This window comes from Pedobacter sp. (assembly GCF_040513095.1).
Lineage (GTDB): Bacteria > Bacteroidota > Bacteroidia > Sphingobacteriales > Sphingobacteriaceae > Pedobacter.
Map to the genome: position 1 here is coordinate 1 of NZ_JBEVDX010000121.1, position 57,671 is coordinate 57,671.

At 42.9% G+C, this 57,671-nt stretch carries 54 protein-coding genes (1 of these 54 running past the window's edge); 26 read left to right on the plus strand and 28 right to left on the minus strand.

Going from position 1 to position 57,671, the window contains the following annotated elements; translation table 11 throughout:
- The 4 genes from ABWY16_RS13810 to ABWY16_RS13825 all read right to left on the minus strand — a co-directional run.
- A partial coding sequence (locus tag ABWY16_RS13810) for a hypothetical protein (RefSeq protein ID WP_353905230.1) occupies positions 1 to 2,329 on the minus strand: 2,329 nt, incomplete at its 3' end.
- A gap of 147 nt (positions 2,330 to 2,476) precedes the next feature.
- Complete coding sequence (locus ABWY16_RS13815; RefSeq protein ID WP_037441187.1) at positions 2,477 to 2,668, minus strand: cold-shock protein; 192 nt, start codon at positions 2,666 to 2,668, stop codon at positions 2,477 to 2,479.
- 95 nt (positions 2,669 to 2,763) lie between these two features.
- Positions 2,764 to 3,705, minus strand: coding sequence for a hypothetical protein (locus ABWY16_RS13820; protein WP_353905231.1), 942 nt, complete (start codon positions 3,703 to 3,705; stop codon positions 2,764 to 2,766).
- Between the two features lie 397 nt (positions 3,706 to 4,102).
- On the minus strand, positions 4,103 to 6,613 hold the full coding sequence (locus tag ABWY16_RS13825; protein ID WP_353905232.1) for a zinc-dependent metalloprotease: 2,511 nt from the start codon (positions 6,611 to 6,613) through the stop codon (positions 4,103 to 4,105).
- 175 nt (positions 6,614 to 6,788) lie between these two features.
- Between ABWY16_RS13825 and ABWY16_RS13830 the strand changes: the two genes are divergently transcribed.
- Both ABWY16_RS13830 and ABWY16_RS13835 read left to right on the plus strand, forming a co-directional pair.
- On the plus strand, positions 6,789 to 8,123 hold the full coding sequence (locus ABWY16_RS13830; RefSeq protein ID WP_353905233.1) for a D-alanyl-D-alanine carboxypeptidase/D-alanyl-D-alanine-endopeptidase: 1,335 nt from the start codon (positions 6,789 to 6,791) through the stop codon (positions 8,121 to 8,123).
- A 27-nt stretch (positions 8,124 to 8,150) separates the two neighbouring features.
- Positions 8,151 to 9,344: an MFS transporter gene (locus ABWY16_RS13835; protein WP_353905234.1), complete on the plus strand. Its 1,194-nt coding sequence runs from the start codon at positions 8,151 to 8,153 to the stop codon at positions 9,342 to 9,344.
- On the opposite strand, the gene ABWY16_RS13840 is transcribed toward ABWY16_RS13835, so the two are convergent.
- Genes ABWY16_RS13840 through porX form a run of 3 tightly spaced genes read right to left on the minus strand, consistent with a single transcriptional unit; the run spans position 9,338 to position 12,605 of the window.
- Positions 9,338 to 10,564, minus strand: a complete 1,227-nt coding sequence (locus ABWY16_RS13840; protein ID WP_353905235.1) for an alanine dehydrogenase — start codon at positions 10,562 to 10,564, stop codon at positions 9,338 to 9,340. The two genes, ABWY16_RS13835 and ABWY16_RS13840, sit on opposite strands and share 7 nt — an antisense overlap.
- A gap of 53 nt (positions 10,565 to 10,617) precedes the next feature.
- Positions 10,618 to 11,040 (minus strand): tRNA (adenosine(37)-N6)-threonylcarbamoyltransferase complex ATPase subunit type 1 TsaE, encoded by a 423-nt coding sequence (gene tsaE, locus ABWY16_RS13845; RefSeq protein WP_353905236.1) that lies wholly within the window; start codon positions 11,038 to 11,040, stop codon positions 10,618 to 10,620.
- A gap of 11 nt (positions 11,041 to 11,051) precedes the next feature.
- Positions 11,052 to 12,605 (minus strand): T9SS response regulator signal transducer PorX, encoded by a 1,554-nt coding sequence (gene porX / locus ABWY16_RS13850; protein ID WP_353905237.1) that lies wholly within the window; start codon positions 12,603 to 12,605, stop codon positions 11,052 to 11,054.
- 104 nt (positions 12,606 to 12,709) lie between these two features.
- On the opposite strand from porX, the gene ABWY16_RS13855 reads away from it, so the two are divergent.
- From ABWY16_RS13855 to ABWY16_RS13885, 7 genes are all read left to right on the plus strand, one after another.
- Positions 12,710 to 13,939, plus strand: a complete 1,230-nt coding sequence (locus ABWY16_RS13855; protein WP_353905238.1) for an HD domain-containing protein — start codon at positions 12,710 to 12,712, stop codon at positions 13,937 to 13,939.
- 120 nt (positions 13,940 to 14,059) lie between these two features.
- Positions 14,060 to 15,142, plus strand: a complete 1,083-nt coding sequence (gene lpxD, locus ABWY16_RS13860; protein ID WP_353905239.1) for a UDP-3-O-(3-hydroxymyristoyl)glucosamine N-acyltransferase — start codon at positions 14,060 to 14,062, stop codon at positions 15,140 to 15,142.
- Positions 15,132 to 16,544, plus strand: a complete 1,413-nt coding sequence (locus ABWY16_RS13865; protein ID WP_353905240.1) for a bifunctional UDP-3-O-[3-hydroxymyristoyl] N-acetylglucosamine deacetylase/3-hydroxyacyl-ACP dehydratase — start codon at positions 15,132 to 15,134, stop codon at positions 16,542 to 16,544. Before lpxD ends, ABWY16_RS13865 begins: the two co-directional genes overlap by 11 nt.
- Positions 16,541 to 17,326 (plus strand): acyl-ACP--UDP-N-acetylglucosamine O-acyltransferase, encoded by a 786-nt coding sequence (gene lpxA / locus ABWY16_RS13870; RefSeq protein ID WP_353905241.1) that lies wholly within the window; start codon positions 16,541 to 16,543, stop codon positions 17,324 to 17,326. Before ABWY16_RS13865 ends, lpxA begins: the two co-directional genes overlap by 4 nt.
- A gap of 9 nt (positions 17,327 to 17,335) precedes the next feature.
- Complete coding sequence (locus ABWY16_RS13875) at positions 17,336 to 17,953, plus strand: ABC transporter ATP-binding protein (RefSeq protein ID WP_353905242.1); 618 nt, start codon at positions 17,336 to 17,338, stop codon at positions 17,951 to 17,953.
- A gap of 151 nt (positions 17,954 to 18,104) precedes the next feature.
- Positions 18,105 to 18,665, plus strand: a complete 561-nt coding sequence (gene efp / locus ABWY16_RS13880; protein WP_353905243.1) for an elongation factor P — start codon at positions 18,105 to 18,107, stop codon at positions 18,663 to 18,665.
- Positions 18,666 to 18,798: 133 nt separating this feature from the next.
- On the plus strand, positions 18,799 to 19,368 hold the full coding sequence (locus tag ABWY16_RS13885; RefSeq protein ID WP_353905244.1) for a 5-formyltetrahydrofolate cyclo-ligase: 570 nt from the start codon (positions 18,799 to 18,801) through the stop codon (positions 19,366 to 19,368).
- A 74-nt stretch (positions 19,369 to 19,442) separates the two neighbouring features.
- On the opposite strand, the gene ABWY16_RS13890 is transcribed toward ABWY16_RS13885, so the two are convergent.
- Positions 19,443 to 20,213 carry an exodeoxyribonuclease III gene (locus ABWY16_RS13890; protein ID WP_353905245.1) on the minus strand — a complete coding sequence of 257 codons (771 nt, stop codon included), beginning with the start codon at positions 20,211 to 20,213 and terminating at the stop codon, positions 19,443 to 19,445.
- A 48-nt stretch (positions 20,214 to 20,261) separates the two neighbouring features.
- Complete coding sequence (locus ABWY16_RS13895) at positions 20,262 to 20,972, minus strand: peptidylprolyl isomerase (protein WP_353905246.1); 711 nt, start codon at positions 20,970 to 20,972, stop codon at positions 20,262 to 20,264.
- A gap of 177 nt (positions 20,973 to 21,149) precedes the next feature.
- Between ABWY16_RS13895 and ABWY16_RS13900 the strand changes: the two genes are divergently transcribed.
- The 4 genes from ABWY16_RS13900 to ygiD all read left to right on the plus strand — a co-directional run bounded on the left by ABWY16_RS13900 (position 21,150) and on the right by ygiD (position 23,832).
- A complete protein-coding gene (locus tag ABWY16_RS13900) occupies positions 21,150 to 21,548 on the plus strand; it encodes an HYC_CC_PP family protein (RefSeq protein ID WP_353905247.1) in 399 nt (132 codons plus the stop codon).
- Between the two features lie 78 nt (positions 21,549 to 21,626).
- Positions 21,627 to 22,163 carry a heavy-metal-associated domain-containing protein gene (locus tag ABWY16_RS13905; protein WP_353905248.1) on the plus strand — a complete coding sequence of 179 codons (537 nt, stop codon included), beginning with the start codon at positions 21,627 to 21,629 and terminating at the stop codon, positions 22,161 to 22,163.
- 8 nt (positions 22,164 to 22,171) lie between these two features.
- Positions 22,172 to 22,984, plus strand: a complete 813-nt coding sequence (locus tag ABWY16_RS13910; protein ID WP_353905249.1) for a hypothetical protein — start codon at positions 22,172 to 22,174, stop codon at positions 22,982 to 22,984.
- 20 nt (positions 22,985 to 23,004) lie between these two features.
- A complete protein-coding gene (ygiD, locus tag ABWY16_RS13915; protein ID WP_353905250.1) occupies positions 23,005 to 23,832 on the plus strand; it encodes a 4,5-DOPA-extradiol-dioxygenase in 828 nt (275 codons plus the stop codon).
- Between the two features lie 96 nt (positions 23,833 to 23,928).
- On the opposite strand, the gene ABWY16_RS13920 is transcribed toward ygiD, so the two are convergent.
- From ABWY16_RS13920 to gltX, 15 genes are all read right to left on the minus strand, one after another.
- Positions 23,929 to 26,514, minus strand: coding sequence for a phosphoenolpyruvate carboxylase (locus ABWY16_RS13920; RefSeq protein WP_353905251.1), 2,586 nt, complete (start codon positions 26,512 to 26,514; stop codon positions 23,929 to 23,931).
- A gap of 298 nt (positions 26,515 to 26,812) precedes the next feature.
- Positions 26,813 to 28,360, minus strand: a complete 1,548-nt coding sequence (locus ABWY16_RS13925; RefSeq protein ID WP_353905252.1) for a DHA2 family efflux MFS transporter permease subunit — start codon at positions 28,358 to 28,360, stop codon at positions 26,813 to 26,815.
- Between the two features lie 4 nt (positions 28,361 to 28,364).
- The gene (locus ABWY16_RS13930) at positions 28,365 to 29,429 is read right to left on the minus strand and encodes an HlyD family secretion protein (RefSeq protein ID WP_353905253.1); all 1,065 of its coding nucleotides are present in this window, start codon (positions 29,427 to 29,429) and stop codon (positions 28,365 to 28,367) included.
- A gap of 19 nt (positions 29,430 to 29,448) precedes the next feature.
- Positions 29,449 to 30,765 (minus strand): TolC family protein, encoded by a 1,317-nt coding sequence (locus tag ABWY16_RS13935; protein ID WP_353905254.1) that lies wholly within the window; start codon positions 30,763 to 30,765, stop codon positions 29,449 to 29,451.
- Complete coding sequence (locus ABWY16_RS13940; RefSeq protein WP_353905255.1) at positions 30,762 to 31,382, minus strand: TetR/AcrR family transcriptional regulator; 621 nt, start codon at positions 31,380 to 31,382, stop codon at positions 30,762 to 30,764. The genes ABWY16_RS13935 and ABWY16_RS13940 overlap by 4 nt, the downstream gene beginning before the upstream one ends.
- 395 nt (positions 31,383 to 31,777) lie before the next feature.
- On the minus strand, positions 31,778 to 32,245 hold the full coding sequence (locus ABWY16_RS13945; protein WP_353905256.1) for a hypothetical protein: 468 nt from the start codon (positions 32,243 to 32,245) through the stop codon (positions 31,778 to 31,780).
- On the minus strand, positions 32,242 to 32,823 hold the full coding sequence (locus tag ABWY16_RS13950; protein WP_353905257.1) for an RNA polymerase sigma factor: 582 nt from the start codon (positions 32,821 to 32,823) through the stop codon (positions 32,242 to 32,244). The genes ABWY16_RS13945 and ABWY16_RS13950 overlap by 4 nt, the downstream gene beginning before the upstream one ends.
- 70 nt (positions 32,824 to 32,893) lie before the next feature.
- Positions 32,894 to 33,262, minus strand: a complete 369-nt coding sequence (locus tag ABWY16_RS13955; RefSeq protein ID WP_265788534.1) for a response regulator — start codon at positions 33,260 to 33,262, stop codon at positions 32,894 to 32,896.
- A 12-nt stretch (positions 33,263 to 33,274) separates the two neighbouring features.
- Positions 33,275 to 33,838 (minus strand): chemotaxis protein CheB, encoded by a 564-nt coding sequence (locus ABWY16_RS13960; RefSeq protein WP_353905258.1) that lies wholly within the window; start codon positions 33,836 to 33,838, stop codon positions 33,275 to 33,277.
- A complete protein-coding gene (locus ABWY16_RS13965) occupies positions 33,838 to 34,665 on the minus strand; it encodes a CheR family methyltransferase (RefSeq protein WP_353905259.1) in 828 nt (275 codons plus the stop codon). The genes ABWY16_RS13960 and ABWY16_RS13965 overlap by 1 nt, the downstream gene beginning before the upstream one ends.
- Entirely contained in the window at positions 34,666 to 35,037 is a 372-nt protein-coding gene (locus ABWY16_RS13970) for a response regulator (protein ID WP_353905260.1), read from the minus strand.
- Positions 35,038 to 35,060: 23 nt separating this feature from the next.
- Positions 35,061 to 38,651 (minus strand): response regulator, encoded by a 3,591-nt coding sequence (locus ABWY16_RS13975; protein WP_353905261.1) that lies wholly within the window; start codon positions 38,649 to 38,651, stop codon positions 35,061 to 35,063.
- Positions 38,652 to 38,669: 18 nt separating this feature from the next.
- Positions 38,670 to 39,794: a hybrid sensor histidine kinase/response regulator gene (locus ABWY16_RS13980; RefSeq protein ID WP_353905262.1), complete on the minus strand. Its 1,125-nt coding sequence runs from the start codon at positions 39,792 to 39,794 to the stop codon at positions 38,670 to 38,672.
- A gap of 121 nt (positions 39,795 to 39,915) precedes the next feature.
- On the minus strand, positions 39,916 to 40,749 hold the full coding sequence (ypfJ, locus tag ABWY16_RS13985; RefSeq protein WP_353905263.1) for a KPN_02809 family neutral zinc metallopeptidase: 834 nt from the start codon (positions 40,747 to 40,749) through the stop codon (positions 39,916 to 39,918).
- 71 nt (positions 40,750 to 40,820) lie between these two features.
- Positions 40,821 to 42,329, minus strand: a complete 1,509-nt coding sequence (gene gltX / locus ABWY16_RS13990) for a glutamate--tRNA ligase (protein ID WP_353905264.1) — start codon at positions 42,327 to 42,329, stop codon at positions 40,821 to 40,823.
- A gap of 90 nt (positions 42,330 to 42,419) precedes the next feature.
- On the opposite strand from gltX, the gene ABWY16_RS13995 reads away from it, so the two are divergent.
- Both ABWY16_RS13995 and ABWY16_RS14000 read left to right on the plus strand, forming a co-directional pair.
- Positions 42,420 to 43,634: a sensor histidine kinase gene (locus tag ABWY16_RS13995; protein ID WP_353905265.1), complete on the plus strand. Its 1,215-nt coding sequence runs from the start codon at positions 42,420 to 42,422 to the stop codon at positions 43,632 to 43,634.
- Positions 43,615 to 44,106 carry a DinB family protein gene (locus tag ABWY16_RS14000; protein WP_353905266.1) on the plus strand — a complete coding sequence of 164 codons (492 nt, stop codon included), beginning with the start codon at positions 43,615 to 43,617 and terminating at the stop codon, positions 44,104 to 44,106. The genes ABWY16_RS13995 and ABWY16_RS14000 overlap by 20 nt, the downstream gene beginning before the upstream one ends.
- Here ABWY16_RS14000 and ABWY16_RS14005 read toward each other — a convergent pair.
- A complete protein-coding gene (locus ABWY16_RS14005) occupies positions 44,101 to 44,451 on the minus strand; it encodes a DUF6249 domain-containing protein (protein WP_353905267.1) in 351 nt (116 codons plus the stop codon). The two genes, ABWY16_RS14000 and ABWY16_RS14005, sit on opposite strands and share 6 nt — an antisense overlap.
- Positions 44,452 to 44,600: 149 nt before the next feature.
- On the minus strand, positions 44,601 to 45,434 hold the full coding sequence (locus tag ABWY16_RS14010; RefSeq protein ID WP_353905268.1) for an N-acetylmuramoyl-L-alanine amidase: 834 nt from the start codon (positions 45,432 to 45,434) through the stop codon (positions 44,601 to 44,603).
- Between the two features lie 171 nt (positions 45,435 to 45,605).
- Here ABWY16_RS14010 and ABWY16_RS14015 point away from each other — a divergent pair, with 171 nt between their 5' ends.
- On the plus strand, positions 45,606 to 47,288 hold the full coding sequence (locus tag ABWY16_RS14015; RefSeq protein ID WP_353905269.1) for a DUF8614 domain-containing protein: 1,683 nt from the start codon (positions 45,606 to 45,608) through the stop codon (positions 47,286 to 47,288).
- A 181-nt stretch (positions 47,289 to 47,469) separates the two neighbouring features.
- On the opposite strand, the gene ABWY16_RS14020 is transcribed toward ABWY16_RS14015, so the two are convergent.
- Positions 47,470 to 49,131 carry a glutamine--tRNA ligase/YqeY domain fusion protein gene (locus tag ABWY16_RS14020; RefSeq protein ID WP_353905270.1) on the minus strand — a complete coding sequence of 554 codons (1,662 nt, stop codon included), beginning with the start codon at positions 49,129 to 49,131 and terminating at the stop codon, positions 47,470 to 47,472.
- 79 nt (positions 49,132 to 49,210) lie between these two features.
- On the opposite strand from ABWY16_RS14020, the gene ABWY16_RS14025 reads away from it, so the two are divergent.
- From ABWY16_RS14025 to ABWY16_RS14055, 7 genes are all read left to right on the plus strand, one after another.
- Positions 49,211 to 49,630, plus strand: coding sequence for a cobalamin B12-binding domain-containing protein (locus ABWY16_RS14025; protein ID WP_353905271.1), 420 nt, complete (start codon positions 49,211 to 49,213; stop codon positions 49,628 to 49,630).
- Between the two features lie 2 nt (positions 49,631 to 49,632).
- Positions 49,633 to 50,415 carry an enoyl-CoA hydratase/isomerase family protein gene (locus ABWY16_RS14030; RefSeq protein ID WP_353905272.1) on the plus strand — a complete coding sequence of 261 codons (783 nt, stop codon included), beginning with the start codon at positions 49,633 to 49,635 and terminating at the stop codon, positions 50,413 to 50,415.
- Between the two features lie 167 nt (positions 50,416 to 50,582).
- Complete coding sequence (locus ABWY16_RS14035) at positions 50,583 to 51,986, plus strand: sigma-54-dependent transcriptional regulator (protein ID WP_353905273.1); 1,404 nt, start codon at positions 50,583 to 50,585, stop codon at positions 51,984 to 51,986.
- A gap of 12 nt (positions 51,987 to 51,998) precedes the next feature.
- Positions 51,999 to 53,051: an AI-2E family transporter gene (locus tag ABWY16_RS14040; protein WP_353905274.1), complete on the plus strand. Its 1,053-nt coding sequence runs from the start codon at positions 51,999 to 52,001 to the stop codon at positions 53,049 to 53,051.
- Between the two features lie 83 nt (positions 53,052 to 53,134).
- Entirely contained in the window at positions 53,135 to 53,401 is a 267-nt protein-coding gene (locus ABWY16_RS14045) for a YtxH domain-containing protein (protein WP_353905275.1), read from the plus strand.
- Between the two features lie 53 nt (positions 53,402 to 53,454).
- A complete protein-coding gene (locus ABWY16_RS14050) occupies positions 53,455 to 53,835 on the plus strand; it encodes a phage holin family protein (protein ID WP_353905276.1) in 381 nt (126 codons plus the stop codon).
- Complete coding sequence (locus ABWY16_RS14055; protein WP_353905277.1) at positions 53,819 to 54,256, plus strand: hypothetical protein; 438 nt, start codon at positions 53,819 to 53,821, stop codon at positions 54,254 to 54,256. The genes ABWY16_RS14050 and ABWY16_RS14055 overlap by 17 nt, the downstream gene beginning before the upstream one ends.
- 76 nt (positions 54,257 to 54,332) lie before the next feature.
- On the opposite strand, the gene aspS is transcribed toward ABWY16_RS14055, so the two are convergent.
- Positions 54,333 to 56,078, minus strand: coding sequence for an aspartate--tRNA ligase (gene aspS, locus ABWY16_RS14060; RefSeq protein ID WP_353905278.1), 1,746 nt, complete (start codon positions 56,076 to 56,078; stop codon positions 54,333 to 54,335).
- 146 nt (positions 56,079 to 56,224) lie between these two features.
- Here aspS and ABWY16_RS14065 point away from each other — a divergent pair, with 146 nt between their 5' ends.
- The 3 genes in view from ABWY16_RS14065 to ABWY16_RS14075 are tightly spaced (each overlapping or abutting the next) and all read left to right on the plus strand, a layout consistent with a single transcriptional unit that may run on beyond the window.
- A complete protein-coding gene (locus ABWY16_RS14065; RefSeq protein ID WP_353905279.1) occupies positions 56,225 to 56,788 on the plus strand; it encodes an RNA polymerase sigma factor in 564 nt (187 codons plus the stop codon).
- On the plus strand, positions 56,772 to 57,299 hold the full coding sequence (locus ABWY16_RS14070) for a hypothetical protein (protein WP_353905280.1): 528 nt from the start codon (positions 56,772 to 56,774) through the stop codon (positions 57,297 to 57,299). Before ABWY16_RS14065 ends, ABWY16_RS14070 begins: the two co-directional genes overlap by 17 nt.
- On the plus strand, positions 57,296 to 57,671 hold the 5' end (the start) of the coding sequence (locus ABWY16_RS14075) for a hypothetical protein (protein WP_353905281.1). 905 nt of this gene lie beyond the right edge of the window; the window shows 376 of its 1,281 coding nt (coding positions 1–376); the start codon lies at positions 57,296 to 57,298; its stop codon lies off the right edge, out of view. Before ABWY16_RS14070 ends, ABWY16_RS14075 begins: the two co-directional genes overlap by 4 nt.

The window sequence follows — 57,671 nt, forward strand, 5'->3', positions numbered from 1 at the left end:
GATTGGAATCTTCCAGTTCCTTTGCCATTTTCTGCATTTCCTGTGCAGCTTTTTTTTGGTTTTCGGCTGCTTTCTGCTGCTGTTTTTTGTCCAGGTTTTCCATGCTTTGCTGTTGCTGCTTTTCTACCGTCCGGCTTTCTTTTTCCATCGGCTGAAAATTGTTCGGGCGCTCCAAAGCCTGATTTTTCTGATCCAGCTGTTGGAGTTCCTTTTGCAGTTCCCTGAACTCCTGAACAGTTTTTTCCTGTTGTTTTTTGAGCTCAGGAGCATCCGCTTTTTTATCCTGTGTTTGCTCTGCAAGTGCCTTCTGTGTTTCTGACAGCTTTTTTAGCCGGTCTATTTTATTCTGCAGGTTTTGTTCAAACTCTAACTGTTTATACAATTCAAGGACCCTGTCCAGTTCATTTTTTAAAGATTTGTTGTCCATATTCATTTTAGACAATTCATTCTGTACCTGGTCTTTGTTGTTCTGGTCCATCAGACTTTGCAGCTTTTCAAGCAGGGCTTTAGTTTTTGGGTCGAGCACATTGTTAAACAGGTCGTCAATCTGTTTTTGTTTATCGGCGATAGCGGTTTTGGCAGATTCGTTTTCCGCCTGATCGTTGCTGTTTTTCTTTTTTGCCTGCTGGATATCTTTCACTGCTTCTTCCAGCTTTTTCTGTTTTTCCAGCAGCTGATTGATGTCTTTTTTGTCCTCAAAAGACAACTCTTTTTTATCCAGCAGATTTTCCCCTAATTTCTTACTGTCCCGTTCTACTTCTGCAGCGAGTCTTATGGCCGAGTTCATTTGCTGTTTCAGGTTACTGCTCGATGTATTCTGTTGTTTTGCCAGCGCCTGATCAGAGAGAGGCATGAAGGTCTTAATTGCAGAACGTGTTTTTTTAGCGCCGTTTACGGCATCATTGTCTGCAACCTCGAGGTAATATTCTATCACTTGTCCTGCCTTAAGATTCAGGTTTTTAAGATCCCAGAAATACAGGAATGCATTTTCCAGTTGTGCGGGATGAATAGGGAGGGAGGTAGAAACTCTTTTTATCTCCGCGGTGTTTTCTTTGATTACATATACAAACTTGAGTGAACTGAAACCATGATCGTCGCTGATATTCCCGCTGAAATAACGCGCTTTGCTGCTGAGGGAGTCAACCGTTTCAATAGCGCTGATCAATGGGGCGAGGTCAGGGATTACCTCAATTTTATGGTTCACAGAATCAGGATGTACAGAGAAATTGTTTTTTGGAACAATCTGGTAATTCTGGCTTTTTCTCAGCTGTGCCTGGTAACTGGTCTCATTGTTGGCAAAACTCAGTTCTTTAACATGACCATTAAGGGTAAACAACAGCGTTGCCGCATTTTCTGTATAGATCTTCCAGGTGACTGTAGTGCCTTCCGGGAGGATGAGATCTCCGGCATTCGCAATCACTTCATTCTTTTTCTCCAGGTAAGAAGGATAGCTGAGGGTAGCTTGTACATTCAGCACTGAAGGGCGGGGTTTCACAGTTACGATATATGCTTTGGATTCAAAACCGCCCGCACTGAAACGGAAAGTCTGGTCCTGCTGAAGATTCTTGAACATATAACTGAACCTGCTGTTATCTTTCCTTTCCAGTTTAAAAGTATTTACTCCTTCTTCCAGGTAGACTTCCTGCGGGAGCTGATCGCCCCTCAGCTCCAGGTCTATGGTCAGGTCGTCTCCCTGCGTAACTATCATCCCGGGGCTGCGAAGAACAAAATTAAAGGGAGCAGCAGGTAAAATTTCCTTATTGTATTGAATAAAACTACGCGTTCCTTCTCTCCAGACCACCGGTGCAATGATGGCGATCAGCAGGATCAGGGCCAGGGGAGCCAGAAAGTATTTGATATATTTTTTATTGTCATGCAGGCTGATGGCCTTACTGAATGGGATGGGCTTTAGTTCATTGATTTTCTGGTCTATACCCGCCAGAATAAGCTGGTTTTGGGAGGGAGACAGGTCTGCAAGCGCTTTAAGCTGCAGGGTATTCAGTAATTTATCGCGTATAGGCTCAAAATGATTGCCTATGAGTGTAGCGGATTCTTCGAGGCTGAGGACTTTACTCAGGCTGAGATAGGCTAATGCAGGTTTAACAATTCCAAGGCCAGCTGAAACTGAAAGTAGCAGCAGATAGCCGTAAAAGAGAATAGTTTTGATATATGGTGCAGGCCTGACATAATAGATCAGCACAAAAAGCAGCAGATAAAGGCTGAGCAATAATGTCAGCGTATAGATCGTACCACGCAGCAGTTTATTCAGATAAAACTTTCTTCTGAATTCGTTAATCTTTGAAAGCAAGATTTCGTAATTGCTGCCCATTTGGAAAAGAATAAGATTAAAGATAAAAAAGCTGGGCTAACGGAGCGAATGAAACAGCATCTTTTTATTCAACAGCCAAAATAAAGGGCATAAAAAAAGCTTCCTGATTTTTCACCAGGAAGCTTGTACGAATATGGTTATAATAATCTAGATTACTTTAACATTGATCGCATTCAAACCTTTTTTACCGCTTTCAACATCGTATTCTACTTTGTCGTTTTCACGGATTTCATCGATAAGGCCTGTTGAATGTACAAAAATCTCGCTATCGCCATTAGCTGGTACGATAAATCCGAAACCTTTAGTTACATTAAAAAATTTTACTGTTCCTTCTTGCATTGTATTAAGTATTAAATATTAAGTCTGCAAGGTAGTGATTATTTTTTTATAATTTGCAAATGCTTCATTTTTTGATGAATATAATTTTTTGATGACTATTTCGTTCCTTTTCTGCCGGTTACCGTTACGGTAACTTCGCTCGTATGCGGCATGCCCAAAGTACTTCCGGGTTTAATTTTTAATAAATTTTGTAAATAGACGCTCGTGATGCCGGCTAAAACTTTTTTGCGGGTTTCGCGGAATTCGGGGAGGTTGGTCCAGAATTTTCCGAGGCGCAGTTTTCCATCAGGCGCGACCAGAATGTTGAACTCATAAGCGAAATCTTTATAGGCATTGGGGATCACCAGGCGGTATCTCGGGTAGAGGTAATCGTAAGCCTGGGTTCTGCCGTTCAGCACATCTACACCGCTGAGAAATTCTACAGAAATCCTGTCATCCCGCGGAGTAAGAACGGCAATCTGTCTTGCTGCAAAAACGCTGTCAGTCTGGTCAGGGTAGCGGTTTGATCGCTCTACCAGGCCTGCGACAAATGCGGTATCCTGCCTGGTAGGTCGCTGTAGTTTCTCTGCCGTAGTATGCAGCACATTTTTGATGTAACCGTCAGCATAAAACGTCATATTTACATCAGAACGGATATCGTCAGCAATTTCTTTTTTTGTGACCTGCAGGCGCTGAAAGACCAGGCTGTCTTTGCTGATCAGCTTAAACCTGAAGTACTCTTTGGCAAAATTATATACATCTGCATGGTCATACTGCAGATAAAAGCCCTGCATGATCTTTTTTACCGGGTCAAAGGCCGCCATTGTATCTGGTTTCCTGAGCTGAATAATCCAGCTGGGTTCCTGGGCAAAGCCCATACTGTCATAGGATAGGCCATTGCTGAAACGGCGTTTCACTTCAGTATACCGGATTCCGGTAATAGGGCCCAGGTCTAACCTTGTTTTTGGTTTTGGCTTTTCTTTGACTTGTTTACCGTTACAGGCAAATAATAACAGAGCGGAACTTACTATCGTCAACAGGGATCGGAGTACTTTCATAGGAACAAAATGCTTTACAAGCCAAATATAGTATAATGTACGGGACATACCACGGACGTACACTACTCGTGTTTGGTTCTTTATTTTGAAGTATATTTAAAGTATTTACCGTATATCAACATAGTATTTACAACGGGTTTGAAACGGCTTTGCGACGAGTTTCCAAAGGGTTTACGACGGATTTTGGCCGTTTCAAACCCGGAGATAACACGTTACAATACCATTATAAATATAACTTTGACCTAATGTTAATCCTGTGTATACACCCTGTATTTACGAATAAGGCACAACCAGAACACGGGCAATGTATAGCTCCTGCCAAAGAAAAAGCCCTTTCCGGCTAAACAGAAGCTAATCTTGTTTAGCCGGAAAGGGCTTTGGAATAATGGAACTGAAATTATTTCTTAGGATTTAGAATATCGTTTATCCTGATGGCCAGATCGTCATAATGTGCTTTCGTCATCACATCACCAGCAACAGCTCTCGACTTTGCAATCGTTAACAATGATTTCAATTCTGCTCTGACCAATGGCCTGATATCCGAAAGGGATACATTAATCGGAGTCAAACCAAAATCAGCAATGCGGGCAGGAGTAACTCCCGGAGGCGTTTGCATGTCCTGAGTCATCAGCATGCCCAAACGGTCCACAAATGCACGCTGCAGATTGCGTTTAAAGGCATCAGGACGTGTAGCCGGGATAATGCTTGTATGAAGATCTTTGAAGAGCTCAGGGAGCGTATATGCAACGTTAGCACCGTTTTTTGTCTCATTGTCTAATAACCTCGCAATGCGTGAAGGAGACAAGATGCTTGACAGTGTGCCTGATTGTACCGCTTTGATGTTGTTCAGCAATACCCCATTGTCAAATTTGTTCAGTTGAGCATTGTTGATCAGCCATAGAGGGGTGTTGAACAGCTGTGTATTCAGGAACGCAACAGCTTCCCTTTGTTTGGTTTTAGACAGGTAAGTATAAACTGCACCTTTCTGATCATATGTTTTAAAGTTTTCACTCATTCCGCCAATATTGGTGGTGACGTGGCCCATGTATCGGTTATACTGGGTGATTACCTCGCCATAGATTTCTTTCAGGTCGCTGTAATCTTTACCTTTTTCATAAGTCCATTTCTCAACATTTGGCAGGATGCGTTTGAGGTTGGCAATACCATAAGTACTTGCTTTCATGGCATTGTCGCCCAAGTCTTCATTCTGCAAACGCGGATCCAGTGAAGTACCTTGTCTTCCGTAATAGTAGAGCGGGTTTCCTGCTTTGGCAGTAGTCCATACATCTAATTTTTCGCGTTCCTGTGTAGGATTTAAATTGCCAGGGAACCAGGTATAGCCCCATTTGATTGCCCATTTATCATATTCACCAATGGTTGGATGCAATTGTGTAACTCCGTCCCCGGGTTGTGCAATGTAATTGAAACGTGCATAATCCATGATTGAAGGAGCAGTTCCGTGCGTATTGGTAAAGGTTTTTGAACGCAGGGAGTCTACCGGATAAGCATAGCTGGAACCAAAGTTATGCGGAAGGCCCAAAGTATGCCCGATTTCATGTGAAGACACGAAACGGATCAGGTTGCCCATTTGTTCATCGGTAAACTTTGCCTTCCTGGCAGCAGGATCTACAGCAGCAGTTTGTACAAAAACCCAGTTTCTCAGCAGGTTCATCACGTTGTGGTACCAGCCGATATGCGTTTCAAGAATCTGTCCTGAGCGCGGATCAGAAACGTGGGGGCCATAAGCATTAGCAATATTGGAAGCAAAATAGCGGACTACTGAATAGCGTGAATCATCGACGCTGAATTCAGGATCTTCTTTTGCTGTTGGAGCTTCTTTTCCGATAATCGCATTTTTAAATCCGGCTTCCTGGAAAGCTAGCTGCCAGTCGTTGATACCGGCTATCAGGTAAGGTACCCATTTTTTTGGGGTTGCAGGATCGATATAAATCACAATTGGTTTAACCGGATCTACCAGTTCACCGCGCAGGTACGCTGCCGTATCTTTCGGAACCAATCCCCAGCGGTGGATATAAGCTGTTTTTTCAGCTTTTTGTGCATTCGTGCCATAATCTGTTTGTGTCTGACCAAAATAACCAACTCTGGCATCGTTTAAACGAGGCTTCGCAGGTCTTTTTGGTAAAAGCAACATCGATGTATTGAATTCATAAGTCACTGCCCCGATACTGTTATCGATGGGAGACTCCATGGTTTTATACGTTTTACTCGTTACTACTTCAATGTTCAGAGGAAAGGTTTTCACAGTATCAATATAAGACCGGGTAGGGTCAAGTACAGTTGTTTTGTAAGCCTTTCTTAACTCATCTGTTGCACCGATAGCCATAACATCCCCGTTGTAGAAGTCGGTTACATCAATGACCACACCACTAGTGTCCCTGTTATAAGATTTGATATCAAAGCTTGCGATAATGGTAGACAGGTTGGAATTTTTAACAGACTGGTACATATCAGATGTGCTGTCTGCTCTTACCGAATAGCTTGGTACACGGACAAAAACCTGTTTGCCGCGGCGTTCCCACTGCCAAACCTGCTGGTTTAACTCTTCACCACCGTATTGCTGGTTACCAACCGATACGCCGGAAGGAACTTTGTTTAGGCGTGAAACGATTAACATCTCGCGGTTCAGCAGCGAATCAGGAATGTCGAAAAACCACCTGTCATCAACTTTATACGTTTTGAATAATCCGTCCTTTTTTCTTGCCTTGGCGGTGATGATTTCACCAAAAGGTTTTATTCCTTCTTTTTTTGCTGCCGGAGGAGGCGTTGCAGCAGCCCCTGTTGCCGGGGTATTCTTTTTAGATTTCTTTTGTGCATATAATGCATCACTGCTGAATGCACATACTAAACACATACCAGCAATTGCCAGTAAGTTTGACCTTTTATTCATTGGGTTTAACAGTTGTTAGGTTTATTGAAGTTCAAAGATATTCATTGCGAAAAGTAACAAAGATGTGTAATTATAAAGTTACAACCGGCTTGTTAACAGTGATTTTTGCAAGATTAAAGCATTATTAATTAAAAAAATAATACTTTAGAGTGAATCAAAGACAATAAAGCTGTTCATGAAAATAATTACACTATTTAAGCCTCTGGGCTTAAACGGAATCGCCTTACTATTTATATTGTTTTTTACAGGCTGTGCCAGTAACCGTAAAATAGAAAGGAAAGTTGGGCAGTTATTTAAAAATTCGACGCTATTAAACAACCATCCGGTAGGTTTTGCCCTGTCTGACCTCGACAAAGGGGAGATAATCTTTGAAAAAGATGCCGATAAATACTTTGTTCCGGCCTCAAACACGAAATTGTTTACATTTTATGGAGGATTGAAGTTATTACCTGATTCAATCCCTTCTTTAAGATATATTGAAAAAGGGGATTCGCTGATTTTCTGGGGGACGGGTGACCCTTCTTTTTTGCAGAGCAGGATCAGAGGCGACCACGCCCTGAAATTTCTGGTGGCCAGTAAAAAGCAATTGTTCTTTTCTCCCGGCAGGTATACAGGCAGTTTTTACGGACAGGGATGGTCATGGGATGATTACAATGACTACTATCAGGCTGAAATTACAGAATTACCTTTGATGGATAATATGATTACTGTAAGTGCTGCACAAGGAAAGATGACTATCAGTCCTGTGCAGTTTAACGATTGTTTTGTAAAAGATTCTGCGGGCACTCCCGGAGCATTTACCATAGTCAGAAATTTCAATGAAAATATCCTGCATTACCCGGGCAGGATGGACTTACCGGCAAACTTTGAGCAGCAGATACCTTATAAAACCAGCACGGCTCTTACAGTAAACCTGCTTGCTGATACTTTGCACCGTCAGGTGGGCCTGGTTCATATTGAAATGCCCCAAACAGCGAAAACAATCTACAACGTGACCTCAGAGCAGGTGCTTAGGGAAATGATGCTGCCCAGTGATAATTTTATTGCAGAACAGCTGCTGCTGGTTTATGCGAACCAGATTCAGTCGCGCTTAAACGGCACAGATGCCATTCGGTATATCCAGGAGAAATTCCTCACCAGCCTTCCGGATAAGCCCCGCTGGGTAGATGGATCCGGACTTTCCAGGATGGACTTATTTACCCCCAGGGACATCGTTGCATTGCTTAAAATGATCGATCAGCAACTCCATAACCGCGAAAAACTGTTCAGTATGCTGCCGGCAGGCGGTAAAACCGGTACATTGAAGACGGCTTATCCGACAACAGATCATCCTTTTGTTTATGGCAAGACTGGCTCTCTTTCAAATATATATAACCAGAGCGGCTACCTGCTCACGAAAAAAGGGAGAACGCTGAGCTTCTCCTTTATGAATAATAATTTTGTAACCCCCGTTGCAGAGCTAAAGAAAGAAATGGCAAAAGTGATTACGTATATTCATGACACGTTCTGATCATTTTATTTTTACTTTTGCCCGGATATGAAGAATGAAGCTCAATCGATTTATACTTTACAATTTGGTCTTGTCTGTTTAAGTTCCTTTCTTTTTTCATCCAGCTTTAACATGCTGATCCCGGAATTGCCGGCTTATCTTAGTGCAATGGGCGGGGCTTCATACAAGGGATTAATCATTGCGCTGTTTACCCTTACTGCGGGCTTCTCCAGGCCATTTAGTGGCAAACTGACTGATACGATCGGGCGTGTACCTGTAATGGCAGTAGGATCTGTCGTATGTTTTGTTTGCGGATTGCTGTATCCGGTACTTACAACTGTTGCCGGTTTTCTCTTCCTCAGGCTCATCCATGGATTCTCTACGGGGTTTAAACCTACGGCAACAGCCGCTTATGTAGCAGATCTGGTTCCTGAAAACAAATGGGGCGAAGCAATGGGTGTACATGGCATCTGTTTTAGTACAGGTTTAGCTATCGGCCCTGCTATCGGAAGTATGATTACTGATCACTTTTCTATTAATGTATTATTTTACTGTTCGTCTGCATTTGCACTTTTGTCAATTTTGATCCTGGCAAATATGAAGGAGTCCCTGATGGATAAGCAGCGTTTCAGCCTGCCATTGCTGAAAATCAAAAGGAAAGATATTATAGAATGGCGCGTAATCCCGGCATCGCTCATTACGCTATTGAGTTATGTAAGTTACGGTGCGATTTTAACGGTTATTGGCGACTGGAGCAAATACCTTGGGACAAATAATAAAGGATTGTTCTTTGTAGTATTCACGCTGACATCCCTGTTGATCCGCTTTGTAGCCGGGAAAGCATCAGATCAGTATGGCAGGGTTCTTATCCTCAAAGTTTCGCTTGGTATGCTTGCCGTATCACTGGTGTGGATTGGGCTGGCTGCTTCATCTTTATCTCTGATGTGTGCTTCCGCCTTATATGGTGTGGCGACAGGCATGCTTTCTCCTGCAGTAAGCGCGTGGACAATCGATTTGAGTGATCCTGCACACCGGGGGAAAGCTGTGGCAACCATGTACATCGCGCTTGAAGCCGGTATAGGAATGGGCGCATTACTCGCTGGATGGATGTTTGTTGATGATATATCAACCATTCCAACAACATTTTACCTTTGTACAGGCATAACGCTTATAGCACTTGTATACCTGCAGTTCTTCTGGAAACCGAAGGTAGAAAAACCAGAAAATAAGTTGGGTTACTGATTGGCAACAACCAGCAGTTCAATATCCTTAAAAGGCAGATTAAACATATTTGCAAGAGTTTTACTGGTCAGGTGCCCCTGATATATATAGAGCGCTTCCCTGATACCCGGCCTGTTCCATACCACGTTCATCAGCCCGCCCATATCTCCTATATCCACCAGAATAGGCGTAAAAATGTTTGTTAAAGCATAAGAAGCTGTTCTTGGTACCCTGGAGGCTATATTAGGCACGCAGTAATGGATTACATCATGTTTCCTGAAAACAGGATCTTTATGATTCGTCACTTCAGAGGTTTCAAAACAACCACCCTGATCAATACTCACATCAATCACAACAGAATCAGGTTTCATCCTTGCTACCGTTTCTTCCATGATAATACAGGGACTTCGGCCATGTGTTGCCCTGATAGCTCCTATAACAACATCGCATGTGGTAACGGCTTTCCCTAAAACTATTGGCTGCATCACTGAGGTAAAAACCCGGCTGCCGAGGTTGTTCTGTAAACGGCGTAGGCGATAGATGGAGCTGTCAAATACTTTTACTTCGGCACCGAGGGATAAAGCTGTTCTGGCAGCATATTCACCAACCGTTCCTGCGCCAAGAATCACAATTTCTGTTGGCGGAACGCCGGTAAAACCGCCCAGCATTAAACCTTTACCACCGGTGACACTGCTCAAATATTCTGCGGCAATAAAGATTGAAGTGGCACCTACGATTTCGCTCATGGCACGGACCACGCTCAGGATATTTCCTTCATCGCGCAGGTGCTCAAAGCAAATGGCATTGATCTTTTTATCCATCAGTGCTTTCAGGTAACTCTCTTTAAGAGCTCCCATTTGCAGGGCAGAGATCAGCGTCTGTCCCTTGTGCATCATTTCAATCTCCTCACAGGTTGGAGGAGCTATTTTTACGATTATATCGGCATCAAAAACGTCCTTTTTATTAAAGGTGATAATGGCACCCTGCTCGCTGTAGTCATTATCAGAGAAGTTGGCGCCTGTTCCTGCACCGCTCTCCAGTAATACCTTATGACCGTTGTTGACCAGCAGTGCAACAGACAGGGGGGTAAGGGCTATCCTGTTCTCCTGGAATGAAATTTCTTTGGGGATACCAATATAAAGACTGTTGCTTTTCTGTTTGAGTTCTGACAGTGTTTCTTTTGGCTGTAACAAACCTTTCTGAGCAATTGAGGCCATTTCTTCCCGTAATCCTGTAGCCATTATGTAGCGTTTATTTGAATGAAATTAATAAAAATAAGATGAAAATCAAGCATCTAAAGGTAATTTTTACTAAAGGTAAATGCTCTTTTATCGGGAGATAAGACTTTGATCTCCACTCTAACGTAGTGTTCCGGCAGGATTTCCTCTACGCGTTCGGGCCATTCTATCAGGCAGATATGGCCGGAATAAAAATACTCCTCATAGCCAATGTCGTAGGCTTCGCGGATATCCCGGATCCTGTAAAAATCAAAATGATATATTATAGAATTGCCCGCGGCATATTCGTTCACAATGGAGAAGGTAGGACTGCTTACTACATCTTTTACGCCAAGTTCTTCGCACAGGACTTTGATAAACGTAGTTTTACCAGCACCCATTTCTCCTTCAAAAATGAATACCTTATCTTCTCCGGCAAAGTTAAACAGCGCTTTAGCCAGGCTGTTTAACTCAGTAAGACTATTAACTTCAAGATTCATTGTTGCTCTGACTAACGTGAACTATAGGTAGCTACAGGAATGATCATCTCTTCAAGTGAAATACCGCCATGCTGGAAGGTTTCATTGTAGTAGTTTACGAACTGGTTGTAGTTGTTCTGGTAAACAAAATAGCGGTCTTCCTTGGCAAAGATATAGTTGGAGCTGATATTGATCTTGGGTAGCTGCGCTTCATGCGGATTTTTAATTAGAAACACCTCTTTTGCATTGTAGTTCAGGTTTCTGCCTTGTTTATAGCGCAGGTTGGTATTTGTATTCCTGTCGCCAATCACCTTGCTTGGGTGTTTTACGCGGATTGTTCCATGGTCTGTAGTGATCACTACTTTTACCTGTTTCTGTGCCAGCTTTTTCAGCAGTTCCAGCAACGGAGAGTGCTCAAACCAGGATAAGGTCAGTGAACGGTAAGCTGCATCATCGTTAGCCAGCTCCCTGATCATGGCCATATCGGTACGGGCATGGGAAAGCATGTCAACAAAGTTGTAAACGATCGCATTGAATTCATTCTGCATAAGGTTGTTTACCTGCTCTGTAAGCGCTTTTCCATCATCATAAGTAAGGATTTTATGGTAGCTGAACTTACAGTCCTTGCGCACGCTGCGTTTGATCTGGTCGGCCAGAAAAGCTTCTTCGTGCATGTTCTTTCCACCTTCATCATCATCGTTCTGCCACAGCGAAGGGAAACGTTTTTCCATTTCAAGCGGCATTAGGCCTGAAAAGATCGAGTTCCTGGCATACTGTGTAGCTGTAGGCAGGATACTTGAATAAATATCTTCATCATCCAGCCTGAAATGTTCGGTGATGAGCGGATTGATGATCTTCCACTGGTCGTATCGTAAGTTATCAATGAGAATAAAGAATACCGGTGTAGTGGAATTGATCAGTGGGAAAGCTTTTTTCTTTAACAGCTCATTCGATAATAAAGGGGCTTTTTCCTTACCATTTACCCATCCAAGGTAGTTGTCTTCGATAAAACGGGAGAACTGCGTGTTGGCTTCCGATTTTTGCATGGTCAGAATTTCATGCATCTGCGGATCATCCAGTTTCTCAAGTTCCAGCTCCCAGAAGACTAATTTTTTGTAAACATCAACCCATTCTTCATAGCTCAGCTTGTCATTCAGCGTCATTCCCAGCCGTCTGAAATCCTGCTGATAGGCCATGGATGTTTTAGCGCTGATAAGCCTTTTGTTATCGATAATTTTCTTAATTGTCAGCAATACTTGCTTAGGGTTTACCGGCTTTATCAGGTAATCGTCAATTTTTGAACCGATGGCATCTTCCATCAGGTTTTCCTCTTCACTTTTGGTAATCAGTACAACGGGAATGTCACTTTTGATATTTTTGATGGCCGAAAGGGTTTCCAGTCCGCTCATGCCCGGCATGTTTTCATCGAGGAATACAAGGTCGAAGTGCTCTTTTCCAAAGGCTTCCAGGGCATCATTACCATTGGTGAATGTTGTTACGTGATATCCTTTTTCGTTTAACAGTAATATATGTGGTTTTAATAGGTTAATCTCATCATCGGCCCATAGAATCTTGGTTTCCTGCATTATTGTATGTATAAGGTGTAAAAAATTCTTTAAAAAGAGAGATCTCTTTCTTAAGTACGGATAAAAATAGCAATTTTTGTACCGTATAATTTATTTTGTAAAGATTGAACAAAAAGAAAATCATAAATGACCCGGTTTACGGATTCATCAATATACCCTCTGAACTGGTCTTTGACCTGATCTCACATCCCTTTTTTCAGCGCCTGCGTTATATTAAGCAACTGGGGATGACCCATCTGGTTTATCCCGGCGCCCTGCATACCCGTTTTCATCACGCACTGGGAGCAATGCACCTGATGAGCCTGGCGATTGAAGTGCTGCGGAGCAAAGGTCAGGAAATTACAAAAACCGAGGAGGAAGCCGCAACGATAGCGATTTTGCTTCATGATATTGGGCACGGGCCATTTTCCCATGCACTGGAACATTCACTTGTGAAAGGCATAAGCCATGAAGATATCTCTATGCTGATGATGGAGAAACTCAACCATGAATTTAAGGGAAGGCTCAGTACTGCCATTGAAATATTCACAGGCAAATACCATAAAAAGTTCCTTCAGCAGCTTATTTCCAGTCAGCTTGACCTGGACAGGATGGACTACCTGAACAGGGACAGCTTTTTCACCGGCGTAAGCGAAGGTGTGATCAGTTTTGACAGGATCATCAAGATGTTCAATGTGGCCGATGATCATCTGGTGATTGAAGAAAAGGGTATTTATTCTATAGAAAAGTTTCTGGTTGCCCGCAGGCTGATGTACTGGCAGGTTTATCTGCACAAAACGGTAATCGCCGGAGAGCAGCTGCTGGTAAAAATCCTGAAACGTGCTAAAGAACTGGCCGAGCGGGGCGAAGAATTATTTGCGACCCCGGCTTTGCAGCATTTTCTAAAGAACGATGTTAAAAAAAGTGAGTTCCTGGCAGAAGATATCCACCTTTTGCAATTTGCTGGGCTGGATGATCAGGATATATTTGCTTCTGTAAAAGTTTGGCGCGGGCATCCCGACAGGGCGCTGTCATTGCTATGCAATATGCTGGTAGACCGCCATTTGCTGAAGACAGAAATCAGCAACAGTCCGCCTGAAGAAAGCCGCCTGCAGATCATAAGGGACAACACAGAAATCAGTCTCGAAATTAACCAAAACGAAGTTTCTTATTTCGTTTTTACTGATGTGATCAGCAATCGTGCCTACAATACAGGCGAGGGAAACAGCACAATTAACATTTTAATGAAAAATAATGAGACCATAGATATTGCCAAAGCCTCTGATTTGTCAAATCTGGAATCGCTGGATAAGACCGTTACAAAGCACATATTGTGCTATCCACGAATAATTTAGCATTTTTTAACAAAATAATTCGATTATTATCCCGTTTTTAGTTTCCGATTACAAGCTGTCTAAAAAAATTAGGGAGTGGGGATTATTTGTTCATATCAATTTAACATTTAACTTTGTAGAATGCAATTTACTGCCAAGCAGATAAGCGACTTTTTAAGTGGGACGGTTGAAGGGGATGAAAACATTACTGTTTCAGAGCTTTCAAAAATAGAGGATGGAAAAAAAGGTGCCTTATGTTTTCTATCGAACCGTAAGTACGAACATTATATATATTCAACTAATGCCTCTGTTGTTATTGTTGGTCAGGATTTTTCACCTGCCCAGCCTGTCAGCTGTACCCTGGTAAAAGTTAAAGATCCGTATAGTGCCTTTTCTGTACTGCTCGAAAAATACAACGAAGCCTATAATGCCTCGCTGGACAAATCGGGCATAGAACAGCCCTGTTTTGTGCACCCTTCTGCAAAGATTGGTAAAAATGTATTTATAGGGGCATTTTCCTATATCTCTGAAAATGTGGAGATTGGTGATAATACCAAGATTTCCCAGCAGGTTTTTGTTGGCACAGATTCCAAAATCGGTTCAGCAAATACTATTCATCCCGGAGTTAAAATTTACAACAGGTGCGTTATTGGCGACCGCGTGGTGATCCATTCCAATACGGTGATCGGCAGTGATGGCTTTGGTTTTGCACCCCAGCCTGACGGCACCTATTCGAAAATTGCCCAGATTGGAAATGTTGTCATTGAAGACGATGTTGAAATTGGTGCCAACACGGCTATCGACAGGGCTACCATGGGATCTACTTTCATCAGAAAAGGGGTAAAGCTGGATAACCTTATCCAGATTGCTCATAATGTTGAGGTGGGTGAGAACACTGTGGTTGCTGCCCAGGCAGGTATATCAGGCAGCAGTAAAGTAGGTAAACAATCCGTTGTTGGCGGACAGGTGGGCATAGCCGGCCATTTATCACTTGCCAACGGAACACAGATAGGTGCACAGGCAGGAATTAATTTCAGCATAGCTGAAGAAAATAAACAATGGCATGGTTCTCCTGCCCAGCCCCTAAGAAACTGGATGCGCGCTTCTGTACTTTTTAAGCAACTTCCCAACATAGAAAAACGTATTAGTCAAATAGAGGCCGAATTAAAGAGCGATTCCGATCACGGCATAGTTAGTACCACACACAACAATAATGAACGTTAAACAAAAAACTATAAAAAGCGAAGTTTCTGTACAGGGGGTAGGCCTGCATACAGGAGCCAATGTTACCTTAACTTTTTGTCCGGCACCAGAAAACCATGGTTTCAAATTCCAGCGGATTGATTTACCGGGGCAGCCGGTTGTGGATGCTGACTGCGATAATGTTACGGATACTGCCAGAGGTACAACGATTACACAGAACGGTGCAAGTGTCAGTACTGTAGAACATGTAATGGCTTCCCTTGTTGGTATGGACCTGGATAACATCCTGATGAAACTGGATGGCCCGGAAACGCCGATTATGGACGGCAGCGCAATTTTATTTGTAGAGGCGCTTGAAAGTGTGGGTGTGCTTCAGCAGGAGATCGACCGTGAATATTTCCAGATCCCCCATAATATCATCTATACAGAGACGGACCGCAAAGTAGAAATTGTGGCTATGCCATTGGAAGATTACAGGTTTACCTGTATGATCGATTATAACTCTCCTGTACTGGGCAGTCAGCATGCAGTAATTTCAAGCATAGCTGAATTTAAAGACGAAATCGCTTCATGCCGTACTTTTTGCTTTTTGCATGAGCTGGAATACCAGCTGCAGAACAACCTGATCAAGGGTGGTGATCTGAACAATGCGATTGTTATTGTAGATAAAGAAGTAACCAGGGACGAACTTGACCACCTGGCCAAAATATTTAACAGAGAGAAAATCGATGTAGCCCCTCAGGGAATCCTGAACAATATGGAGCTGCGCTATCAGAATGAGCCTGCAAGACATAAATTGCTGGATATGATCGGTGACCTTGCTTTGGTAGGAATGCACCTGAAAGGCCATATTATGGCTGCCCGCCCGGGCCATGCGGCAAATATCGCCTTCGCTAAAAAAATCAAGGCAGCGATCAAAAAAGAAAAAAACAAGAAAGTACAAAAAGTATACGATCCTTCTGTAAAGCCACTTTATGATGTGGTACAGATCATGGATATCCTGCCGCACAGACAGCCGTTTTTGTTTATTGACAAGATACTGGAACTTTCGAAAACACACGTTGTGGGCGTGAAGAATGTAACCATGAATGAGGAGTTCTTTAAAGGCCACTTCCCTGGCGCACCTGTACTTCCGGGCGTGATCCAGATCGAAGCTATGGCACAGACCGGCGGAATACTGGTACTCAGTACTGTTCCGGACCCAAGGAATTATCTGACATATTTCCTGAAAATTGATAAAGTGAGGTTCAGGGCCCAGGTTTTACCGGGCGATACGATTGTTTTCAGATGCGATCTGATGGAACCGATCCGCAGAGGCATCGCACAGATGAAAGGTGTAGGCATGGTAGGAGATAAAATTGTTGTGGAAGCAGAAATGATGGCACAAATTTCAAAAGTAAAAGACAGCGAACGCGTATCATGATACAACCTTTAGCATATATACATCCGGACGCGAAAATTGGCGATAATGTAGTTATCGAGCCTTTTTCGGTCATTCACAAAGACGTAGTCATTGGTGAAGGCACATGGATAGCGTCCAATGTTGTAATCATGGACGGCGCCAGAATAGGAAAGAACTGTAAGATCTTCCCTGGCTCAGTAATTTCCGGCGTCCCTCAGGACCTGAAATTTGCAGGAGAAGTAACTACTGCTGAAATTGGTGACAATACGACCATCAGGGAGTGTGTAACCATCAACAGAGGTACAAAGGATAAGTGGAAAACAGTAATAGGCAGCAACTGCCTGATCCAGGCTTATTCACATATTGCTCACGATTGTGAAGTGGGCGACCACTGTATTTTTTCCAACAGCACTACGCTGGCGGGGCATATCACAATTGGCAGTTATGTAGTGCTGGCAGGTCTGGTGGCTATCCATCAGTTTGTTAAAGTAGGGTCACATGCTTTTATTACCGGCGGTTCACTGGTACGTAAAGATGTACCTCCTTATGTAAAAGCAGCGAGAGAGCCATTATCTTACGCAGGTATTAATTCTGTAGGCCTCAGACGCCGTGGTTTTTCTTCTGAAAAGATCAATGAGATCCAGGAAATATACAGGGTGCTTTTTGTAAAACACAATAACGTAACGAAGGCCCTTGACAAAATAGAGGCAGAATTTGCGCCTACGGAGATTCGTGATGAGATTGTTGATTTCATCCGTAACTCTAACCGCGGTGTAATGAAAGGTTTCGGTACAGTAAGCTAATCATCATTGATGACAATCGATTTAAAGGATGCCGGCAGAAGGTTTAACCAGGAGTGGATTTTCAGGAATTTCAGCTACCAGTTCAGCGCTGCCGGCAAATATGCCATCCTGGGGCCTAACGGCTCTGGGAAATCAACCCTCCTAAGTGTTATTCTGGGCAGTCTCGCCCCTTCAGAAGGCACGATTACCTATGCTGATGCCGATGTTATACCTGTAGAGAAAATCTATACACAACTGAGCTTTGCGGCTCCCTATCTTGATCTTGTAGAAGAATTCACGCTGCAGGAAACCATCGAATTCCATTTTAAATTCAAAAGATTCTACCCAGGCTTAACAGCTGGGGGGGTGCTTGACATCCTTGGGCTTGCTAAATCACAGGATAAGGCCCTGAAGTACTTTTCTTCGGGCATGAAACAGCGCACAAAACTTGCGCTGGCCTGCTGTACAGACACTCCCTTACTACTGCTGGATGAACCAACTTCCAACCTGGACGTACAGGGAATAAGCTGGTATCACGATTTAATCAGGGATTTTACGGCTGATAAACTGGTTTTAGTGGGCTCCAACCAGGAAACTGAGTACTCGTTTTGCGAAAATTTAGTAAGTATAACGGATTATAAGGATTAATATTGTCCGTTATTGCCAGAAAAGTGTCATCAATTCGTCCGGAAATCAATTTGTAAATAAAATTTAAAATAACTATTGCAGGATTCAACTATTGTTTTTACCTTTGCGGCACGAAATGGCGCTGATCGTAAAAGCAACAATTTCAAATAAAATGGCAAAAGCATCAGAAGTAAAAAGCGGTAATATCCTTCGTTTCAACGGTGAGTTGACGCAGGTAGAAGAGTTTCTTCACCGTACTCCTGGTAATTTAAGGGCTTTCTACCAGGCCAAAATGCGGAACGTTAAAACCGGGAAACTGGTTGAGTACAGGTTCCGTACAGATGAAGAGGTAACGATTTGTCGTGTAGAAACCAACGACTACCAATATTTATACGAGGACGGAGATTTCCTGGTAGTAATGGATGTCACTTCTTTTGAACAGTATAACGTCCCTAAGACATTATTTGGGGAATCAGTAAAGTTCTTGAAAGAAGGAATGAATGTAATCATCTCATTCGAAAGTGAAGAACCTATTGTGGCATCAATGCCACAAAGTGTTGAACTTGAGATCACTTACACGGAGCCCGCTGTTAAAGGGGATACATCTACAAGCGCACAGAAATATGCAACTGTAGAAACCGGAGTGGAGATAAGGGTACCGATGTTTATCAATCAGGGCGATAAAGTTAAGGTTGATACCCGTACCGGGGATTACATAGAAAGAGTAAAATAAGAGTTTTTCATAGTTTAGTTTTAGGTTTAGGTTGATTTTGGCTTCGGAGTGGTTCCCGAAGCCTTACTTTTTTACAGGGGTTTTTGTTTACCTTGCGTTAGCTGTCTTTAATCACGAACAGAATCCCATCAAAATGACCAAAGCGGAAATCAGAAAACAAGAAACGGCACGCAGAAAAGCTTTGAGCTTTGAGCAGCTCACTGCCCTCAGCGAAAAATTACTCCTTCAGTTTACTACATTAAATTTTAAGGAGGTACAAACGATACATTTTTTTCTGCCCATTGAAGAGAAAAACGAACCGGATACCTTTATGCTGATCAAATGGCTGAAAGCCCAGCATCCCTCCATTAAGATCATTGTTCCCAAAGCCGATTTTACAACGTCGTTGATGACCCACCATCCCTATCAGGGCGAGGAAGAGTTACAAAAGAGCCTGTTTAATATACTGGAACCGATACTGGATGAACAGTATACCGGAAAAATTGATATGGTACTTGTGCCCTTACTGGCGTTTGACATCCGGGGATACCGTGTAGGTTATGGTAAAGGATTTTACGACAGGTTTCTGGAAACATCGGATGCCCTGAAAGTAGGGATGTCCGTTTTTGAAAACGTGGATACCATTTCTGATATCCACGGTAATGATGTGAAACTGGATCTCTGCCTTACACCGGACAGGATCTATGATTTCAGGAATGCTTAATGAAGGATTACCCAGGCCTGGAATTTATCCCAGGGCTTACACCTTTTTATTTTTTTAACTGCCTGCAGCTGTTTTTAGGCCTCAATCTCGAGCAGTACCGGACAGTGGTCTGAATGGATCGCATCCGGCAGGATCGTTACGTTTTTCAACCTGTGCAGCATAGGTACAGTTGCCAGGTGATAATCAATACGCCAGCCCAAGTTCTTTCCCCTTGATCCGGCCCTGAAACTCCACCATGTATAATGGTGAGGGTCTTTGTTGAAATGCCTGAATGTGTCTATAAATCCACCGTCCAGGAATAACTGCATCCATTCTCTTTCCTGCGGAAGAAAACCAGAAGAGTTTGCATTTGATTTTGGGTTATGGATGTCTATAGCGGTATGACAGATATTGTAGTCACCGGAAATAATCAGATTAGGCATGTTTATTCTGAGGGTTTTGATATAACTCTCAAAAAATTCCATGAATTCATATTTTTTAGCCTGTCTATCGTCCCCGGATGATCCGGATGGCAGATAGACACTCATCAGCGAGAAAGTGTCAAAATCAGCCCTTAAAATGCGCCCTTCTTTGTCTATCCATTCTTCTCCGCAACCATATTCCACGTGATTGGGTTTGATCTTGCTGAAAATGGCTACTCCGCTGTATCCTTTTTTTTCTGCACTGAACCAATAATGGTGATAGCCCAGCTGTTCAACCAGTTCAATGATCTCGGGGATCTGAACCGGCAGCGCTTTCACTTCCTGAAGGCAGATCATGTCTGCATCTGTTGACTGCAGCCAGCCAAAGAAGTTCTTTGTAGTTGCGGAGCGTATTCCGTTGACGTTATAGGAGATGATTTTCATTGTTTTTCTAATATTTTTAGGTAATGAAGCTGGCTTCGCAGGTTTCACCTAATAATTTGATATAATAATGTTATCTTTTTTTAATGCTTTTTCCAATCTGCGTGCTTCTCTTTTTTTGAGTAGCGTAACAGTCATTTTCACATCATTAAGCGGGCGGTCGTTACTGTCTACAGGTTTCAGGGCGATGGAGTCAACCAGTTCCACTCCTTTTACCACTTCGCCGTAAACCGTGTATTTTCTGTCCAGATGCGGGCTTCCGCCTTGTGATTTGTAAACCTCGCGCTGCCATTGGGGGATTTTAAAATGAAGGCGTTTAGTTTCTATGCTATCGAGCTGAGGGTCGGTAAAGATCTTGCCCTGAACAATATAGAACTGACAACCGCTTGAAACTTTTTCAGGGTTGTCATCTCTCGCTGCAGCCAGTACCCCTTTTTTGTGGAACAGACTATCCCTGAATTCTGCCGGGACAGTATATCCCACATCACCATTTCCCAGTTCTTTACCCGCCACTGCATTTCTGGAATCGGGATCACCACCCTGGATCATAAAGCGTTTAATTACCCTATGAAATAGGGTTCCGTTATAAAAATCACCTTTGACAAGCCTGATGAAATTATCGCGGTGCAGGGGCGTGCTGTTATACAACAGGATTATGCATTCGCCCTGATCAGTTTTGATTTTAACATACTGGTGCTTCGGGCGGGCTGCAAAAACAGTACTGAAGCAGAGTACCATCAGGAAGGTGAAAAGATTCTTCATAAAACTATTTGTCGCTAAGTTAAGATAGAATTTTGCTTTTCTAAAATGCTGATATTTCAATCTGAGTTTTTTGCTTCAAATCGTTAAATTGCATTTCTCATAAAATTATTGTTAATTTTGCTTTGAGCAGCGCCAGATGATACTGTTGTTGCTGAAAAAAAAATGCTGAATATCCGGATGAAACTAAAACAAAAATTAGCCCTTGGATTGTGCGCCTTTTACCTGATTAGTGTAATAGGGGTAGCCTTGAGCCTGCATTTTTGCGGAGGGAACCTTTCATCTGTTCATTTCACGCAGACTGCCAAATGTAAGGGCTGTATGGCCGCAGAAAAAAAAGCAGAAAGCGACAGTTGTTGTAAAAACACTTCCGTTGATGCAAAAATCAAAGACAGCCATGAGTCTGGTTCGGCGCTCAGCCTTCCAAAAAACTTTAGTATCCAGCTGTTTTTCTTTCCTATGCTCTGGGAAGTTGTGGAGGATATTTTGCCAAACTTATTCAGCAAAATAGAAAATAAGGCGCCTCCTTTTTCTGCCCGATTCTCCCTATACGCGTACAACTGCGTTTTCAGAAATTAGACCAGGAATAAATGAACAATTCCTGCAGGGATTCCTGTGGGCTTAATTTTATTTATTTCCCATTCTAAAAAAATCACGATGAAAACGATCAAATATTTGATGCTGTTAATAGTATTATTGACCACTGGACAGCTTTTTGCACAAAAAATTTCAAAAGCAGAGTTACAGGTAAACGGATTAACCTGTTCAATGTGCTCAAAGGCTACAGAAACCTCTTTAAAAAGCCTTGGCTTTATTGAAACCATTACGCCCGACCTCGACAAGAACATTTTTATCCTGACATTCAAAAAAGATCAGCAGGTGGACGTAGACCAGATCAGGGACAAAGTGCAGGATGCAGGATTTTCTATCGGTGAACTGTCTGCAACAATCAACTTTGACCAGACTGTAATTGATAATGCTGGTTTGGCGCAGGCCGGAAATACAGTTTTCAAATTCACCAATGCAAAGGGGAAAACCCTGAATGGTCCTGTTACAGCGAAGGTGCTGGATAAAGACTTTATCAGTTCTTCGGCATTTAAAAAGAATGCTGCCCAGTTGCAGCTTGACTCTTATCTGAGCGGCCGCGGAACGGTAAAAGGCAAAGACACACGTATTGTCCACCTGAGTATATAAGGCGGGAAATGAAGTATTTATTTTTGGCTGTAATCATTTTACAGCTTGGCACCGCTCTGCGCGTTAATGCGCAGGAACTATATGTTTTTACAGAGCCCGCGAGTAATATGCCGGCGAAATCTTTGGGATTAAGGTTAACAAATGAAGGGATTTTCAGTGGCAGAACGATGAACAGGACTATTCCCGAGCTCATGCTGAGTTTCAATAAAAACCTGATGATCCATGCCCAGGGCTTCCTGTCCGATATGGATGGAAACTACAGGCTGGAAGGAGGGAGCATCTATGCGAAATACCGGGTCCTTTCAAGAGATAACGCTCAGCGCCATTTCCGCATGGCAGCTTACGGTCGGCTAAGTACCAGCAAACGTCCTTTGTATACACAGGATATTAACTTGGAAGGCGATAACAGTGGTGCTCAGGGTGGCCTGGTAGCCACCCAGTTATTGCATAAACTTGCCCTGTCTGCTAATATCAGTTACATTAAGGCTTTTGTTCAGGACGACCCTGTGATGGCAGGAGTGAAGCGCCCAGATGAGCTGATCGCGTACAGCTTGTCATCAGGCTACCTGGTTTTGCCTGTACACTATAAAAATTACAATCAGCCTAATTTCAATGTCTATTTTGAAATGCTCGGTAAAACGAACCCCGCAAATGGAAAGTCCTATCTTGATCTCGCCCCGGCAATTCAGATGATCTTGAACAGCAGGACGCGTGTTGATCTGGGATACAGGTTCCAGGCCGCTGGTGGTATGGAAGGCAGATACAATAAAAATATGTACCTTCTACGGGCAGAATTTAATTTTTTTAATGCTTTAAAATAACTGTTTATCTGCATCTGCTTATGTCCAACTTGTCGCAACTCAAAAACTTAACAGCTGATCTTCGGACAGGGGATGAACTGATGCCTGTTTTATTTATCGGTCACGGCTCACCTATGAATGGCATTGAAGACAATGAATTCAGCGGCAAATGGGCAGAGATCGGCCGTACGCTGCCTGTTCCTAAAGCAGTACTGGTGGTTTCTGCACACTGGTTTACCAGAGGAACTGCGGTAACAGCGATGAATTTTCCGAAGACGATCCATGATTTCGGGGGATTTCCCCAGGCATTATTTGATGTAGAATATCCTGCACCGGGAAGTCCTGAGCTGGCGATGGAGGCATCGAAACTGGTTAGGGGTACCCATGTAGAGCTTGACCACGACTGGGGCCTGGATCATGGTGCATGGACGGTCCTGGCGCACATGTTTCCCAAGGCAGATATTCCTGTATTGCAATTGAGTATGGATTACACCAAAGATCCGAAAGCACATTACGAGCTTGCACAGGAACTTTACCAGTTGAGGCGCAAAGGCGTACTGATTATGGGCAGCGGCAATATGGTACATAACCTGAGGATGCTGAGCTGGAAAATGATTGATGGGGGCGGGTATGACTGGGCGATGGAGATCAACGACCAGTTTAAGCGTTTGATCATGAACAGGGAGCACAGGCCTCTCATGGATTATAAAAGCCTGGGCAGCGCTGCTATGATGGCGGTACCAACACCAGAGCATTATCTGCCATTGCTTTACACGCTGGGCTTACAAAATGATAAAGAAGAGATTACTTTGTTTAATGATAAGGCCGTTGGAGGATCTTTAACCATGACTTCGGTTAAAATAGGCTAGTTTCAAGCGGTATGTATCCTTTCGATCGTTACATCATAAGGGAAAGACATTGATTAAAATAAGAAAGGCGCCTCAGGGGCGCCTTTCTTTATGCAATTACGCAGAGTTCCTGCCTGCATTTACAATTCCGTACACCGTACGGATTGCCAGTTTCTGGTAAGATTGTACCTCCACTTCATTTAGTTCTTCCTGAAGTTTTTCCAGTGCAAAATGCTGGATCAGTACCAGTGGAAGAACGATCTTTTCCCTAACTGCAACAGATCTTTTTTCTACCGGATAGTTTTCCATTAAGGATTCGTGGCCGGCTAGTTTAAGCAGCATTTCTTTGGAACGCTCGTACTCACTGTTCAGCATTTTCCAGAAATCCCCGTATTCAGGATCATTGGCAAAATGCGCAGTAATAGAGAAGTCGGCCTTGCTCATGGACATCATACAATTGTCGATGATCGTCTTGAAGTAGCCCGATTCCTGATACGTTTTACGGATATTTTCCCAGTTGCCAGCTTCTTCCTGGTTTTTCAGTGCGGTACCGATACCATAAAATCCTGGAATGTTCTGTTTCAGCTGTCCCCAAGAGGTTACAAAACTGATTGCGCGCAAATCTTCGAGGCGCAGTTTTTCTCCCGAACTTCTTTTCACGGGCCTGCTGCTGATCGTAATTTTTGATAACAGGCTTAAAGGCGAGTAGCGTTCCAGATAACCCATAAATAGCGGGTGCTCTCTCAATTTCACGAAGGATTCAAAACTATCCTTAGACATTACATTGAGTATATCCTTATGCAGGGGATCGAGCAATACATTGTGTTTTTCCTTCATCCCGGCTGATATACCGGCATTGATCAGCTGACTAATGTTGAACCCGGCACTGTCAATAGATCCGTACTGAGAACTGATCGTTTGGCCCTGTATTGTTAACTGGATGTTCTTATTGGCAATCTCTTTGCCCATTGAAGCATAAAACAGGTGTGTTTTACCACCGCCCCTTGATGGAGGTCCGCCACGTCCGTCAAAGAACGCCAGGCGAATGTTGTGTTTTTCTGAAATGGCCGTTAACGCTACTTTGGCGTTAAAAATAGACCAGTTTGCAGTCAGGTAACCACCGTCTTTTGTACTGTCTGAGTAGCCCAGCATGATGTCTTGCCTGTTATCTCTGCTTTCCAGATGTTTTCTGTAGAATGGATGTGAATATAAGATATCCATTACATCTGCAGCAACCTGCAGATCACCTACTGTTTCAAACAAAGGCACAAAGTCGATCGTTAGCTGATCTTCGTCCCAGCCGTTCCACAAAAAGAGTTCTATAAGCTGAAGGATATCAGAAGCCTGCTGGCAGTTACTGATGATATAGCGGTGACAGGCCAGTTCGCCATTGCTCTGCTGGATCTGTTTGATCTCAGCGATGGTCTGCAGAGTATCCTCGATAAGCGGAGTAGTTTCGCCTGTATAATTTACTCTAGCACTTTTAAAAGAAAGCTGCTCAATTTTTTCAGTTTCAGACAGCTCATCATAATTTTCCGGGAAAAGGGAAATGATAGGCTTGCTCTGGCGGCAATATGCATGTACATCTCTCAGTACCCTGCTGTCCTGTCTGATATCCAGTGAAGCGAAATGGCTTCCGAACAGCTCTACCTTACGCAACAGATCATCTACAAGATCAGCAAAAAGGCCATCATGGGATTCAATGAGGGTAGTTTTGATCAGGTTGAGGTTTTCGGTAAGGAACTCAGAGATGTTTTCAGGAACGATATTCGTATCAAAGGCATTTTTATACAGGGTATCCTGTACTTTGTAAATCACTTCTTCCACACCTCTGAAGGTAATCCTGCGTTTCAGTTTCCTGAAATCCCTGTAATAACAGCGGAAAAGAATCTGGCGCAGCATTTTTGATACCTGCATGGTATCCTCGGCATGTACGTTTGGATTTCCGTCCCTGTCGCCACCCGGCCAGAAGCCCAGTTCAATGGCCTTTTTTGTAGGGATATTGTATTCTTCAAGGCTGCTGTCTATTTCCGACTGGATATTCGCCGCGGCAAAGTAAAATACATTTTCCAGGTACCAGGAAAGGCTCAGCGCTTCATCAACGGGTGTTGGAGAGGTTTTATTGAAAAACGGAGTTTTTCCAAGCTGCTGTAAGAGCTGATTAATACTCACAATGTCGTTAATCTTAATGGCCGCTGTAAGGTCAGTAATAATAGAGAGTACGCTGCCCGGATAGAATTGTGTAGGGTGTGCGGTAAGGACCAGACGAAGCGAAAGATCATCGATGAGCTGAACAGTTTTCTGGTACACATCCTCACTGGATTCGCTCTTTTTTAACATGGAGCGGAGTGAACTCTGACCTTCAGCGGTATTTAATTTGGTAAAAGAAGCATCTTCTACTGCATCAAAAAGCACTACCTGGCGCTCAATGTACTGGATGAACCTAAACAATAAGTCTATTACGTCTTTGGCATTTGCTGCCTGTGTATATTTTTCAAAAAAGACATTAATGATTTCAGCAGGCGTCTTGTGATTCTTGACTCCGTCTTCGCAATATTTAATAAAAAGAGGCAGGAGTGTACCTGTATCCTTAATTTTATAAAATGGGAGGGTTAGGAACAGGCTGTTGTACAGTTCAAATCTGGAGACAACTTCGTTGTTGAATATGGATTCTCGCTGGCCTGTAAATCTTGGTTTCTGCATGATTAAAAGGGTAAATTTTTACGCGCTGAAGCTAAGAAAAATGACGGTAAGATCTATAGAATAATGTTAATAAATTTATTTTGGTTTGCTGACAAATAAACTATAAATTGCTTTCAGAAAGGTTTTCAATCATTTAAAAAGTATAATTCAGTTGTTGTGTAGCAACGATCGCAGTAAAATGCGATTTTTTTGGAAAAAAAATGGCTGTCTCAAAAGGACAGCCATTTTTCATATGATGATACTTTTATTTTAATATTTATGAAGTTTGCAGGAAGGGTTCATGCAAAGATTTTTTATTTTAATGCACATCTGCAGGAATCTCCACGTTTTTCTTGAATTTCTGCAGATAAAGTAGTGGAATAGAGCAAAGCATCACCATTCCTGCCACCCAGTAAGCATCACTATATGTTAACAGCAAACTTTGCTTGATCAGATTACCTTCCATCGCCTGTGTGGCCATATGTCTGGCATCAGACATAGAGAAGCCCTTGCTCATAAAGTTATTAATGAACGCATTGAAACGCTGTATGAATATAGGGTTCCCTTCATTCAGGTTTGTCAGTAAATTGCTTCTGTGGAATCCCTGGCGGGTATGGATAAGCGTAGTTAGAGCCGCAATACCGAAAGATCCACCCAGCTGTCTCATCATGTTATTCAAACCTGAACCCTGACCGATTTCTGCACCTTTCAGGTCCTGGATAGCCAGCGTAGTCAGCGGTACAAACAGCAAAGCCATACCAACGCCCCTGATCACAAGTGGAAGAAAGAAATCATTTGTTCCGGAAGCCAGCGTTGATTTGCTGAGCATGTTACAGAAAACAAAGAACAGGAACATGCCTATCGTCGCCATAAACTGCGCAGGTATACCCTTTTTAAGGAACATACCTATAAAAGGCATCATCATGATGGTACAAAGACCACCCGGGAATAGTAACTCTCCCGTTTGCAGTGCAGAGAAGCCCAGCAGATTCTGACAGAATACAGGGAATACGAATACTGACCCATATAATCCGAAACCCAGGATGAAGGAGGTAACCATCCCCACCGAAAAACTCCGGTGTCGCATAATCTTAAAGTTCACAATAGGGTGATCCGTACTCATTTCGCGCCAGATGAACAGCAATAATCCGAAGACCGAAGTTATTGCAAGCACCGTGATGTAAGGTGTAGCGAACCAGTCCTCTGTTTCCCCTTTTTCCAATACAGTTTGTAAACTACCTACAGCTACTGCCAGCAGACCAATACCCCACCAGTCAACCGGCTGGCCTTGCCCTGTCCTGGGCGTCGTTCGTATATAAGTATAGGTACAGTACGCCGCGAGAATCCCGACGGGAATATTCACGTAGAAGATCCATGGCCAGCTGCTGATGTCAATGATATATCCACCGATAGTTGGCCCTACAGTTGGTCCAACAACGGCACCTAATCCAAATAGTGCTGTTGCAATACCAACATCCTCACGCGGCCAGGTCTCAAGGAGGATTGCCTGTGCGGTAGAAATCAATCCTCCACCTGCAATGCCCTGTAAAATACGAAACGCAATCAGTTCTTCCAGGGAAGTCGCGTTACCACAGAGGAAAGAGGCTACTGTGAAAACAATAATTGAAGTAAGGAAATAATTCTTTCTTCCGAAACGACTTCCAAGCCAGCCCGACATTGGCAGGACAATAACGTTTGCAACTGCGTACCCGGTTGAAATCCAGGCAATATCCTCTAAGGTTGCACCCAGGTTTCCCTGAATCTGTGGTAATGCCACGTTTACGATGGTAGTATCAATCAGCTCCAGTAAGGAGGCTGTGATCACCGTAAACGTGATTATCCATTTTGTAAAACCCTGTTCGGCCATTTTATTAGTCTTTTGTTGATACAGAAACGTTCACGCTCATGCCCGGACGTAATTTACTCAGTATATCTTTGTTAGCTTTAATTTTGATCTTTACCGGAACACGCTGAACAACTTTCACGAAGTTACCTGTTGCGTTATCAGGAGGCAGCAATGAACCCTTGGCACCAGTAACTGGAGAGAAGTTATAAACTTCACCAGCGATATGGTCATCAGGATATGCATCAACTACAATATCCACTTTCAAACCGGAACGAATTTCTTCCAGTTGTGTTTCCTTGAAGTTTGCAGTTACATACAAGCTGTTATCGTTAACGATAGAAAACAATGATTGTCCCGCCTGGATCAGCTGTCCTTTCTGGATGCTTTTTTTACCAACAATACCGGTAGCAGGTGAAGTGATATTGGTATATGACAATTGGAGTTTTGCAAAGTCTACCTCAGACTGCCGTTCAGAAACACTGTTGCTGCTTACTGCAAGCTGGGATTTTGTTGTACCAACCTGTTTGATTGCTGCGGTATACTGATCTTTTGCAGCGTCGTATGTAGCCTGTGCAACATCTCTTGTTGCTTTAGCCTGGTCAAACTGCTGTTGTGTGATTGATCCGTCCTTGATCAGGTTGGCATAACGGTCGAAATCTTTTTGTGCCTGCCATAATTTTACCCTGGCAGATTCAATATTTGATTTAGCCGTGCTTGTATTTGCAGAGATCGCGATAATCTGCGATTGTGAAACACCAACACCGGCATCTGCACCTTTCTGGGTAGCCATTGCCTGCTCCAGTTTCACTTTATAATCACGGTCATCCAGGGTTACCAGGGTATCACCTTCTTTTACGGCCGTGTTTTCTTCAAATCTGATATCCTTTACATATCCACCTACACGGGCAACTACATTGCTGATATCGCCATCGATCTGTGCATCATCTGTATCAACGTGTTTACTAAAATACATATATTCCTTGATGCCGAATATGGCTCCTATAATGATTAGTACAGCTAATATTATAGGGACAATTTTACTTTTCTTCTGAGGTTCGATTGTCGTTTCTGTTGTTGATTCTGTTGTCATTACTAGCGTGGATTTGATATTATTGAGAAATTTTTCCTGTTGATTTTAATAAGGTATAATAAGCTATACCGGCATCTGCTTTTGCAATCTCGAGATTGATTCTTGCCTGGAACAATAAAGTTTCGGCGTCAATTCTGTCCGTTACAGAAGCTACATTATTTTTATATCTTGAAGCGTAAAGCCTGTCATTTTCAGTTGCCTGTGCTATAGAGGTTTCCAGAACGTTGATTTTGTTCTTGGCAACCTGATAGTTCTGGTAGTTTTTGTTGATTTCTGTTCTTACATTATCGCTCTGGATTGTTTTCTGGATCACAAATTCATCCTGCTGGATCCTGGCTTTGCTAACCTTATTTTTGTTGGTCCACAAATTCCCGATGTTCCATGAAAGGGTGGCACCTACAGTCATCGGAACAATATACTGATGGTTTGAAGGGATAAAGTTACCGCTTGGATTGATGTAGTATACATCTGCGCCAAGCGAGAAGGTAGGAAGCGTATTTGCTTTTACAGATTTGACATCAAAATCTGCAGCCTTGTTGCGGAGATCAAGTTCCTTTAATTCCTGGCGGGTATTCATACCCCGGTCCAGATAATTTGTCAATGGTTCCATAGCCATTGCGTCTCCGGCCGGATCTGCGATTTCAATCTGAGTATCTTCAGGCAGTCCCAGTAAAACATCAAGATTATAATTGACTATTCTCTGGTTCCCTTCGATCTCCAGTTTAGTTAAGGTAACATTCGACTGCTGCAGCTGAAATCTCAGTACATCATTTTTTGTTACTATGCCCTGCTCAAAGAAACGTTCAGCCTGTTTCAGCTGACTGGCAATGGACTCAAGGTTCTGGTCTACCACTTTGTGGCTTTGGGATAACTTATATAGAGCGTAATAAGTATCTATAGCAGCAAACGTAACTTCCTCTTTTACTTTGTCGGCATCCAGGCGGGCAACATCAGCCAGCAATTTGGTGCTTTCCCTTGCATATTTCAGCTTACCACCACCATATACCAGCTGTGAAACTGAAGCAAGTCCGATATAGGCATCAGCACGTTTTGGCAGGTTGATCGCATCTGCACCGCCAATTGTAAGTTTGTCTGTAGGTATTTCTGCGTGATTATAAATAGCACTTGCACTTGCAGAAGGAAGCGCATTGTCTTTAACAATATCCAGCTGAGCCATGTTCTGCTCAATTCTATTTTGAGACAGTTTCAGGTTCTTGCTATTTTCTACCCCAAGCTGTATAGCCTCCTGTATAGTAAGTTTTTTTACGTTTTGAGCGTAGAGCATGCCTGGCAACAGGAGAGCGAAGCAACTCAGTTTAATTGTTCTGTGTATCATTGTTTGGGTGTTAAATACGTAATTACCAGGTCTTTTAAATGTGTAATTAATCGTTCAGTTAATATTTCACGGTCTTTTGGGATAGTGATGTCTAATACAGATCCGTCTGTAATTTTTGAAGGCATTGTGGCCACATAGGTGATAGTTCCCATCAGGGAAGCCATTAACATCCTGATATCTACCGGTCTGAAACTTCCTTCTGTTATTCCCTGCTGAATGATTTTCTCAATCACCATCAGATTTCCTGTCATTGCAGCTTTGACCTTATTATACATTTCAGGGCGCTGGGCAAGTGAAAGTTCCCTGTGCATCATCTTGTGAAATGAGCAGTTTGCAAGGATTCTTTGGGCGTATCCTTCAACTACCAGAAATAATTTCTCCATCGGAGTGATTTTGTATTCGTCAATGATGGTAAGTTCTGCCTTGAAATTTTCCATTCTCCTGTTCATGATCTCGAGAAATACCCCTTCTTTAGAGCCGAAGTAATAATTGATCATGGACATGTTCGCGCCGGATTCTTTTGCAATCTGACGGGTTGAAGTACCTTCATATCCGAGTTCAGAGAAGAGGACTTCTGCTGCGGCTAAAATGCTGCTTCTTTTGTCTGGCTTTTCCATTGTCTGATTTGATGGCACAAAACTAATCAATCGATTGATTGAATTAAATAGGATTGCTATATTTCAGCTATTATTTACAAAGACCTGACAATGGTAATACGTAACAGATAGGGATAAAGGATGAAATAATTTGTATTATAAAATATTTCAATACCTTTGGAACAAAGTATTTGAAGATGATTAAGCAAGATAATATAAAGAGTTTTGATTGGGTTTATTACGTTTTAGGCCTGTTTTTTGGTGGACTGACCGGCGCTGTAATTTCAGGTAGTTTCGGATGGACAATTCTAAGTGCAATCTTAGGATTTATATTTGGTGCTATTTTCCTTAATTCTATTGTAAAAGGCAGAGTACACTAAATCTGTTTTAAGAATAATCCTGAGCCAGGATTATTCTTAAAACATTTTTTTCCTCCGGAACAAACTATCGGCGTAAAGCATAGCCAGAACAATATCGGCAAATACGAAGGTCTTGATCAGCGTAGGACTGAGGTATTGGCTCAGATTTATATCAACGCTGAATTTTGGGGCGCTCATATGACTGTTTGCTATCGCAAAAGCCAGTATAGTTCCAATTGCCAGGATAAATAACGCTGCAAGACCGAGGATAATTCTTTTGTCTGTTTTCGTTTTCAGGGAAACGGGTGCAGGTTCCATATTGATAATTTCCATCACGTTGCGGCTGAAAGACATAGAAGGTTCATCAATGCTGATGTCCTTAAATTGTTGCTGCAGGCTAAGCAATTCCCGATAAACGCTTTGATATTCTTCTTCAGAAGCGATTTTACGCGCTGTTTCTGATCGCTGGGCGGATCCGCCATTGCCATCAATATAATCCCATATCTGTTCTTCTATAGTTTTCATATCAATTCTTTAACTTCATCCTTTAACAAATATTGTAATTTTTCTTTGAGTTTGAGCCTTGCCCTGTGCAGCTTAACCTTTACGGTATTGGTTTCCATGTAGAGCGCAGCCCCGATTTCTTCCAGGCTTTGCTCTCCTTTGTAAAACAGGGTAATGATCGCAGCATCATCTGCAGATAAACTGTCGATTGCCCGGTTCAGGTAAACGTGTGCAGATTTCTTTTCTACGCTGTCTGATTTTCCCTCAGTGCCCGGATCCGGGAGTTGAATAGTTTGCTCATCATCATCCAGTGATTGTGTAATCAATTTCTTTTTCCGCAAGGCGGTCATTGCAGATGTATAGGTGATGGAATACAGCCATGTAGAAAATTTAGACGTCTGCTTAAAAGTGCCCAGGGCCCGGTAGGCCTTAACGAAACAGTCTTGCGCTACCTCTTCTGCATCTTCCCTGTTTTTGGTGAAGCGCAGTGCGAGCGTAAATACAAACCGCTGATGACGTTTCACCAGATCGGAATAAACCGCGGTATCGCCATTCAGCACTTTTGTAATTAAAGCTAAATCTGTTTCTTGCTGCTGCATCTGTATACTGAGACGCCACAGATTGCGAAGAGGTTACAGCAATTTTAATTTTACTGACAAGACATCTTCCTTAAGCAGGCAGATGTTTTAAAATGATATTCTCCAGTTCCTGTATATCGAAAGGTTTCGACAAATATCCGTCTGCGCCGGCCTGATCCGCAAGCAGCATCACATCGTTATTCGCAGAGAAATAGATTACAGGGATATTCTTGAGCGTTTCATGGCCTTTCAGCTCCCTGGTGGCTTCAATACCACCGATGTCTGGCAACCAGTTATCCATGAAGATAATGTCTGGTATGTAAGCCGAAACCTGATCGATAATATTATTTGATGTAGAGGAGGTTTTGATTTCATAACCAGCATCCTCAAGAATGAAGGTACAGAGTTCAAGAATATCTGTGTTGTCATCAAAAATGAAAACCTTTTTTTGCTCAGCCATTTATATATAAAATTAAGACAACAAATTTATGAATTCTGCCATATCTTCAATGCGCAAAGTGTAATCAATTTTAGCATTTAGGGCAGCTTGTTCGGGCATATAAGCGACCTGTGCTGTGGCAGGGTCCTGAATCATTGCGATGCCGCCCCAGACATTGACACTTTTCAACCCGTTTACCCCATCCGCATTTGAGCCGGAAAGCAATAAACATACTAATTTTTCCCTGTAAACTTCAGCCGCTGTCTGGAAAGTTGCATCTATGGCAGGCCGGGAGTAGTTAATTTTTTCGGAATAATCCAGGGAAAAGGTATGGTCCTGCTCAATCAGCGTATGGTAATCCGAAGGAGCAATGTAAACTCTTCCTGCAATAATCGGCTCCTTCTCATCAATTTCCTTCACAATCAGCTTTGTTCGGCCTGACAGCAACTCCGGTAGAAGAGAATCTGTGCCATGTTTCCGGTGGATCACAATAACTATGGGAAAGCTCAGGGCAGGGCTAAGCAGGGGCAGTACCTTCAGCAGCACATCCAAACTCCCTGCGGAGCCTCCAATAATTAATGCGTCACATTTTCCCATCAGCTTACTTTTCTCCAGATTTTTTCAGCAGGAATACGTTTATAATTCGGAGAGATAGGTGAAAAATCCAGCGTTTCTTTTGAGCCCAGTGCCAGGTAACCCAGCCCTTCCAGACTGTCGTCAAAAAGTCTCAGCACCTTATGCTGTAAATCCCTGTCAAAATAAATCAATACATTCCTGCAAAGGATCAGCTGAAATTCGTTAAAAGAATGATCAGAAACAAGATTGTGAGTAGAAAAAATCAGCTTGCTTTTCAGATCATCGTTAAACTTTGCCAGAGAATAATTTGCGGTATAGTAAGTGGAGAATTCCTGGGTACCTCCTGATAAGATATAGTTTTCTGAATACTGCTTCATTTGGCTCATCGCAAACATTCCCTGCGAAGCTTTCTCCAGCACAATAGGATTAAGATCTGTTGCATAAATTAAAGACTTGTGCAGCAGGTTAAGCTCCTTCAGAATAATAGAGATGGAATAGGCTTCTTCTCCTGTTGAACAGCCTGCCAGCCAGATCCTGATAAAAGGATACGTGCCCAGTTTTGGCAGCACCACATCCCTCAGCGTTTTAAAAAAAACAGGGTCCCTGAACATCTCTGTTACATTTACCGTAATCTGCTCTACAAATCTTTTGAAATAAAATGTGTCATTGTTTATTCTGTAGCGGAATTCTGCAAAACTCAGCGCTTTATCCAGTGAATATAAACGCAGGATCCTCCGTTTGATAGATGCCTTTGAATAGCCTGTAAAATCGTAGCCGTAATGTTCCAGAAGATCTGCAAGCAGGATCTCCACCTGGTCATCGGTGATTGAAGGTAATTCAAGATTCATTTATATGTATTTTACGAGTAAGTCCGTCAAACTGTCTACATTAATAGGTTTAGAAACATACCCTACAGCACCCGCATTTAAGCAGCGCTCTCTGTCCCCCAGCATTGCCTGTGCAGTAACTGCAATTACAGGAATACTTTTCAGCTCCGGATCCTGACTCATTTTCGCAATGGCTTCATAGCCATCCATTCCCGGCATCATCATATCCATCAGTACAACGGCAATATCTTTTTGTTCTTCCATTAACTGCAGCCCTTCCTCTCCGCCGATAGCAGAGAGGCACTGGTATCCCTTTGATTTCAGTACCGCAGTTAAAGCAAAAATATTCCTGTTGTCATCATCAATAATCAATACTTTTTTCCTAGTCTCCATATACATTAAAACATGGTAAATTTTTAAACTTTATCATATAACCATACACGTAATAAAGAAATGAGCTGGTCTACATCCACAGGTTTAGAGATATAGTCTGATGCTCCCGCGGCGATACATTTTTCACGGTCTCCCATCATTGCCTTCGCAGTAACAGCCAGCACAGGTAAATGTTTGAACGCAGGTATTTTTCTGATCTCTTTCGTGCTTTCATATCCGTCCATTTCAGGCATCATCATATCCATCAGGACCACGTCTACCGTCGGGTTATCTTTAAGTACCTGTAAGGCTTCTTTACCATCTGTGGCAGCCAGTACTTTCATCTTATGCTGCTCCAGTGCTTTGGTAAGAGAAAAGATATTCCTAACGTCATCATCTGCGATCAGCACAGTTTTATTGGCCAGCACTTCATACAGGCCTCTCAAACCTTCGGTTTTTTTAACGTTTTGGGTTTCTATCGTCTTTTCTTCCACCAGATGAAGGAAGAGTGCGGCCTCATCCAGGATCCGCTGGTAAGAGTGCGCGGTTTTTACCACGATAGAGTCTGCATACTGCTTGATGCGCTGTTCTTCTCCTTTGGACAGGTTTTTACCGGTAAAAATAATGATCGGAAGATTCTCCAGGCCATCACTCTTTTTGATAGTTTCGAGAGTGAGATAGGCGTTCTTGTCGGGCACCCCCATATCCAGGATCACACAATCTACTTCCTTCTTGTGCAGTGCATCCACACTTTCAGAAACATTGTTTACGACTTGGGTCTGTATATTGTAATTGCTGAGGAAATAACTGAGCGCCTTTGCATGCTGCTCATTTTCTTCGACAATAAGTACCTTTTTTGGATGACGGCTCAGCGCAGTTTCCAGTTTCTGGAAGATCTGCTGCATATGCTCCAGCGCAAAGGGTTTATTGATAAAATCTACTGCGCCCATTAATAAACTCTCTTTTTTAACTTCCAGGGAGGACATGATATGAACAGGGATAGGGCGTGTTGCAGGATTAGCCTTTAATTCTTCCATCACCTGCCATCCGTCTTTTATGGGTAGCTGTATATCCAGCAGAATAGCCACCGGCTTATAGTAATTGGCCAGTTCAATTCCGATATCGCCTCTAACTGCCACCACACCTTTATAATTCCTTTTACGGGTAAAGTTCAGCAGCGTTTTTGCAAAAGGTGTATCATCTTCGATGATCAGGATCACTTTGTCATCCGGCTGAATGTTATTTCTGTCATCTTCTACCTCCTGAGGGATATGGTCTACTGTAAAGCGTTCATGCAGTATAATCGGCCTCTCCGGTAAGTTTGTGCCGGTATTTTGTTCCTGACTAGCAGGGAAGTTGATTTCATTCTCGGCTTCTTTACGCAGCACAGGCAGCGTAAGGGTGAAAGTACTGCCCTCGTATTCCTTGCTCTTCAGGTCAATTTCTCCACCAAGTAACTTGGCCAGTTCCCTGCTGATCGACAATCCCAGTCCGGTACCGCCAAATCTCCTTCTGGTAGATCCGTCTGCCTGCTGAAAAGCTTCAAATACCAGTGCCTGTTTGTTAGCAGCGATACCAATTCCTGTATCAGTCACACTGAATATGACGTTCCCAGCCTCCTGATCATTCTTTACATATAATTTGACACTACCTTTAGCAGTAAACTTGATGGCATTGGAAAGCAGGTTCTTTAGGATCTGCTCCAGGCGCATTTTATCAGTCTGGATAGATGGCATGTCTGTATCCATCTCAATAATCAGCTCCAGGTTCTTGTTTTTAGCAATAGGGTTGAAAAGAGATCTCATATCTGTAGAAACCTCATTTAAACCTACCTCCGCCAGTTCAAGCTTCATTTTGCCCGCTTCAATCTTGGAAAGATCAAGGATTTCATCGATCAGTCCCAGCAGACCCTGCCCTGAACTCTGGATTACCTCTGCGTATTCGATATACTCCGGGTCAAGTTCTTTATTGTCAGACATGAGCTTAGAAAGCAGCAAAATGGAGTTCAACGGGGTACGCAGCTCGTGCGACATATTAGCCAGGAATTCCGATTTGTATTTTGTGCTTTGCTCAAGTTGTTCCGACTTCCGCTGGATTTCCAGGTTATGTTCCTGGATCAGCTGGTTTTTTTCTTCAAGCAGTGTTGTTCTTTCCTCCAGTTCCTGATTACTCTGCAGCAATTCTTCCTGCTGTACACGCAGTTCTTCTTCTGAAGTCTGTATTTTCTGTGTTTGTGCTTCCAGTTCTGAGTTCAGTCCTTCAAGCTCGCTGTGCTGCGCCTGCAGTTCCTCAGCCTGTGCCTGAGTTTCTTCGAGGAAGTCCTGCAATCTTTTACGGTTTTGTGATACATGAACAGATACCCCGATATTATTAGCTATTCCGTTCAGAAAATCCAGCTGTAAAGGCGTGAATACATTCAGTGAGCCTAATTCTATCACACCTACGACTGCGCGGTCCCTCAAAATAGGCAGGGCAACAATATTTTTAGGTTTTGTATTTCCGGATGCATAGCTGATGGTCATTTCGTCATCAGGAATATCATTAAGCAGCATTTGTTTTCCGGATTTTACGGCCTGTCCGGCTAATCCCTCTCCTGGTTTCAGCACCTCTTTTCTCTGATCTTCCAGCAGCGCGTAACTTCCTGCAAGGTGCAGGAGGCGGTCTTCCTCAAGAAGGTAGAAAGCTGCAACCTGTGCCTCAGTATGCTGTATGATGTTCTCCAGTATGTCGTTTGCCAATGTACTGATAGTTTTTTCCCCTACCATCTTATCGTTCAGGCTTGCTATCCCCGTTTGCAGCCACTCTTTATCTGCAAGTAAGGAGAAGGAATACTGCAGCGATTCCGCCATTGCATTTAATGACCCTGCAAGGCTTCCAAGGCCGTCTTTGGTTTCTTCATCCAGCCTGATCTGATAATTGCCGCTTGAAATCTGACCTGCAATTCCCTGGATCACTTCAATCCGGTGGTCTATTTCATCGTTTTTATCCTGCAGGTCCTGCTGCAGTTTCACACGTGTATTAAAATCTGAGGATACTTTTCTATAGAAAAAGAAGGTAATGAGGATGGCAAGAAACGCAGCGAAGATGATCAGTGAAGGCGTATATCCAGCCAGCTTGTTCTGATCAGCTGTGCGTGTGGCCAGCAATGTTTTCTCTTCATTCTCCATGGCTTTGATCACCTTGCGGGCATCGTCCATATATTCCTTGCCTGTGAGCAGGTCGCCCACACTTACAGTTCCGCCGGCGCCTTTCAGTATAATGGTTTTTTCAATGATGTTCAGCCTGCTCTCTACGATCATCTTAAGCTTTTTGATGCTCTGCTGCTGAAAAGGGTTGTCTGATGTTTGTGCTTCTACATTGTCCAGAAGTACCACGGCCCTTGCTTTGGCACCCGTATAGGGTTGCAGGAAGAGTTTGTCGCCAGTCAGCAGGTAACCCCGCTGACCAGTTTCCGCATCTTTCAGCGTAGAGATGATTTCTTCCAGATTAGTGATCACCTGGTTACTGTGCGAAACCATCCTGGAACTTTTAACAAGGTTGGTGATACTGATATAAGAAGCAAGAGAGCTGATAAAAAGTAACAATAAAGATAGCCCAAGCCCTATACGCAGGTTATTTTTTAGAGTTTTTTGCATTTGAAAAATTATATATTATTAATCTGATTCAGTCATTGAAACGAGGGGGATATTGAAATAAAATTCCGATCCCTCTCCAAAAGTACTGTTTACGCCCACTGTTCCGCCGTGTCTTCTGATAATTTCTGCAGAAATATACAGGCCTATACCCAGTCCCTGGAAATGAATAGCTGTTTCCTCAACACGATAGAATTTGTCAAAAACATTTTTTTGCTGTTCAGGATGGATCCCTATTCCAAAATCCTTCACGGCAACGATCACGCGGTCGCCCTCAACTGCCACATTGATATGCACTTCAGTTGTTCCGGGCGCATATTTAATAGCATTCGTCAGAAAATTAACGATCACCTGCTCAATCCGCATTTCATCTGCAAAGACCTCCTGCGGAACAGTGCCGGTTTTAGTAATCCTGAATTCGGGGTTTGACTGGTGGATGATTTCGATAATGCTGTCAAGTAAAATATTGAGGTTGAAACTTTTCTTGTTGAACTTCAGTTTCCCGCTTTCTATCTTAGAGATATCGAGCAGATCGGCAATCAATTCATTCAGCTTATCCAACTGCAGCTGTGCTTTTTGTAGATGGCGCTTAACAGTGGGGATATCACCTTTATCTACACTTCTTTCGAGCAATTGCACATAACCCTTTACACTGGTTAGCGGCGTCTTCAGTTCATGGCTGGCAATACTGATAAACTCATCTTTCTTTCTTTCGGCTTTCTTTCTGAACTCTATTTCTTCCAGTAAAGCTTCCTGTATTTCGATCAGTTTTCTGCTCTGCTCATAAATCCTGTAAAAGGTTTTCACTTTCAGCAGCAGGATATTCATATCTACAGGCTTGGTGATATAATCGAGCCCCCCAGAAGAATAACCTTTAGTAATAAAGTTTAATCCTGTATTGGCGGCAGATAAGAATATAATTGCTGTTTCTTTTGCTTTGCTATACCCTGAAATTGCTTCGGCAACTTCAAAACCGTCCATACCGGGCATCTGCACATCCAGAATAATCAAAACGTAAGCATTTTTAAGCACTTTTTTTAGCGCTTCTTCACCTGAGGAAGCGGTATCGACTTCAAAATTATGTCTTTCGAGAACTTTTTTAAGAGAAATCAGATTCTCCGGTGTATCGTCTACTATTAGGATCATTATTTGGAATAAATAGGTGCTGTCAACATTAGCTGCGACTGGTTAAGCCTGTATAAATTTGGGCTAAAGTTATACAACTTTATAGAATAACCTGTTTTCAAATGCGTTGCTGAGGAAATCATTAAAGTTTAGAACTATTAAAAGTATCACCCTGACTGATATCTCCCGTATCAAATCCCTTCTTAAACCAGTACACCCGCTGGGCAGAAGTTCCATGTGTAAATGCATCGGGAACAACTTCTCCCTGTGCCTGTTTTTGTAACTTGTCATCACCTATGGCATTAGCCGCATTCAGCGCTTCTTCAAGATCTCCCTCTTCAAGCTGGATATCCTTTGCCTTATTTGCCCATAGCCCGGCATAAAAATCTGCCTGCAGTTCCAGTTTTACTGATAATTTATTGTATTCGGTTTCGCTGAGCGATCCGCGGGCCTGCTGCATTTTGTCTGAAGTACCCAACAGATTTTGTACATGGTGTCCTACCTCATGTGCAATTACATAAGCCTGGGCAAAATCGCCACCAGCACCAAAACGGTCTTTAAGCTCTTTATAGAATTGTAAGTCGATATAAACTTTATGATCTGCCGGGCAGTAGAATGGTCCTACAGCAGAGTTTGCGTAGCCACAGCCTGATTCCTGACCGTCAGTAAATAATACAAGGGCGGGTTGTTCATACTGTTTGCCCATCTCCTCGAATTGTGCCTGCCATACACGGTCAGTCGATCCCAGCACATCAGCAACGAATTTCCCGCCTGCATCCTCTGGTGTGCCCTGTTTGACTGCCGTCTGTTCAGAATTGCCTGCAGGAAGCTGAGAAACAACTCCTGTAAGGTCTTTTCCAAAAAACATACCTACAATAACGATAAGAATACCGATGCCGCCGCCAACCATTTTTCCACCACCAGAGCTGCCTCGCGCATCTTCGATATTGTCACTACTCTTACCGAAAAATTTCATAAAATGTCCTTAATTTGATATAACAATTTTTAACGTCAATTGTTATACCAAATTCTCTCAATTTTATAAACTTATCCGAAAGCAATAAGTGCTGCTGAAATTCTTTTCCTGGTTTCTTCGGTTCCCAGTGTAGAAGCTATATCAAAAACAGCCGGACCAAATTTACCCCCAACAAGCATAATACGGAAAGGCAACATCAGTTCGCCAGGTTTTAAAGCATGTTCTGCTGCCATCTCCTTAAACTTTTCTTCCATCGCCGCTGCAGAGATGCCATCAGTCAGGACCGCAGCAAAAGCATTAAAATACGTTGCTTTTTCTTCGGTCCATTTCCCTTTTACCGAAGCAACATCATAGCTCGCAGGCAGTGCAAAAAAGTATTCGCTCTGCGTGATAAAATCAGTCAGCAAATTACATCTGTCCTTGATCAGGTCGATCACCTTCAGCGCGTAATCATCGTCATTCAATGTTATTCCTTTTGCCTCAAACTCATCTTTCACCGTCACCAGCAGGTCTTGTGCATCAGCACGTTTGATCCATTCGTGGTTATACCATTTGGCCTTCTCAAAATCAAATTTCGCTCCTGCCTTACTGATCCTGTCTACAGAAAATTTATCAATCAGCTCAGCCAGAGTGAAGATCTCCTGATCAGTACCGTCGTTCCATCCGAGCATAGCGAGCAGATTAACGAAGGCTCCGGGCATAAACCCAAGTTCCCTGAAACCTTTGGTCAGGTCGCCCGTTTTCGGGTCCGCCCAGTTTTGCGCATATACAGGAAATCCTAAGCGGTCTCCGTCACGTTTGCTCAGCTTACCGTTGCCATCAGGTTTCAGTATCAGCGGTAAATGTACCCAGTGCGGCATTTCATCGTCCCATCCCAGGTATCTCCATAACAGAATGTGGATCGGCGCCGAAGGCAGCCATTCCTCGCCCCTGAAAATATGACTGATCTCCATAGCCTTATCATCCACCACTACGGCAAGATGATAGGTTGGCATTCCATCAGCCTTTAAAAGCACTTTATCATCAATAAGGTTGGTGTCAAAACTTACATGTCCTCGGATCATGTCCATAAAAGAAACATGTTCATCTTCGGGGATTTTTATTCTGATCACATGGGGGGTGTTCTGCGCTAAAAGCGTGCTCACCTCATCTTCCGAAAGGGTAAGTGAGTTTCTCATCTGCATCCTCGAAGTCTGTCCGTATAAAAAATTAGGAACTTCCCTACGTTTGGCATCCAGTTCTTCAGAGGTATCAAAAGCATAGTATGCATTGCCGCTGGCAATCAGCTGTTCTGCATATTTTCTGTAAGAAGGTTTACGCTCACTCTGACGGTATGGGCCAAATTCGCCCCCCGCCACCGGGCTTTCGTCCGGATGGATACCACACCAGGCCAGGCAGGATTCGATGTATTCCTCGGCTCCGGAAACAAAACGGGTTTGATCTGTATCTTCGACACGTAAAATGAACGTGCCATTATGTTTTTTAGCAAACAAATAATTAAATAAAGCGGTGCGTACACCGCCTAAATGAAGGCCTCCTGTAGGGCTGGGGGCAAATCTTACTCTAACTTTCTTTTCCATATTCTGAACCACAAAGATATATTTTTTAAGCGCTTACCGTTCTATTGATGTCTTTTTGAATGGTATTTTGTAATTTGCCCAGCATAATCTATGAATCCCTACGAAAAAAAACGCCGCTGGAAGTTCTTCCTCTTAATTTTTGCAATTATAATTGGTACGGCATCTGTCATCTACAGTGATTTTTTTGTAAAAAAGATGCAGCGCGAAGAGCAGGTACAGTTTCAGCTATATGTAAAAGTAACGGAGCAATCGCTCGTGATGTATGATGACGACCGTTTTACCGACGTGATAGAAACGATCACTAAAAACACCAAACTCCCGGTAATCATGACCGACGGCGATGGGCTGATCAACTCTTACCAGGGACTTGATTCTACCAAGACGAATTATGATGTAGAGAAACAGAACAGGAAAACCTATGATCCCCAGTATTTTGAAAGGGAACTACGGAAAATGAAAATACAGCATCCGGGTACGCCTATTATCGGTCTGGACGGGAAAATCTGGCATATCTATCATAAGGATTCCTTTATCTTAACGCAGCTGCGGTATTTCCCCTACATACAGCTGGCAGTAATCGCCTTGTTCCTGCTCACAGCTTATGTAGCCTTCAGTTCAGCCAGAAGATCTGAACAGGATCAGGTATGGGTAGGTATGGCCAAAGAAACAGCCCACCAGCTGGGAACGCCTATTTCCTCATTGATGGCCTGGGTAGAACTGATGAAATCTCGCTTTGACGCAGAAGATGATCCGCTGATCGCAGAGATGGAAAATGACATCAAGAGACTTGAAGTGATTACCGACAGGTTCTCGAAAATCGGCTCTAAACCTGTTCTAGAAGACCATGTTGTATATACGGTGATTAGTAACTTCATTCAATACTTTCAGCTGCGTACATCAGACAAGGTCATCTTTACTATTACCGGAGACGATCAGGTACGTGCTTTGCTGAATGTACCATTGTTCGACTGGGTAACTGAAAACCTGCTGAAGAATGCGGCAAATGCCATTGAAAACGAAGGCAGTATTACCGTAAATATTATAGAACACCTTGCAAAAGAGGAAGTATTTATCGATATTACGGATACCGGAAAAGGGATTCCAAGGTCTAAGTTCGATGCTGTCTTCCAGCCGGGTTATACGACCAGGAAAAGAGGCTGGGGACTGGGATTATCACTTACCAAACGTATCGTAGAGAACTATCACAGCGGACAAATATTTGTAAAGGATTCAGAGCTCGGAAAAGGTACAACCTTCAGGATCATCCTAAAAAGCAGCATTACTTATGAACCCACTTCAACCTAAGCAATACGCCGATTACCCTTCACTTGTTAAAGGTGATGTACTTGAACTGCTGGAAAGACAGGCAACTGAATTTCCGGAATATCTGAACTCTATCGAACATAAGGCTGATTATTCTTATGCAGAAGGCAAATGGACATTGAAAGAGATGGCCGGACATATTATTGATACTGAAAGAATTCTTATTTACCGCTTAACAGCCATCATCCGTGCTGAGCAGAGCCCCCTGCCGGGTTTTGATGAGGATGACTATGTGCTTCAGGCACATTTCCCCGACCGCAGCCTGCTGAGTTTTGCTGAAGAGTTTAATTTGATGAGGAAGTCCAACCTGTACCTGTTCCGCTCTATCAATGAGGACGAACTTAACAGGACAGGGATTGCTTCAGGTAAGGAAATCAGTGCGCGCAGGCTTATCCTTACGATAGCGGGTCACTTGCTCCACCATATCAATATTATCCAGGAGAGATATTTATAATTTGCTCTCCAGCTGCTGGTCTAGCCATTTTTTCTCAATAATATAAGATACGATCAGACCCAGCCCGCCAAAGATCAGCACACAGCCAAAATATATGGCTGCAGCCTCATCCTCACCAAGTTTTGTGGCGATCACTGTGAATAAGGCAACCACTAAACCCAGGCCTAGCCCTACCAGTAACAATCCTATCTTTAAACTAAGGAAAGGCTTCGGGGCCGACTGGCCGTCATTTGGATTGATCCCCCGTTCAATCAATGCCATACGTTCTCTGTTCACCAGATACCGGATGCCGAAGATCATAGCGAATCCGGTTACGAAAAGGGTAATTGGGACTAAATATTCCATTTTTATTATATTTTACCGTTACTTATTCTGTTGTTTAAACTGCAGTTCTGGTACTATGACTACTTCACTTTTAAACAGGTTACAGAGAAAACATAATAATTTTTTACCCAAGTCAGAACAAATTCAGGAGGCTAAGGACAAAAAAGCTGCTAAATATATTTCCTGTACAGATTAAACAAAATCATAGTATCAGTCTGCGTCAGCACAGGTGTAATATCGGTTTGTACAAAGTGACGTTTAAAAGCGATAATCGCTGCGGGCAGGTTACTGATATCATATCCGATGATCCGCAAGGCAATAGCTACATCAAACTCTGGCGGCGGAATCTGCAAAACATCATCATACCATAATCCAAAGCCCTGTTCCGCAAGTTTTTTCCATGGAAATTTATTTGGATCTATTTTCCGTTTTGGTGCAATATCAGAATGCCCGATAAAACCCTGTACCGGAATATTGTATTTCTTCTTCAACGTAGTTAAAACAGCGATCAGACTGTTGATCTGTTCATCGCTGTAAGGCTCGTTCCCATTGTTATCCAATTCAATACCCAGTGAGCAGGAGTTAAGATCTGTCTCATTGCCCCATTTGGCTACACCCGCATGATTTGCCCGGAGGTAATCGTTTACCATATGAACTACCTTTCCGTCTCTGCCAATGACATAATGTGCACTGGTGCCTGTGGATTTAAGTGTAAACGTTCTGATGGTCTGGTCCGTGGAGGTCTGTGCTGTATGATGAATGATCACAAAGTTAGGCTTACGGATACCAAAGTTTACCGATCCGATAAAGAACTGCTGGTCCGGGGCAACCATCTCCGCATTCTGGGTTAAAGGCGGCATTTCTTTCAGCGTGTTTCCAAACACTTTGGCTTGTTCCTTGTAGACCTTATTTGTTGCAGCATATTTATTGGTACTGCAGGCAGCAAGGGCAAACAGGGGAATGCTCAGGAGTAAGCCGTTTTTCCAGTTGTGGAGTTGTTTCATTTGTTTAATATGATGTGTTTTTCATTGTTTACATCGAAGCCCTGATGCAGGGTGGAGAGCAGATAATTGTAGCGGTGAAATTACTAATATTTACATAAATGCAATCAAATAGCTAAACTTTATGCATGCCCTGTAATTTTTCCTAATTTAGTTGCGTTATAAAAAGCTAACATGAACAAATCGACTAAAGCAGCCCTGTTTTTTACGGGATGCTCCATTATCGCAGGTATGATATCCTGCAACAACAATTCAGAAACCAACAATACTAAAACAGCAAAACCTGCAGCAGTAAGAGACAGCCTGCCGGGATATGTCCATAGCAGGCTGGGCATTTATGAACCTGTTAAACTTACAACAAACCTTAACGCTCTCAGTGCTAATGATAGGAAAGTCCTTCCCCTGCTCATTCAGGCAGCACAAATTATGGACGAATTGTTCTGGAGACAAGCTTATCCTCAGCGGGACAGTCTGCTGGCGGTGGTTAAGGATGAAGATATAAGGAACTTTATAAAAATAAATTACGGACCATGGGACAGGCTCAATAATGACAAGCCATTTATAGCCGGCATCGGGCCAAAACCAGAAGGAGCCGCATTTTATCCTGCGGGAATGACCAAAGCCGATCTGGAAAATTCAACTCTGAAAGACAAATTTAACCAGTACTCCATCATTGAACGTGATACCACAGGTAAACTATCCCTGGTTCCTTACCATGTTTTATTTGCATCAGAGTTACAACAGGCTTCAGCATTGCTGAAACAAGCCGCTTTGCTGACGGAAGACGCAGGTTTCAAAAAATACCTGAACCTACGGGCAGATGCATTGGTGACCGACAACTATACCCCAAGTGATTACGCCTGGCTGGATATGAAAACCAATACGCTCGATATGATTATCGGGCCGATTGAGAATTATAACGACAAATTATTTAACGCAAGAACCTCTTTTGAGGCTTATGTACTGGTAAAGGACAAGGTCTGGAGCAAACGCCTGGAGAAATATGTGAAACTGCTTCCTGAATTACAGAAAGGATTGCCTGTAGCACAGAAATACAAGCAGGAGAAACCCGGTACAGATTCAGAATTAAACGCATACGATGTAGTCTACTATGCAGGAGACTGTAATGCCGGCTCAAAAACAATCGCAGTAAACCTGCCGAATGATGAGCTGATCCAGCAAAAAAAGGGGACGCGAAGATCGCAGTTAAAAAATACCATGAAGGCAAAGTTCGATAAAATCCTTTCGCCGATTGCCAATGAACTGATCGACAAAGATCAGCAGCAATACGTGGTTTTTGATGCTTTCTTTACAAATACAATGTTCCATGAAGTAGCACACGGACTGGGAATTAAAAAAACTATAACTGGAAAAGGTTTTGTAAGCGCAGCGCTCAAAGAGCAGTACAGCTGGCTTGAAGAAGGCAAAGCCGATGTACTTGGGCTTTACATGGTAACCGGCCTTCTGAAAAAAGGAGCGCTTTCAGGAGATATCAAAACGTACTACACCACATTTATGGCAGGCTTGCTGCGTTCTGTAAGATTTGGCGCCTCAGAGGCACACGGACAGGCAAACATGCAGTGCTTCAATTACTTTAAAGACAAAGGTGCTTTTGTAAGAACGGCAAACGGTACTTATCAAACTGACTACATAAAATTTGCAGCTGCGATGAACGGGCTGAGTAACCTGATTTTAACACTGCAGGGCAATGGGGATAAAGCTGCTGTAGAGAAAGTACAGAAAGAAAACGCAGTGATCAGCACCGAATTACAGGCTGATTTAGACAGACTGAGCAGAAAAAGAATCCCTGTAGATATCGTTTTCGAACAGGGGGCTGATGTATTAGGGGTAAAGTAATCTATGTATAAAAAAGGGTATCGTGTATCCCGGCTGCATGATTTTGCTGAAGCAAAACAATGTAAGGCCGGGATACACGATACCCTTTTTTATAAAACAGATCCAGGGGGTTGTCCAGGCAGGGCGCAAACCTAGCGTCCACGCAGGGCACATACAGGATCTAAGGACGCAGATCAAGCCCTTATTTCTTCGCTTTCGCCCAGGCGTCTTTCAAACCTACGGTCTGGTTAAACACCAGGTGGTCAGCGGTAGAATTCTTGTCCAGGCAGTAATAACCCTTACGAATAAACTGGTAACGTGAATTTAAATCTGCGTCCGCCAGGTAAGGTTCAATATAAGCCTCCTTAATTACCTTCATGCTTTCCGGATTCAGGTAATCCTTGAAATCACCTTCCTCGCTATCAGGAGATTCTACAGAAAATAAACGGTCATAAATTCTGATCTCAGCAGTTTTTGCGTGAGCAGTACTTACCCAGTGGATAGTCCCTTTTACATGGATTTCGCTGGTATCTTCGCCACTCTTGGATTCAGGGATATAAGTACAGTGAATCTCAGTTACATTTCCTTCAGCATCCTTTTTGAAATCCTCACACTTAACGATATAGGCGTTTTTAAGACGTACCAGTGCGCCCGGCGCAAGTCTGAACCATTTTTTTGCGGGTTCTTCCATAAAGTCTTCGCGTTCGATCCACAGTTCATTGCTGAAAGGAATTTCCCTTGTTCCACCTCTGTCTTCTGCTTCAGGATTATTCTCTCCGATCAGAATTTCTGACTGGCCTTCAGGATAGTTGGTGATGATCAGTTTAATAGGATCAAGCACAGCCATTACCCTGTTTGCTGTTTTGTTCAGGTGCTCACGCACGCAAAACTCCAGCAAGCTCAGTTCAATCAGGTTTTCTCTCTTGGCTATCCCGATGCGCTCACAGAATTCACGGATACTTTCAGGCGTATAACCTCTTCTGCGCAGTCCGCTGATGGTAGGCATCCGCGGGTCATTCCATCCATCAACCAGTCCTTCGTTTACCAGTTGCAGCAGCTTGCGCTTGCTCATCACGGTATAGGTAAGGTTCAGGCGGGCAAACTCATACTGATGAGAAGGGAAAATCCCCAGCTCAGCAATAAACCAGTCATATAATTCGCGGTGAGAAACATATTCCAGCGTACAGATCGAATGGGTGATTGCTTCAATACTATCACTTTGTCCGTGTGCAAAATCATACATCGGGTAGATGCACCATTTATTTCCGGTACGGTGGTGTTCTGCATGTTTAATCCTGTAGATGATCGGATCACGCATCAGCATGTTAGGGCTGGCCATGTCGATCTTCGCACGCAGGATACAGGTACCGTCTTCAAATTCGCCGGCTTTCATCCTGCTGAACAGGTCCAGGTTCTCTTCAATGCTGCGGTTTCTGTAAGGGCTGTCTTTACCGGCTTCTGTAGGCGTACCTTTTAGAGCGGCAATTTCATCGGCGGTGCCATTGTCAACATAAGCTGCACCTTTTTCAATCAGCTTAACGGCAAAATCATACAGTGTATCAAAATAGTCTGACGTATATAATTCGTTTTTCCATTCAAAGCCCAGCCATCTGATATCCTCCTGCTGGCTGTCTACATATTCAGTTTTTTCGGTTACAGGATTTGTATCATCAAATCTCAGGTTGGTATATCCGCCATATTTTTTGGTCAGCCCAAAATTTAAGCAAATCGCTTTAGCATGACCAATGTGTAAATACCCATTTGGTTCAGGTGGAAAACGGGTAACTAACTCCGTATATTTTCCGCTGTTTAAATCGTTTTCAATGATCTCTTCAATAAAGTTCAATGATCTTTCCTCACTCATAAAAACTGTAATTTTGTGCCCAAAGTTAATATAAAAGCGCTAATTTACTTACTTTTACGAAGGACTATCGGTATAATTTATGAGCAATACATTAAACAGGCCTATACGTGTTTTGGTAGCTAAAGTTGGTCTCGATGGGCACGATAGGGGCGCTAAGGTAGTTGCTACGTCGTTGCGGGATGCCGGTATGGAAGTGATCTATACCGGATTACGTCAAACACCGGAGATGGTCGTTAACACTGCTTTGCAGGAAGATGTAGACGCCATCGGTATCTCTATCTTATCCGGCGCCCACATGACCGTTTTCCCTAAGATTATTGCACTGATGAAGCAAAAGCAGCTTACCGATGTTCTATTGACCGGTGGAGGCATCATCCCCGAAAGTGATATTGCAAAACTCAAAGAAATTGGGGTGGGTGAACTGTTCGCTCCCGGCACTACGATGCTTACTATAGTTAACTATATCCGTAACTGGACGATTGAAAACAGAAACTTCTAACTATGACTTACCAGAATATATTGACAGAGATCAAAAACGGGATACTGTACCTGACGATCAACCGTGAAAAGAAATTGAATGCCCTGAATAAAGAGACGCTCACTGAACTGGCGGATGTGATTGCCTTTGTGCAGAACAGCAAGGAAGTAAAATGTGTACTTCTGACAGGGGCCGGAGAGAAAGCATTTGTAGCAGGGGCTGATATATCAGAATTTTCATCTTATACTGCTGAAGAGGGAGAGAATCTGGCAAGAAATGGCCAGTTTACAGTGTTTGATGCGATAGAAAATTCTTCTAAACCTTTTCTGGCAGCGATCAATGGCTTTGCCCTAGGGGGCGGATTGGAACTGGCGATGGCATGCCATATCCGGGTTGCGGCTGATACAGCAAGGATGGGACTGCCTGAAGTTACGCTGGGACTTATCCCAGGATATGGCGGGACGCAGCGTTTAACCCAGCTGATCGGTAAGGGAAGAGCAGCGGAGATGATCCTGACTGCAGATATGATTACAGCAGAAAAAGCAGAAAAAATTGGCCTGGTTAATTATGTTGTGCCTTTGCCAGACCTCACCGGCCGCTCGGAAGAGATCCTCAATAAGATTATGCTAAGGGCACCATTGGCAGTAGCCGCAGCAATCACAGCTGTAAATGCAGTTTATACTGAAGGAGTAAATGGCTTTGAAACAGAGATCCAGGAGTTTGGCAGGCGATTTGGTAACCAGGATTTTAAAGAGGGCGTTTCAGCGTTTTTGGAGAAGAGATCAGCACTGTTCAAAGGAATGTAACTAACTTGTTATTAATGGATTAATTTTAGCAGGGCTGTTTAACAGGCTGTTAACAAATTATTTACATCAATTACAGGGGAATAGCAATTTAAAACTGTAGAAAATATTTCCCATAAAAAATAATTCTTTATATTTATCATCGAATTAGTTTAGAATTGGTGCTATATATGAAAAGAATACTAATAATAGATGATGAAGTTAATATAGGCTTACTATTGTCGAAATTCTTAACCAGAAACGGATTTAGTGTAGATACTGCAACCAGTGGTGTTTCTGCCCATGAATACCTGGGCAAGGAGCATTACGATCTTGTATTGTGTGATTACAGGCTGGAAGATACTGATGGTAAGGAAATGCTGATCAAGATCAAGGAAAGTTATCCTCAAACGGGTGTAATTATCATTACAGGCTATTCAGATATCAAACTTGCTGTAGAGCTGATCAAATTAGGGGCATACGATTATATCACAAAACCCTTGTATCCTGATGAGATTCTCAATACCATAAATAAAGCTATTGATACCCAGGTTGCCTTAAATGATTCTGTTACAGAAACCGCAAGGGAAATACAAAAGATAAAGCCAGTAAAGCCTGTTTATAACCAGGTGGAGAACTTCGTTGCCGGGCAGAGTATTGCCTCAAAAGAACTGTTAAAACAGATTCAGCTTGTTGCACCAACTTCGTACAGCGTTATCCTTACAGGTGAAAGTGGTACCGGAAAAGAATCAGTGGCAAAGGCTATCCATTTGAACAGCCCTAGAAGGGATAATCCTTTTGTGGCAATGGATTGCGGGTCTTTAACCAAAGAACTGGCCGGAAGTGAATTCTTCGGACATGAAAAAGGCTCATTTACAGGCGCGCTGAATACCAAAATTGGTCACTTTGAAATGGCCAACGGTGGTACACTGTTCCTGGATGAGGTGGGAAACCTGTCCTACGAAATTCAGGCTGCCTTGTTAAGGACTGTGCAGGAAAGAAAGATCAAACGCATAGGAAGTACAAAAGAGATAGATCTGGATGTGAGGATTATTGTAGCAACCAACGAAAACCTTTCCAGTGCTATACAAAAAGGAAGGTTCAGGGAAGATTTGTACCATCGTTTCAATGAATTTTCAATCAACCTGCCGCCACTGAGCCAGCGTGGCAAGGATATTATGGTGTTTGCAAAAACCTTCCTTGACTTTGCAAATGAAGAACTGGGCAGAAATGTACAGGGATTTTCAAAGGATGTGGAAGAATGCTTTCTGACCTACAACTGGCCCGGAAATGTCAGAGAATTAAAAAACGTAGTGCGCAGGGCAACCTTACTTACTGAGACTGACGAAATTCAGCTGAAAGCACTGCCGCTGGAAATCTCTACAGATGCCAAGGTCACAGCCATTGAAAATACGATCCATAAAAACCACGAAAAATCAAGGGATCTGAAGAATGCTGCCTCCGAAGCAGAATACGAAGCTATCCTGAAAGTTTTAAGGGAAGTAAACTTTAATAAAACCAAAGCCGCTAAAATTCTGAATATTGACAGAAAAACACTTTACAATAAAATGAAGGCCATTAACCTGGATACCTAATCGCCTTTCCGGATGTCTCTTTTTACTTATAAACAGCGAAACACGATCAACCTGGTCATTATCATTGCCCTGGGATGTTTGATTGCGTATTCGCTGCAAGGGATATTTGGGTCAATCTTAAGTACGCTCGTGATGTTCACCATCATGCGGCCCGGATATATCTATCTGGTGGAGCAAAAAAAGCTCAATAAGAGCTTTACAGCCATTTTGTTGATACTTATTTCTATCGTAGTGATCATCCTGCCTTTTTACGCACTGAGCAGCATGGTGATCCAAAAGATCAATGAACTGCAAAATGATCATCTGTACTTCCAGCATATCCTGATCAAGTTAAAGCGGCTTGTTCCATTAGGTACGGATGCCCAGAACCTGCTGCAGGAAGGCTTAAAAAAAAGCGGAACCTGGGCAACGGAATTGTTTCCGTCGCTCATATCAGGCGCATTCAATATTATTTTGGGATTACTGCTGATGTACTTTTTGCTGTATTTTATGCTTGTTCAGCATGAGCAGTTTGAAGCCGCACTAGTTAAATATGCACCTTTCAGGGCGCAGAATGCGCAGCGCTTTGCCCTCGAGATGCGGAATACTACCTATGCCAATGTACTGGGGCAGGGATTTATAGCATTGGTACAGGGCTCCCTGGTGAGCATTTCTTTTTATGTGCTGGGTTATTCTGATCCGGTCTTCTGGGGGGTAATCACAACATTTATATCCTTTGTGCCTATTTTGGGGCCGCCAGTCATTTTTGTTCCGGCGGCACTGCTTCAGATTGCTGACGGGCATAATGCCGCAGGTTGGGGAATGCTTATCTTCGGCTTTGTCGTGATCATCAACATTGATAACGTCATCAGGTTTATGATTGCGAAGAGGGTAGGGAATATACACCCCATTATCACGGTGATTGGCGTGGTGATCGGAATCCCACTGTTCGGTATACTGGGGCTGGTTTTTGGGCCATTACTGCTGTCATATTTTATCCTGCTGATCAAAATATATGAAACCAGCGCCATGGCTTCTGAAAGATTGGAAAGAATCAAAACAATTTCTGAGGCTGAGGAGTTATAACAATCATCAGGGATATCAGATCATAATCTTATTGATACCTGTTTACGCTACAAAAATCATTATTAAACATAAAAATTAAAGTCATGAACGATAACTCAAAAGTATTAATTGGACTCTTAACTGGTTTAGCTGCAGGTGCGGCATTAGGATTATTGTTTGCTCCTGAAAAAGGAAGTGAAACACGTGACAGGCTGAGCCAGTCGCTGAAAGATCTGGGCGACACGATCAAAGACAGGGCTGCTGATGAAATCAACCACCTTGCCAGCCTGAAAGAAAAAGTAGTAAGCTCAGTAAAAAATAAACTGCAGGATTCTGAAGAGGAATTTGTTGACGATGTTGAGCACGCATAAGAGCGCAGCAACCAGTTAAACAAGAGGTACTAAATACGCTATAGATAAAGACAATGGAAGAAAAGAAAGAAAAGGATTTTCAGGATATACTTGCGGAAGCCAAGACCTACCTGGATACCCGGGTAGAATACACAAGGCTGTTCCTTGTTAAAAGGGGCTCAAAGCTCTTTGCTGACATGATTACGACCGCTATCGTAGCTATTTGTTTTACGCTGGCCTTTATTTTGGGCAGTGTAACGCTTGCACTGTTCCTTTCTACTCTTTTTGGAAGTTACACGGCCGGCTTTGGAAGTGTGGCATTGATTTATCTGATCCTGGCGGTTATTGTATTCGTCACCAAAGATAACTTTATTGAAAAGGCGATAGTGAACTTTATCATCAGGAAGTATTTTAAAAAATTAGAGGAGGACGAAGACGATGAGCAAAAAGTATAATATCAATAACCTGCATGATCTGAATATCAGGTTAACCAGCCTCAAGGTTGATTACAAAATTCAGGAGACGATGCTGAAGAATGACGCGAAAGTTTACGTTACCCAGTTTACTCCGGGTAATCTGCTCAAAAAGTATGCAACACCTTCAACGTTTTTAAAGGCTGATGATAAATTGAACATCAGCAGTAAGCTGATGTCTTTCCTGTTGCCGGTATTGATGAACAGTACATTGTTCAGGGGCTCCGGGTTTATTACCAAAACCCTGGTTGGACTTGCTACCAGTAAATTTGGAAAAACACTCGATGCTGAGCACCTGACAGGCGTGTTCAATACTGTTAAAGGTCTTTTTAAAAAAAAGTCTAAGCTGAAATCTCCCGCTTTTGCGGATTATGGGATTCCGCCAGACAGCGAAACTTATTAATAAAAAAACGCAATAGACATTTTATTATGTTTAAACAGAGTGCAGTAGCGATAAACTACTGCACTTTTTTTATGTCTTATAAACTGCTTTTGATCTTAAGTTCCTTCAATTGTTTTTCATCAATTGTAGAAGGGCTGTCGATCATGACATCTCTGCCTGAGTTATTCTTAGGGAAAGCGATCACGTCACGGATACTTTCCAGACCAGCGAAGATCGAACAAAGCCTGTCGAAACCAAAGGCGATCCCGCCATGCGGTGGGGCACCAAATTCAAAAGCATCCATCAGGAAGCCAAATTGTTTCTGTGCTTCTTCTGCAGAAAAACCAAGGTGTTTAAACATCAGCGCCTGCAGCGTCCTGTCATGGATACGGATAGATCCGCCACCAATTTCAGTTCCGTTAACAACCATATCGTACGCGTTCGCCCTAACTTCTCCCGGATCGGTATCCAGTAAAGCGATATCTTCTGGTTTAGGAGAAGTAAATGGGTGGTGCATAGCATGGTAACGTTCAGATTCCTCATCCCATTCCAGCAGTGGGAAATCAAGCACCCAGAGGGCACTGAAAACGTTTTTATCACGAAGGCCAAGTCTGCTTCCCATTTCTAAACGGAGCTCGCTTAACTGCTTGCGTACTTTATCTTTCACACCTGCCATGATCAGCATTAAATCGCCGGGCTGTGTTTCCATTGCCTCAGACCATTTCTTTAGATCAGCTTCGCTATAGAATTTGTCTACCGAAGATTTAATTGTTCCATCTTCATTATGTCTTGCGTAAATCAGGCCTGTAGCGCCGATCTGAGGACGTTTAATAAAGTCGGTCAGTTCATCCATCTGCTTACGCGTATAATGCGCACAGCCCTTTGCATTGATGCCAATTACAAGTTCTGCATTGTCAAATACCGGGAAGTTATTTCCCTTGGTCTGCTCATTTAACTCTACAAAGCGCATTTCGAAACGGGTATCCGGTTTATCAGAACCATACCAGCGCATTGCATCAGCATACTGCATTCTTGGAACTTCCGGCAAATCAAAGTTTTTAACCTCTTTAAAAAGTGTCCTGATCAGGCCTTCGAAAGTATTCAGGATATCTTCCTGTTCAATGAACGACATTTCGCAGTCAATCTGCGTAAATTCAGGCTGTCTGTCTGCACGCAGGTCTTCATCCCTGAAACACTTAACAATCTGGAAGTACCTGTCAAAGCCAGACACCATCAGCAGCTGTTTAAAGGTCTGAGGAGATTGCGGAAGGGCATAAAATTCACCAGCATTCATACGGCTTGGTACCACAAAGTCCCTTGCACCTTCCGGAGTTGATTTGATCAGCACCGGGGTTTCCACTTCAATGAAGTCCAGCGCATCAAGATACCTTCTTACAGACTGGGCCATCCTGTGGCGTAAAACCATATTGTTTCTTACCGGGTTTCTTCTCAGGTCCAGGTAACGGTATTTCATACGTAAATCATCACCGCCGTCAGTTTCGTCGTCGATCAGGAACGGAGGGATTTTGGAAGCATTTAATATTTCGAGAGCAGTGATTTTGATTTCCACTTCTCCGGTTGGCATTTTCAGGTTTTTATTGGAACGTTCAACAACCAGTCCGCTTGCTTTAATTACAAATTCGCGTCCCAAACTACGGGCAGCTTCGCACAGCTCACGGTTGTCATCCATATTAAATACCAATTGGGTGATGCCATAACGGTCACGGATGTCAATAAAAGTCATTCCTCCCAAGTCTCTGGATTTCTGCACCCAACCGCACAGAATTACGTTTTCGCCTAAATTATCTAAAGTCAGCGCTCCGCAAGTTGTTGTTCTTAACATTATTCAATAGAATTAAGCCGCAAAAATATTCATTTTGAGCCATATATTTCAGAGGTTATTGATTTAGCATGTTATATTCAAAAGTTTTTTGCCATGAATGCAACGTTTCTAAAAAGCCTGCGTCACTTATACCGAATACGAAAACATTGGAAGCAGTATACATAGATAAGAACATTGATCTGGTTAATGGTTGCCGTAACGGAAACCGTAAAGCACAATTTGAATTATACAAGTTGTATGAGAAAGCTATGTACAGTGCAGCCCTTAGGATTGTTAACCATGAGGCCGAAGCCGAGGATGTTCTGCAGGAGGCATTTATGGATGCTTTTACCCGCATAGGTGATTTCAGGGGAGATACCACTTTTGGGCTTTGGTTAAAGCAGATCATCATCAATAAATCCATCAACTGCCTGAGAAAGAGAAGGGCAGAATTTGTGAGTATTGACGGGATGGAAATCGCGGAAGCGAAAACAGATGATCATGAAGAACTGCAATGGAAGGTAGAAGAGGTGAAGGCCGCAGTAAGGCGTTTGCCAGACGGATACAGGGTAGTACTCACCTTATATCTGTTTGAAGGGTATGACCATGAAGAGATTTCGCATATACTGAAGATCTCTGAAGTGACTTCCCGCTCACAGCTGATGCGTGCAAAAGTGAAATTAAAAAATATGTTAGAAAAGACAGGAGAAAGAGATGAACACACAAATTGAAGATTTTATTAAGGAACACAAAAAGGAATTTGATACCGACCAGCCCTCAGTAAACCTGTGGGACAGGATTGAGAAGGAGCTTGCCGAAAAAAAACCAACAAAGAGATCTAATATCCGGTTATGGATGAGTATTGCCGCTTCGGCAATCGTTTTACTGACCATTACGTTTTTCTTTGTTTCCCCGCTGAAGAAGAATAAAATGAGTATTGCTGATGTAAGCCCTGCTTATGCCAACAGGCAGGTGAAATTTGCCAGCATGATCGAAGAAAAAAGGGACAGCCTGCAAATCTTTGCTGAATCAAGTCCGGAGTTGTATAAAAAGTTTAGCACTGATCTTCAAACACTGAGTCTTGCCTATGACAGCCTCAGGAGACAATTACCAACAAGTCCCAACCAGAAACTGATCGTAAAGGCCATGGTCAAAAACCTGGAAACGCAATTGCAGCTGGTTAGTCAGCAGCTATCAATTATTGTAGAAGTAAGCGAGTTTAAAAAGGAAAACAGAATATGAACAAATTAACGATATGGGGCGCTTTACTACTTTCAGCAGCGTTTACTCCCGCACTCTCACAGGAACTTCAGAAACCGGAAATACCGGCACATACGGATTATGCGGTAAACACAGTTACAACAACTGATCAGCATCCGGAAAGCACGAATGGCAATCAGGAGAGGGATGATGCAGTACGTGTACGAACCCTCAGCAAAACCTTTCCTGCAGACAGATCTGATAAGGTAATGCTCAGCAATCAATATGGTTCGATGCTGATTAAGGTTTGGGACAGGAGAGAGGTGAAAGTGGATGTAACTGTAAAAGCCTATAGCAATAACGAGAAAGAAGCACAAAGCCTGATTGAGGAGGTGAGCATCGACGCTAATAAGT

Excerpts from the sequence above, each read along its gene's own strand:
- ABWY16_RS14050 (WP_353905276.1), top strand. The coding sequence starts at position 53,455 with ATGGAAGAAAAGAAAGAAAAGGATTTTCAGGATATACTTGCGGAAGCC.
- ABWY16_RS13940 (WP_353905255.1), bottom strand. The coding sequence starts at position 31,382 with ATGGAAAAGCCAGACAAAAGAAGCAGCATTTTAGCCGCAGCAGAAGTC.
- ABWY16_RS13815 (WP_037441187.1), bottom strand. The coding sequence starts at position 2,668 with ATGCAAGAAGGAACAGTAAAATTTTTTAATGTAACTAAAGGTTTCGGA.
- ABWY16_RS13955 (WP_265788534.1), bottom strand. The coding sequence starts at position 33,262 with ATGGCTGAGCAAAAAAAGGTTTTCATTTTTGATGACAACACAGATATT.
- ABWY16_RS14035 (WP_353905273.1), top strand. The coding sequence starts at position 50,583 with ATGAAAAGAATACTAATAATAGATGATGAAGTTAATATAGGCTTACTA.
- ABWY16_RS14005 (WP_353905267.1), bottom strand. The coding sequence starts at position 44,451 with ATGGAATATTTAGTCCCAATTACCCTTTTCGTAACCGGATTCGCTATG.
- ABWY16_RS13970 (WP_353905260.1), bottom strand. The coding sequence starts at position 35,037 with ATGGAGACTAGGAAAAAAGTATTGATTATTGATGATGACAACAGGAAT.
- ABWY16_RS13930 (WP_353905253.1), bottom strand. The coding sequence starts at position 29,429 with ATGACAACAGAATCAACAACAGAAACGACAATCGAACCTCAGAAGAAA.
- ABWY16_RS13875 (WP_353905242.1), top strand. The coding sequence starts at position 17,336 with ATGACAATCGATTTAAAGGATGCCGGCAGAAGGTTTAACCAGGAGTGG.
- ABWY16_RS13865 (WP_353905240.1), top strand. The coding sequence starts at position 15,132 with ATGAACGTTAAACAAAAAACTATAAAAAGCGAAGTTTCTGTACAGGGG.
- ABWY16_RS14030 (WP_353905272.1), top strand. The coding sequence starts at position 49,633 with ATGACTTACCAGAATATATTGACAGAGATCAAAAACGGGATACTGTAC.
- ABWY16_RS13835 (WP_353905234.1), top strand. The coding sequence starts at position 8,151 with ATGAAGAATGAAGCTCAATCGATTTATACTTTACAATTTGGTCTTGTC.
- ABWY16_RS14000 (WP_353905266.1), top strand. The coding sequence starts at position 43,615 with ATGAACCCACTTCAACCTAAGCAATACGCCGATTACCCTTCACTTGTT.
- ABWY16_RS13995 (WP_353905265.1), top strand. The coding sequence starts at position 42,420 with ATGAATCCCTACGAAAAAAAACGCCGCTGGAAGTTCTTCCTCTTAATT.
- ABWY16_RS13895 (WP_353905246.1), bottom strand. The coding sequence starts at position 20,972 with ATGAAGAATCTTTTCACCTTCCTGATGGTACTCTGCTTCAGTACTGTT.
- ABWY16_RS13925 (WP_353905252.1), bottom strand. The coding sequence starts at position 28,360 with ATGGCCGAACAGGGTTTTACAAAATGGATAATCACGTTTACGGTGATC.
- ABWY16_RS13900 (WP_353905247.1), top strand. The coding sequence starts at position 21,150 with ATGAAACTAAAACAAAAATTAGCCCTTGGATTGTGCGCCTTTTACCTG.
- lpxD (WP_353905239.1), top strand. The coding sequence starts at position 14,060 with ATGCAATTTACTGCCAAGCAGATAAGCGACTTTTTAAGTGGGACGGTT.
- ABWY16_RS13935 (WP_353905254.1), bottom strand. The coding sequence starts at position 30,765 with ATGATACACAGAACAATTAAACTGAGTTGCTTCGCTCTCCTGTTGCCA.
- ABWY16_RS13825 (WP_353905232.1), bottom strand. The coding sequence starts at position 6,613 with ATGAATAAAAGGTCAAACTTACTGGCAATTGCTGGTATGTGTTTAGTA.
- aspS (WP_353905278.1), bottom strand. The coding sequence starts at position 56,078 with ATGTTAAGAACAACAACTTGCGGAGCGCTGACTTTAGATAATTTAGGC.
- ABWY16_RS14045 (WP_353905275.1), top strand. The coding sequence starts at position 53,135 with ATGAACGATAACTCAAAAGTATTAATTGGACTCTTAACTGGTTTAGCT.
- ygiD (WP_353905250.1), top strand. The coding sequence starts at position 23,005 with ATGTCCAACTTGTCGCAACTCAAAAACTTAACAGCTGATCTTCGGACA.
- ABWY16_RS14010 (WP_353905268.1), bottom strand. The coding sequence starts at position 45,434 with ATGAAACAACTCCACAACTGGAAAAACGGCTTACTCCTGAGCATTCCC.
- ABWY16_RS14040 (WP_353905274.1), top strand. The coding sequence starts at position 51,999 with ATGTCTCTTTTTACTTATAAACAGCGAAACACGATCAACCTGGTCATT.
- ABWY16_RS13840 (WP_353905235.1), bottom strand. The coding sequence starts at position 10,564 with ATGGCTACAGGATTACGGGAAGAAATGGCCTCAATTGCTCAGAAAGGT.
- ABWY16_RS13890 (WP_353905245.1), bottom strand. The coding sequence starts at position 20,213 with ATGAAAATCATCTCCTATAACGTCAACGGAATACGCTCCGCAACTACA.
- ABWY16_RS13965 (WP_353905259.1), bottom strand. The coding sequence starts at position 34,665 with ATGAATCTTGAATTACCTTCAATCACCGATGACCAGGTGGAGATCCTG.
- ypfJ (WP_353905263.1), bottom strand. The coding sequence starts at position 40,749 with ATGAAATTTTTCGGTAAGAGTAGTGACAATATCGAAGATGCGCGAGGC.
- ABWY16_RS13980 (WP_353905262.1), bottom strand. The coding sequence starts at position 39,794 with ATGATCCTAATAGTAGACGATACACCGGAGAATCTGATTTCTCTTAAA.
- ABWY16_RS13950 (WP_353905257.1), bottom strand. The coding sequence starts at position 32,823 with ATGCAGCAGCAAGAAACAGATTTAGCTTTAATTACAAAAGTGCTGAAT.
- efp (WP_353905243.1), top strand. The coding sequence starts at position 18,105 with ATGGCAAAAGCATCAGAAGTAAAAAGCGGTAATATCCTTCGTTTCAAC.
- ABWY16_RS13920 (WP_353905251.1), bottom strand. The coding sequence starts at position 26,514 with ATGCAGAAACCAAGATTTACAGGCCAGCGAGAATCCATATTCAACAAC.
- ABWY16_RS14020 (WP_353905270.1), bottom strand. The coding sequence starts at position 49,131 with ATGAGTGAGGAAAGATCATTGAACTTTATTGAAGAGATCATTGAAAAC.
- tsaE (WP_353905236.1), bottom strand. The coding sequence starts at position 11,040 with ATGAATCTTGAAGTTAATAGTCTTACTGAGTTAAACAGCCTGGCTAAA.
- ABWY16_RS13885 (WP_353905244.1), top strand. The coding sequence starts at position 18,799 with ATGACCAAAGCGGAAATCAGAAAACAAGAAACGGCACGCAGAAAAGCT.
- ABWY16_RS14070 (WP_353905280.1), top strand. The coding sequence starts at position 56,772 with ATGAACACACAAATTGAAGATTTTATTAAGGAACACAAAAAGGAATTT.
- ABWY16_RS13905 (WP_353905248.1), top strand. The coding sequence starts at position 21,627 with ATGAAAACGATCAAATATTTGATGCTGTTAATAGTATTATTGACCACT.
- ABWY16_RS13820 (WP_353905231.1), bottom strand. The coding sequence starts at position 3,705 with ATGAAAGTACTCCGATCCCTGTTGACGATAGTAAGTTCCGCTCTGTTA.
- lpxA (WP_353905241.1), top strand. The coding sequence starts at position 16,541 with ATGATACAACCTTTAGCATATATACATCCGGACGCGAAAATTGGCGAT.
- ABWY16_RS14015 (WP_353905269.1), top strand. The coding sequence starts at position 45,606 with ATGAACAAATCGACTAAAGCAGCCCTGTTTTTTACGGGATGCTCCATT.
- ABWY16_RS14055 (WP_353905277.1), top strand. The coding sequence starts at position 53,819 with ATGAGCAAAAAGTATAATATCAATAACCTGCATGATCTGAATATCAGG.
- ABWY16_RS14025 (WP_353905271.1), top strand. The coding sequence starts at position 49,211 with ATGAGCAATACATTAAACAGGCCTATACGTGTTTTGGTAGCTAAAGTT.
- porX (WP_353905237.1), bottom strand. The coding sequence starts at position 12,605 with ATGCAGGAAACCAAGATTCTATGGGCCGATGATGAGATTAACCTATTA.
- ABWY16_RS13830 (WP_353905233.1), top strand. The coding sequence starts at position 6,789 with ATGAAAATAATTACACTATTTAAGCCTCTGGGCTTAAACGGAATCGCC.
- ABWY16_RS13910 (WP_353905249.1), top strand. The coding sequence starts at position 22,172 with ATGAAGTATTTATTTTTGGCTGTAATCATTTTACAGCTTGGCACCGCT.
- gltX (WP_353905264.1), bottom strand. The coding sequence starts at position 42,329 with ATGGAAAAGAAAGTTAGAGTAAGATTTGCCCCCAGCCCTACAGGAGGC.
- ABWY16_RS13975 (WP_353905261.1), bottom strand. The coding sequence starts at position 38,651 with ATGCAAAAAACTCTAAAAAATAACCTGCGTATAGGGCTTGGGCTATCT.
- ABWY16_RS13960 (WP_353905258.1), bottom strand. The coding sequence starts at position 33,838 with ATGGGAAAATGTGACGCATTAATTATTGGAGGCTCCGCAGGGAGTTTG.
- ABWY16_RS13945 (WP_353905256.1), bottom strand. The coding sequence starts at position 32,245 with ATGAAAACTATAGAAGAACAGATATGGGATTATATTGATGGCAATGGC.